Source organism: Perlucidibaca aquatica (genome assembly GCF_001676655.1).
GTDB classification, from domain to species: domain Bacteria; phylum Pseudomonadota; class Gammaproteobacteria; order Pseudomonadales; family Moraxellaceae; genus Perlucidibaca; species Perlucidibaca aquatica.
In genome coordinates, this window is sequence record NZ_LZDB01000002.1 from 683,690 (window position 1) to 739,382 (window position 55,693).

Below are 55,693 nucleotides of genomic sequence, written 5' to 3' on the forward strand. Positions count from 1 at the left end.
TAGCCACCGATCTGGCCGACACCATTTGCCTAGAAGGTGTTCTGCCTGTGGCTTGGGCTGCCATGCCCGCAGGCTTTACCGACCACGAGTTCAGTGCCATGCATGAGGGCAACCTGATGTTGCTGAATGCCATTGCGGTGATTGATCAGCCCCAGGCTCATGACGGCGATGAGAGTGGCCTGCTGCATCAGGACATGTTTCGTATTGAAGCCAAACTGGATCTCTTAACCAGCTTAGTCACCCGCCTGTTGGATAAATATGCCTTAGTGCCGCCACTGGCTTCGGTCAGGCTGACCGCGCGCCAATTTCTCTGGCATGGTCAGGTGCTGCCTGCCGAGCCGGGCACCTCCGGCATCATTGAGATTTATGTGCATCCGCTTGTGGCGGCACCTTTGCGCTTACCGGCACGGGTCGAGTCTGCGGGAGTGGCGCTACTGTCAGAATTACCACTATCGATGAAAAATGCCTTGGAGAAATTTCTCTTCCGTCAACATAGACGCCAGGTTGCCGAGCACCGCTCATCACGTTAATTACGCATACAAGCGTTAACGCCGATGGGCGCAACACAACGAAACATATACACCCCTGAATCCCACAAGTAGTTGCCAATTCCTCACTGAACTCTGCCGTCAAATAATCGACATTCGATGCATAGACGCAGAGACGGGCAGAAGCTCGCAGGGTGAATGTGATGGGATTGGGTGCAGTTGATACACGTCAGAGTCCATTACCGACAGTGCTTTCGCCACTGGGTAATTCACCGGCCATTTCACAAGTTCGTCGTCTCATTAGCCAGGTGGCCAATCACAATACGGTCGTCCTGATTCAGGGTGAATCGGGCAGCGGCAAGGAAGTCGTTGCGCGTTCCTTGCACCAAAATTCCGAGCGCGCCAAATGCGCCTTTGTGCCGGTAAATTGCGGCGCTATTCCCGCTGACTTACTCGAAAGTGAATTGTTCGGCCATGAAAAAGGCGCTTTCACCGGTGCGGTGGCTACGCGTAAAGGTCGTTTCGAAATGGCCGAAGGCGGCACGCTATTTCTGGACGAAATTGGCGACATGAGCCTGCCCATGCAGGTGAAGATTTTGCGTGTATTGCAAGAGCGTTGCTTTGAGCGGGTCGGCAGCAATCAAACCATTCGCTGCAATGTGCGCATTATTGCGGCAACGCACCGTGACCTAGATGCCATGGTCGATGCCGGCACCTTCCGCCAAGACCTGTTCTTTCGACTTAATGTGTTTCCTATTTACGTCCCCGCACTGCGTCAACGCATAGAAGACTTGCCGTTGTTATTGCAGCACTTCCGCCGCAAGCAAGAAGCCAATGGCGACCTGTCTGCGGACTTCAGCCAAGGCGCTTTGCAAGCGCTCATGCATTACGGCTGGCCGGGCAATATTCGTGAGTTGGAAAACTTGGTCGAACGCTTAGGCATTACGCACGGTGGTCAACTGGTGCGCGTCAAAGATTTGCCAACACGCTATGTGGGCCAAGTCTGTGACGATGAGGAAGAAGCAAAAGCTCTGCTGCTGGATAAACCGCTGTTGTCTGCCATTAGCACGCAAATGTCGGTGCCACGCAACGACGCACCCACGGTGTTGTCGCAAGAAGGTATGGACCTTAAGCAATACCTGCAAGACCTTGAAGTGAATTACATCAACGAAGCCTTACGTCAGGTCGATGGCGTGGTGTCGCAAGCGGCCCGATTGCTAGGGCTGCAGCGCACCACGCTCGTGGAAAAAATGAAGAAATTTGGCCTCCAGGTGATCTGGTAAGTCAGGAGTACAACCATGTCGAGCATATCGGGTGTCGATCAGGTTTTAGGTCAAATCCGCGCCATGCGTAGTTTGACTCAGCCCAATCAAACGTCAGCGAGTGGCGTGGGTGGTATCTCACCGTTAGCCCCGTCTAATCCGGTGCGAGGGGTAGAGCCCAGTAACGATTTTAGTTCTGTACTCAGAACCTCGGTGGATGCCGTGAATGCCACTCAACAAAGAGCACAGCAAGCCACCAGTGCCTGGGAGCGGGGCGACAGTGAAGCCAGCTTGACGCAAGTCATGGTGTCTCTGCAGAAAGCCGACGTGTCTTTTAAAGCCATGATGGAAGTACGCAACAAAATGGTGGATGCCTACCAAGAAGTCATGCGCATGTCGATTTGATGGCGTTGTTTATTAGCGTAATGAGGTTAGTACCATGGCAGAAGCCACGCTCTCACAGATCACCAGCCGTTTAATGCCAGCCGTTATGCCGGCCTGGTTAAAGCAAATCATTTTGCTTGCCGGTGTGGCGGGCAGCGTGGCAATCGGCTTGTCCATGGTCATGTGGTCGCAACAGCCGCCCTACAGTGTGCTCTACAGCAGCTTGCCGGCCGAGCGGGCCAGCGCCGTCATGGATACCCTGACGACCCTGAATATTCCTTATCAATTAGAAAAAAACACCGGTGCTTTAATGGTGCCCGAAGCCGAGCTGCACAACGCGCGCTTGAAATTGGCCGGCAGTGGCATTGTGCAATCGGAAGATGGCACCGGCTTGGAAATGATTCGTGCTGAAAAGGGCTTTGGTGTTAGCGAGTTTATGGAGACGCGTAAGTATCAGCATGCGTTAGAAGTTGAGCTGAGCCGCACCATTGAAAGTATTCAGCAAGTGCATAAAGCCCGGGTGCATTTGGCGCTTCCTAAACAAAGCGTCTTTATTCGTGATCGCAAGCCAGCCAGTGCGTCGGTGATGGTCGATATTCGTCCGGGCAGCACGCTGGATCAGCAAAACGTGCGTGCCATTATGAATTTGGTTGCCGCCAGTATTCCTGAGTTGAGTTCAGAGCAGGTCACCGTGGTGGATCAGCAGGGCAATTTGCTTTCGCGTGTCGAGCGCGATGATGCCCTGGAGCTGAGTAATCGCCAGTTTGCCTATCGGCAACAAGTGGAGAAAGCCTACGAGGAACGCATTGAGCGTCTGCTCTCGGCCATGGTGCCATCGGGTTTAGTCCGTGTGCAGGTGTCTGCCGATATGGACTTCTCATCGCTACAAGAAAGTCGCGAGTCGTTCACGCCCGATCGCAGCGTGGTTCGCAGTGAGCAAATTACCTTGAACGGTAGCGATAAAGCGCTGCCACCTGCGAGTGGTGTGCCCGGTGCGCTGAGTAATCAACCGCCATCTGCTGTCACGCCGCCACCGGCCAAAGCAGGAGAGGCTGCGGCTACGGCCACCACAGGTAGTCAGGCCGTGACACGAAATTATGAAGTTGAGCGTGTCCTGAACTACACCAACACGCCCGCAGGAGCGGTGCGTAAGCTCTCTGTGGCGGTAGTGGTTGATAGCTCGTCACTGCGAGATAGTCAGGGCAAAATCGTGCGTGCGGGCCCATCGCAAGCCGAGATGGATCGTATGACCAGCGTGGTACAAGGCGCGATTGGCTACACCGTGGATCGTGGCGATCAAGTCACGGTGGTCGGCTCCAACTTCTCGGCACCAGAGCCACTAGGTGAGAGCGAGTCCGCTACGCCCATCTGGCAGGAGTCGTGGTTTGCCAGTTTGGTGAAACAGTCCTTGGTAGGTCTGGCGGTACTGCTCTTAGCGTGGGGTGTGTTACGCCCGTTGCTGAAGCAGGCCTTAGCGCCCTCGTCAGCACTGCCTGCGTTAGCTCCTGGCGACTCACAGTCGGCATCGCGTCAGTTCTCGAACAGTCCCGATAGTTATTCACCCAATGCCATGCAATTCAGCCATAGCGGCATGAATGGGTTGCCCGCGCCGGCACCGCTGACCTTAAGCAACGCCGAGCTTGACCAGCGCATGAACGCGGTGCGCTTGGCAGCCTCCGAAGACCCTCGACTGGTCGCACAAGTCGTTAAAACCTGGGTGACTCCTCATGACGCCTGAAACTGCCGTGACCGCTCAAGCACCCGGTAGCCATGAGGCCGCCATGCTCCTGCTGATGTTGGGCGAGGAGCGGGCAGCGGATGTGTTGAAGCATGTGGACTCCGAAGCCGTGGAGAAAATCGGCATGGCCATGGCAGGGATTCGTGAGGTCAACAACGACCAAGCCTTGGCGGTGATTACCCAATTTGGACATGCCTTGCAGGCGCAAACGCCGCTCGGTGTGGGCGTGCCGGACTATGTGCGCCAGGTCTTGGTCAGCACCCTCGGCGAGCAGCAGGGCCGAACGCTGGCCGATCGTGTCTTGGGCGATAGCCAGCCGGTGGAGATCGACTCCTTACGGTGGCTAGATTTCGACACGGTGGTGCACATGCTGCGCGACGAACACCCCCAGATCATTGCCATCACCTTGGCGCATATGGCGAAAGATCAAGCCGCCATGATTCTGGATCGACTCGCCCCTGAATTGCAGGGAGATATTGTGCTGCGCATCGCTACGCTGGAAAAAATCCCGCAAGCGGCACTGGTCGAACTGCAAAATATTCTGCGCAACAAACTGTCACTGTCGGGTTCGTTCAAATCGAAACTGATTGATGGCGCGAAAGCCGTGGCCGACATCATGAACTGTGTTGGATCGGAGACGGAGGCGCGAGTGATTGCGGCCCTTAACGAAGCCGACAGCAGCCTGACCACCAAGATTCAAGACCTCATGTTTGTCTTCGATAACCTCATTGGCCTTGATGACAAAGGCATGCAGGTGCTGCTGCGTGAAGTCTCTAGCGACCTGTTGGCGATGGCCCTGAAGGGTGCCATTGAACCCATGCGAGAAAAGATTTTCCGCAACATGTCTAAGCGTGCGGGCGAAATGCTTAGGGAAGATATGGAAACGCGCGGCCCGGTCAAAATGAGTGATGTGGAAAGCGCGCAGAAGGAAATGGTTGCGATTGCTCGACGCATGGCAGAAGCCGGTCAAATTACCTTAGCGAGTGGCCGCGATGACTATGTCGAATAATGCAATGTCGAATAGTGCTACGTCGAATAAGGCGACCCCCATGAATAACACCGCGAAAGCCTGGGCGCGTTGGCAAATGCCGCCTATGCACACAGAGCCGCTGTGTATGCCCGAAAGCCAGGAGGCTTCAGCGTATTTAACTGACGAAGCGTCGTCGGACGCTAGAGACGAAGCCCGACGGGCTGGCTGGGAGCAAGGGCTGAGCGAAGGTCGTATGGCGGCGCGAGGCGAATTGCGTCTGCAAGCTGAGCGTCTGCAGCAGCTGATTGAACAAATGGCAGCGCCTTTGTCGCAATGTAATGACGAAGTGAAAGAAGAGTTGGTGCTGTTGGCCATGGTTATTGCTAAGCAGGTATTGCATCGCGAGCTGACGTTGCAGCCGGCCGACATTCACGAAATGGTCTCTCAAGCCATTAAAGCCTTACCTGCGGGTACGCGGCATGTGCGTATCCATTTACACCCCGAAGACGCGCACTTGCTCTCGTCCAACCTCGAAATGAACGAAGGCTCGACCTGGAAAATGATCGAAGATGCCAGCATTGCCCGCGGCGGCTGCATGGTCGATAGCGGTGCTTCGCGTATAGATGCCCGTGTCGAAACGCGCTTGCAAGACATGCTGACACGCATTCAAGGGCATAACAGCCCTAGGGCAGATGTCGCATGAGCCTGCACGCTGCGGTCAGTCGCAGCGCGCCCGATTGGGCGGCGCACTTGCATGCCTGCCGCGATCGTTTGAGTGAAGAGACCCCCGTTCAAGTTGAAGGTCGCTTGCGCCGAATCGTTGGTATGTTGCTGGAGGCGGAGGGCTGTAGTGCCGCGATTGGCTCACGCTGTTTGGTTGAAACACGGCAGGGCGGCTGGCTGGAAACAGAAGTCGTGGGCTTTAGCGGTGATCGCTTGCAGCTCATGCCCACCGGTGAACTGGGTGGCATCGAACCCAATGCCCGCGTGCTCCCGATCAATCGCGTGGTGGATGTACCGGTTGGGCCTAGCCTGCTGGGGCGTGTCATTGATGCCTCTTCGCAGCCGCTAGACGGCAAAGGCCCTCTGAACACCACACATTATCAGCCGCTACTCGCCACGCCCATTAACCCCTTGCAACGACAACCCATACGCGAGCCGCTGGATGTGGGTCTAAGCGCCCTCAATGGCTTGCTCTGTGTTGGGCGAGGGCAGCGCTTGGGTTTATTTGCGGGCAGCGGCGTGGGTAAAAGCGTGCTGTTAGGCATGATGACTCGGTTTACCCGAGCTGACATTGTGGTGGTGGCGCTGATTGGCGAGCGCGGCCGTGAGGTGAAAGAGTTTGTAGATCATATTTTGGGTGCCGAGGGCATGGCGCGCGCGGTGGTTGTGGCCACGCCAGCCGACCATTCGCCCCTCATGCGCCTTCGAGCGGCGTGGGTAGCCACAGCCATAGCCGAGTATTTTCGTGATCAGGGCAAGCAAGTGCTTCTGCTCATGGATTCGTTAACGCGCTTTGCTCAGGCCCAGCGTGAAATCTCCCTAGCAGTGGGCGAGCCGCCTGCCACTAAGGGCTATCCGCCCAGTGTTTTTGCTCGCTTGCCGGCCTTAGTGGAGCGTGCCGGTAATGGCCCGGCGGGAGGCGGATCAATCACCGCCTTCTACACCGTGCTTGCCGAGGGCGATGACCAACAAGACCCCATTGTGGATTCCGCACGCGCCATTCTCGATGGCCACATCGTGTTGTCGCGCGCCTTGGCCGAATCTGGTCACTTTCCCGCTATTGATATTGAGCAATCGGTGAGTCGGGCCATGAACGACATCACCCAACGCGATCACAAGCTGTTGATCCGCCGCTTTCGTCAAACCTGGGCGTTGTATCAACAAAATCGCGACCTCATTTCCATTGGTGCTTACCAGCGGGGCAGCGACCCGCGAGTGGATGAAGCCGTGCGCTTACTGCCACTCATGACCCGGTTTTTGCAACAAGACACCGATGACGCGGTATCCGTCGAGCGCGCTAAAGAGGCGCTGAGTGCACTTTTTGGCGATGAAGGGGGAGCAGCATGATGAAACGATCACAACGCATGCGGCCTGTGCTGGCCGTGGCACAACGTGCCGAAGATGTGATGCTGAAAGCCTATGCCCGCAGTCAGCAGCAGCTAGCGGATGCCGAGCATAAGCTGAACCAGCTCGTGGACTATCAATTGGAATACGCCCGTGGCCTGCACGTGGTGTCATCTCAGCTAGTCGATTTAGCGCAACTGCAAGCGCGTCGCCATTTCATGAACAAGCTCATGGCGGCGATTGCGTCTCAGCAAGCGGAAGTCGCTCGCTTTCAACAACTCGTCGTATCGGCACGCTTAGCCTGGCTGAAAACCCGTGGGCATAGTCAAAGCATGAGCAAGCTCACGGCTCGCTACGAGTCAGAAGAGTTTGTTCTGCGCGAGCAGCAGGCTCAGCGACAAGCAGATGAATTATCGGGTCAGCGTTTCACTTGGCGGCAACAAGCTGAGCAAGATGACTGGCAGCAAGGAGCAGCATCATGATGCCTAGCCTAAGCACACAAACAGAAACCCTAGTTAATCCGTTGGCCGCCAGCCCTTCAGGCTCAGCCGAGGCAACGCCTGCCGGCTCAGTCTTTGCTGAACTGTTCCAGGCCTTACAGCCCGGCTCGGCCCCCGCAGCAGATGCCACGGCGTTGCTGCCACAGACTGCAATGTCAGAGGCTTCACTGTCAGAGGCTTCGCTGCTCAAAGCGCCCGAACTAACCACGGCGGCCATCACGCCCGAGCTTTCCGAGGATCTGGCTCACGCCTCCGTGCTCACGGCGTTGGCCAGTGCTATTCACGGCTTGAATCAAGGTCTGCCTCGCCACGAGGCAGCCCTTACCGATGGGGTCGCGAGCGAGGAGTTGCCAGAGGAAGCATTGCCCACGCCGACGCTTGAAGCGGCAACGCCAAGCCTAGTCACATTGCCATTTGCTATGAGCCTGCTGCGTGTCGAAACACCGGCTTCCATTACCCGCTCAAGTGCAGCCCCCGCAGGAAAAGGGGCTTTGCCTCCTGTTGAGCAAGCTCTGGCGGCGACTGCAGTGCCCACTAGCTCCGTTGCCAACGCAGGCACCGCATCCACGGCAGTTAATTCGCCGCCGTTAGCATGGACCAATGGCCTGCCGGCTAGTTTTTTAAACACCCCAGTTAAGCAAGAAATGACCCCTCCTATGGGGCGTGAGGTATTGCTGGCCTTAAGTGGCGATTCGGCCTTTACGAGTGGCAGTCCTGAGTTGCCCAAGGTCGCGCTAACATCGGTCGGCCTCGCCACGGGTTTAACCTTAGCGAACCCCCAAACGACTAGCCCTTTACCCAGCCTGGTAACGCTAACGCCGAATGCCTTGCTCGACCCCAGTTGGTCCGATGCCTTTGGCCAGCGCATAGCGCTGCTGGCTCAGCAAGGCACGCAAACCGCCACGCTGCAGATGAATCCCTCCGACCTAGGGCCTATTCAAGTGCGCATTTCACTGAACGAGCAAAGCGCAAAAGTGGAATTCAATACCTTGCAACAAACCACCAGCGACTTAATCACGGCCGCTATGCCACGCCTTGCCGCTGCCATGGAGCAGCAAGGCATGCGTTTGGATGACTCGCGTGTCAGCCTGATGAGCCAACGCCCAGACAGCTTTGCATCCCAGTCGGGATTCTCGCCGCGACAAGACTCATCTGGCCAGCAGGGCGGTGGCTCGTCACCTCAGCCCAATGCCTTAGAGCACCGACAAGCGCTTGAATTGCGTCAGGAGCGCGCGGCCCAAGCACGAGAAGCCACCCACAGCAGGGCGAATACTGGCGTAGATTATTACGCCTGAGCTTGTCATTTAGCGCCGGGCGAAGGACTATCTGCTCATCTTTTTAGGTGAGTTCGCTATGAATGTTTTGATTGTCCATGCCCATCCTGAAGCACAGTCTTTTACCTCTGCCATGAAATCGGCCGCAGTGGCCGATTTCACCGCTGCCGGTCACACCGTCGTGGTGTCTGACCTATATGCCATGAATTGGAACCCGGTGGCCAGCGCCGCAGACTTCGGCTCGCGTGGCAATGCCGAATACTTAAATTACGCGCTAGAGCAACGCACCAATGCCGACGCGCAAACCTTAGCGCCCGACATTGAGGCCGAGCTGAAAAAGCTCGAAGCCGCTGACCTGGTGATTTTCAGCTTCCCGCTGTATTGGTTCTCCGTGCCGGCCATCCTAAAAGGGTGGTTCGACCGTGTGCTGGTCTCTGGCCGAGTGTATGGCGGTCGTCGTTTCTATGACCAAGGTGGCCTGAAAGGTAAGCACGCCATGCTCGCGCTGACCTGCGGCGGTCGTGACTACATGCTGGCCGAAGGCGGTATTCACGGTGATATCGACAAGATTTTAATGCCCGTATTGCAAGGCACGCTGGCCTATACCGGCATGACCGTGCTGCCCACGTTTGTGGGCTATCACGTGCCGTATTTAAGTCAGGAAGCGCGTGGTGACATTCTGCAAAGCTTCCGTGAGCACGTGGCCAATTGGCAGCAGCTCAAGCCCATGAGCATGCCCGTGCTGGCCGCGTTTGACCGAGAAATGAAGCGCCTACCCAGCGCTTTGGAGTTCTAAAATGGATGCCTTCATGCACAGCCTCGCGCTGCCATTGGAGCAGTGGATCGGTGGCCCCGTGGATTGGAAGCAGATCATTCTCATTGGTCTGTCGCCCATCTTCCTTGCGACGTTCGTCATTGAGTGGCTGTACATGCGACGAGCAGGGCGCACCGAGCAGTTCAACGGCAAAGATATTCTCACCAACCTCAACCTCGGTGGCAGCTATCAGGTCTTTGAAATTGTGGTGCATGCACTGTTCTTCATGACCGCCATGCACTGGTTCTATGACCACCGCGTAGCCAATGTTGAACTGAATGCCTGGACCATCCTGCCCTTATTTTTGCTCGTGGAGTTCTGCTACTACTGGTTCCACCGCACCAGTCACCGGGTGCGCTGGTTCTGGTGTGCCCACGTGGTGCATCACAGTGGCGAGCACATGAATTTCACCACGGCCATGCGCCAAAGCATGCTCTACCCACTCACGGGTTACTGGCTGTTCTTCACGCCACTCATGCTTATTGGCATCAAGCCCGAATACACCATGGCGCTCTACGCCATGAATTTGGGCTACCAGTTCTTCGCGCACACGGAGTCCATCCGTAAGTTGCCGGCGTGGTACGAGTACGTGTTCGTCACGCCATCGCACCATCGTGTGCACCATGGCCGCAACCCGCAATACATCGACAAAAACTATGGCGGCGTGCTCATCCTCTTTGATCGTCTGTTTGGCACCTTTGCCGAAGAAAAAGAGACTGTGGAATACGGCATTGTGCGTCAGGTTAAAAGTCACAACATCCTCACGCTAAACCTCCACGAATTCCGGGATATGGTGAAGGACATGGCCAAGCCCGGCCCCGTTTGGCAGCGCTTGAAGCACCTGTGGGCGCCGCCGGAGTGGGAGCGGTAAGGGGAGACAGAAAGTGTATTGACAGTGTACTTACGGATAAGTATTTTATGACAATGGATGTTGAGTTCACGCTGAACGGTATTGGCTTTGTAGCAAACAAAGCCAAGAAGGCGGGTAACCCAAAAAAACATCAAGGTGTGACCTTCGAGCAAGCTGCAGAGGCTTTCTTCGATCCTTTTTTAAAAGTCGTTGATGCCAGTCGCAACGAGGAAACTCGTGATGCCGTCATCGGTTTGGACCGAACCTCAAGGCTGCTATTCGTTGTTCACTTAGTTCAAGAAGATGACCGAATCCGTGTGTTGTCTGCACGAAAAGCGACTCGAGAAGAATGGAGGCTATATGAAAATTGCTGAACTAAAGCATCGCCTGCACCGTGATCGGCCAATGGTATCGGTCACCCTTCGCATGCCCGACGATGTGCTCGTTGACTTGAAGCGAATAGCGCCACTGCTAGGATTTTCAGGTTATCAGCCTTTAATGCGGACTTACATCGGCCAAGGTCTGCGTACCGACCTCGAACGACTGGACAATACACCCATCGCGAAATTTGTTGAGGCCTTGCGCCAAAACGGAGTGCCTGATGAAACAATTCAACGGGCCATCAATGAAATTGCGGCTTAGGAATAGAGCATAAAGGGCAGAGCTGCTGCACCGTGCGAATCTCGTAGCCACCCATGAGGCCGGTTACGCCACTCATATTAGCCAGCAACGCCGCAAACGCCTGATTTTGTGTTGAGGCCGACACCTCGCGATCAGTCGCCAACGGTAATCCCCCCATTTTTAACTGGCGCCAGAAGTTGAACCTAGGCCAACATGGCCAACTTCTGTTTCGGGGGGATTACCACAGGATTTGCCCTCGGTTACTGTGTTCGCGGTTTAACAACTCAAAGTAGGTCTCTGCCATGAATGACTCACTCCAACTGCTTGGCCCTGTCATTGCTTTAGTCGCTTGGTCTCAGGTGATGTGGTTATGGATGTATGCCACGCGTATTCCGGCCATGATCGCGGCCAAGATGAAGCCGGACCCGAATGCGCCTCGTGGCGAGCAAATGGCTCAGCTGCCGGCATCCGTGCGCTGGAAGGCGGACAACTACAATCACCTCATGGAACAGCCCACGGTGTTTTACGCCATCGTGATCACGCTGGTGTTATTAGGCCCGTCGGGCGATACCGCGTGGGTGCTGGCGTGGAGCTATGTGGCGTTGCGGGTGGCGCATAGTCTGACGCAAGCGCTGGTGAACAAAATTGAGCTGCGCTTTTTGCTCTTTGTGTTGTCGAATATTCCCTTGATCGGGCTGACCTATGAGGCCGTAATCACCTTTCTGCGCTAGAATCCGGCCTCCCATATTTTTGCCACGATCATTTTTGACACGATAGAAGAGGCCGCCATGTCCCAGCCCGTCGATCACGCTGCCCAGCGTTTGGTTCAGGAGCATCTGGCTCATTTGCATGAGGTCGTCGATACCCATACGCCGGCAGAGAAGCTGGCGCTGCGGGAGCGCATTAAAGCGTTGTTGAAGGCGCAAGATGCGGTTTTAGTCGCGCATTACTACACCGACCCCGAGTTGCAGTCGCTCGCTGAAGAAACGGGCGGCTGTGTGTCGGACTCGCTGGAAATGGCGCGCTTTGGCAATGCCCATCCGGCGAAAACCCTGGTGGTGGCGGGCGTGAAGTTTATGGGGGAAACCGCCAAAATTCTGAATCCGGAAAAGCGCGTGCTCATGCCGACCTTAGAGGCGACCTGCTCGCTGGATTTAGGTTGCCCCGTCGATACCTTTACCGCGTTTTGCGATGCGCACTCTGACCACACCGTGGTGGTTTATGCCAATACCTCTGCGGCGGTGAAGGCGAGGGCGGATTGGGTGGTGACGTCGAGCATTGCAGTGGACGTGGTGGATCATCTATCCAGTCTGGGTGAGAAAATTATTTGGGCTCCCGATAAGTATTTGGGCGCTTACGTGCAAAAGGTCACGGGCGCCGACATGTTGCTTTGGGATGGCTCCTGTATCGTGCACGAAGAGTTTAAGTCCAAGGGCATTCTCGACCTGAAAAAGCAATTTCCAGATGCTGCTGTGTTGGTTCACCCGGAGTCTCCCGCTTCGGTGGTGGACGTAGCAGACGCAGTGGGCTCGACGTCGCAGCTCATTGCGGCAGCGAAAAACCTTCCGAACCAACAGTTTATTGTGGCTACCGATCGCGGCATTTTCTACAAAATGCAGCAAGCGGCTCCCGGCAAAACCTTTATGGAAGCGCCCACCGCGGGTAATGGTGCAACCTGCCGTTCCTGCGCACATTGCCCGTGGATGGCCATGAACGCGCTCGACAATTTGGCGCAGGTACTAGAGAGCGGCGGTCAGGAAGTGTTTGTTGATGAAGCCTTGCGCGTAAAGGCGATGCAGCCACTTCAGCGCATGCTCGATTTTGCTAAGACCTTAAAGCGCTAAGCCCAGTGGCTTAGCGTTTGAATTCCGCGTCTAAAATTTGCATGTCATTCAAACGCTGATTGAGCTGGGCGGTCAGCGAGTAGTTGTTTGCGGCCAGTCGTAAGGCGTTTTTCAATTGATCTTCGGCGAGCTTTTGCCGATTCGTTAAGAAGAAGATCTCAGCTCGCGCACGAAATACGGCTAGGGCATCTTTTTGTTTGGCGGCGCAGTCAGCCAGCAGACGCCATACCAGCGTGTCGTTGCTGTAGTCGCGTGCGGCTTTATCCAGTAATGGCCTGACCAACTCGGGTTTATTCAGAATCAGGGCTGCTCGCGTCATTGCCTCCAGAACGCTGCGTTGACCGGGATAAATACTCCACGCGGTTTGGCTCAAACTCAGCACACGGGGGTAATCCCGCTGAGCAAAGGCAATATCCATTTCAGTGAGTCGATACAGCAGGCGATTGGGCTCGGCGGTGAGCAAGGGCTGAAGGGTTGCCTGAGCCTCCGCTAGCCGCATTTGCCGCAGATAGGCCAGGCTCAGGCCGTAGCGCGTGGCTTCAGGCGCGTTGCCATCACTCAGCGCGCTTTCAAAGGCGCGGATATTTTCACCGAGCTGATCGCTGTAGGCCATTTGCAGGCGCATTTGCAGTAGTCGAAAGTTCGCGTCGGGTTGTCGCGGTTGGCGACGAATCTCGCTGACACGACGCTCTAAGTCAGACAGTCGGCTGCTGCTTAAGGGGTGAGTCAGCAAAAATTCCGGCACATAGCCGAGTTGCCGTGTATTGCGATCGAGCTTGGCAAAAAAAGAAGACATCGCACGCGGGTCATAACCACTGTCGGCCAAGGTTTGCAGGCCAATGCGGTCGGCCTCCTGCTCATAGTTACGGCTGTAGCGAAGTTGGTTTTGTGCGGCTAAGGACTGAGCCGTTGCGCCCACGGCTAAGCCGATATTGCCGGCCTGAGAGCCGCCGGCAGAGGCCGCAGCGATGCTGGCTAACAGCCCGCCTAGCGCGAGCCATTGGTTGTACTTATTCGCCTCTTGCGAGCGGGCAAAATGACGCTGGCTGAGATGGCCCAGCTCATGCGCCAGCACGCCCGATAGTTCATCTTCGGATTCCGAGGTGAGCATCAGTCCGGTATTGACCCCAATAACCCCACCCGGCACGGCAAACGCATTGACCTGGCGATCATCTACAACGATCAAGGAAAACGTAGGATCGACCAAGGGGCTATGCGCCGCGAGCTTGTACAGCTGGCTTTCTAAATACTCGCGGAGCGCGGTGTCGGTGTAGAGCGGAGTGCTGGCACGCAATTGCCGTAAGAAGGCTTGGCCTAAGCGCTTTTCGGTAGCGGCATCGGCAATGAGATCGGCAGGCTGGCCGAGTTCGGGTAAGGTGGCTACATAGGCGTCTGAAGGCGTTTTGGCGGGGCCACTGGCCTGTGCTGGCAGCATGAGGCTGAGGCTGATGGCAGCGACCAGCCAACGCGCGCCCAAGGCCCGATGCGCTGTCGCATGATAAAATCCATCCACCATTATATTCAGAGTGTGTTTGCCTTGACTGAGCCCTTGGATTTTCGTCACTTACGCTGCCCCATGCCCTTACTACGCCTGAAGCAAGCTCTGCATGCGCTGCCAACGCATACCGAGGTGATTGTGTTGACTGCGGATGCCGGGGCGCTCCGAGATATCCCTGCTTTTTTGCGTCAAGCAGGGCATGAGCTGAAGTCGCAAACCACCGACTCCGCCGGCATCACACAGTTCTGTCTGGTGAAACGCGTTTAGCCTAAGCCTTGCACGGCTTGCAAGACCTCGGCGGCATGGCCATCGGCTTTCACCTTGCGCCACGCCTGCCGCAACTGACCTTGACCATCCACTAAAAACGTACTGCGCTCAATGCCCTGCACTTGTTTGCCGTACATATTTTTGGTTTTGATGACATCGAAGATACGGCAAAGCGCTTCATCGCTATCGCTGAGGAGCTGAAACGGAAAGCACTCATTCGCGCGAAACTTTTCATGCAGTTTCAGGGTGTCGCGGGACACGCCGAAAATCTCGCAGTTCAGCGCTTGGAATTGTGCGTAGAGTTCCCGAAATTGCTGACCCTCTAGCGTGCAGCCAGGTGTGGCATCTTTCGGATAGAAGTACAGCACATAGGTTTTACCCGCCAAAGATTCCGAGCTGACCTCAGCCAATTCGCCCGTGCTGGCAACGGAAAAAGCAGGAATGGTCTGACCGATTTCAAGTGTCATATGCAGTGGCTCAGGCCTTAAAGGGCTCAATGATGGCGTCTAAATTACGGTCATCACAGAAAATCATGAAGCTCTCGCGCAAGCTGGCGATGTGCACGCTGGCTGGGATATTCACGGTCATGGACAGCGCAAACATTTGCGAGCCCGTGTGAGGGGCGGCGTAGGTATTGGTTTCCATGGCTTCAATATTGATGCCTTGGCTGGCAAAGAAATTGGCAATTTCATGCACGATGCCGGGGTTGTCCAACGCAATAACGTGCACGTTGTAGGGAATGGCTTGCTTCTGCGGCGCGCGCGACTCTGTTCGCTTGGAGATGACCTCTAAGTTGAGTCGACGCCCCAGCGCTGGCAGCTGCACTTCTAATTTTGCAATGGCGTCCCAGGTGCCTGAAACCATCATGATGATGGCGAACTCCTGGCCCATCACAATCATGCGCGAGTCGGCGATATTGCAACGGCAATCGCTGGCAACACGAGCCAATTCATCAATGATGCCGGTTTTGTCGGCGCCGAGTGCAGAGATAACAAGAAAGTGTTCGGAATCGGGTTTCATAACAGCCACTCGTTAACGGTTGCCCAGAGTCTAGTCGTCACCTTGCTTGCTCGCCAGAGGGCAAGACGACGAACAGTGGAATTAAAACGGATTCGCTTGATAGCGCGTTGGGTCAGTCACACCGGCATCATCAAAACCTTTGCGACGCAGGCGACACGAGTCGCAGCGGCCACAGGCATGGCCTTCAATATCCGCCTGATAGCACGAAACGGTTAAGGCATAGTCCACCCCTAGAGCCATGCCTAAGCGAATAATTTCGGCCTTGGTGAGGTGCATGAGCGGCGTTTCTAAGGTCAGCGGTTGGCCTTCCACGGCGGCTTTCGTGGCTAAGTTAGCCATGTGTTCAAACGCAGCGATAAATTCGGGGCGGCAGTCGGGGTAGCCGGAGTAATCCACCGCGTTCACACCAATAAAAATATGTCGGGCTTGCGTGACTTCGGCCAGACCCAAAGCAAACGAGAGGAACACCGTATTGCGCGCGGGCACATAGGTCACCGGAATGCCGGTGGTTTCACTTTCCGGCACGGCGATGCGGTTGTCGGTGAGGGCTGAGCCGCCCATTTGACCGATCTCTAAGCGCATGGTGCGATGATCATTAACGCCCATGGCCTTGGCTAAACGCACCGAGGCAGCGAGTTCAGCATTATGGCGTTGACCGTAATCAAAGCTGAGCGCCGTGATGCTATAGCCCTGAGATTTGGCTAAGGCAAGGCAAGTGGCGGAGTCGAGCCCGCCCGATAACAAAACAATCGCATGCGGCATAGTTCAGTGTCCGGGCGCGTTATTCCAAAGGTATTTATGTAGCTGAACTTGCAGCCTGACCGGTAAGCGATCCGCCAATATCCACTCTGCTAACTGACGCGGTGCCAGGGTGTCATGACCCGGTGAAAACAGCACATCGCTCACGCGGGAGTACAAATCATATTGATCGCATTGCAGCCGCGCCCAGTCATAGTCTTGCTTATCACAGATGACAAATTTGACTTGGTCGTTCGCCGTGAGGTGAGCCACGTTCTCATAACGATTGCGCTGTACTTCACCTGAGCCGGGCGCTTTTAGGTCCATGACCTTAACCACGCGTGGGTCCACCGCATCGACCGCTAAAGCGCCACTGGTTTCTAGCGATACTTCGTAACCGGCATCACACAGTGCCGTGAGCAGGGGCAGGCATTCGGGTTGGGCCAAGGGTTCGCCACCTGTAACGGTGACATAGCCAGCACGATACTGGGCCACTTCAGCCAAAATAGCCGAGAGTGTCCACTGGGTGCCGCCTTGAAAAGCGTAGGCGGTGTCACACCAAACGCAGCGCAGCGGGCAGCCCGTGAGCCGCACAAAAACGGTAGGGCGGCCAACGGTTCGCGCCTCACCCTGCAACGAATGAAAGATTTCGGTAAGCCGCAGGGTAGGTTCGGATTGGCTCATCATTTCGCCGGGTTTTGATCAAGAAAGGATTGCGCGAGGCGTGCTTCCGGGCTGCCCGGAAACTGCTTCAGCAATTTAGTCATCCAGTTTTTGGCGGCGGCTTTATCGCCTTGCAAGTCTGCGATGGTGCCGAGTTTGTAGTAGGCCGAGGCCACTTTAGGGCTGGCACTGAAGTCGCGCAGCACGCGCTGGAAATTAGCTTCTGCTTTTGCATAGTCTGCCGGTTCAGCCGCTAGGTAAAACTCGCCTAACCAGTAAAACGCATTCGGGGCGAAGACACTGTCTGGGAAGTTTTCCAGAAAGCGCGTCATGGACACAATGGCAGGTGCGGCACCATCACGGCGGAAGGTTTGGTACGCAGCCAAATAGGCCGATTTTTGGCGCTCAATCTCTTCGGTGGTGAGCTCAGCTTTAGGCTTACTGGCAATCACAACTGGGGCGGCGCTGGGCTCCGTTGGCTGAACCTGAGGCGCGGGCTCACTAGGTGCAACGGGCGCTGGTGCGGGCTCTGCCACCGGTTTGCTGAGCTGTTCTAAGCGTTGGTCCAAGTCGGTGTAACGCGTGCGTAAGTCACTTTGCAAACGCTCAATGAGTTGCTGTTGCTCTTCCGTTGTACCTTGAAGTCTCGCCACCGTAGCTCGTAGCTCTTCGATTTGCTGAAACATATCCCACGCAGGGTTAACGGCAACTGGTGCGACTTTAGCAGGCGCTGGTGCTGGTGCTTTGACCAAAGCAGGAGCGGGCGCGGGTTCGGTCGCCTGCACGGGTCTAGGTTCTGGCTCTGGCTTTGGCTCTGGCTTAACAACGGGCGCAGGCTCTGCATTGGTGCTTAAGGGGCGCTGCTCAATTTCAATAGCGTAAGCTGAGCTCAGAAGCAGGGTGCTGGATAAAACGAGGCTGGATGCTAGTTTATTCAGCATAAAGGGTGCGGAACGCATATCGTCTCCGAGTCAAAAGCAAGTACTGCAAATGATAAACGGGCCGAAGCCCGTTATCGTGAAACAAAATGACTTTTTTCAGTTATTGCGCAGTGTAGTCGAGTTCTACGCGGCGGTTTTTGGCCCAGGACTCTTCATCGCTGCCATCCGCTGCGGGCTTTTCTTTGCCGTAGCTCACCACACTCAGTTGATCCGCCGAAACACCTAAGCCCACCAGGTAGCGAGCCACCGCATTGGCACGACGCTCACCCAGCGCCAAGTTGTACTCGCGGGTACCGCGCTCATCGGTGTGACCACCAAGCTGCAACTTCGCTGCTGAATTGCCTTTCAGGTACTGGGCATGAGCATTCAAGCCACCGTAGGACAGGGCAGTGATGTCGCTCAGGTTAGTGCCGAAGTAGAAGACACGAATTTTCAGCAAATCGTTTAACGCACCAGCAGTGTTAGCGGTAGTTGCGCTTGAAATGGCTTGAGGTTCAATCACAGAGCCTTCAATCGGGCTGGCCAAGTTGGCAGAACCGGTTTCTGGCGCTTCTGGTGCTGCCTCTGCAATCAGGCCGGGGTTGGGCTCAGCTTCTGGCGTTGCCGGGATGGCTTCAACCGCAGGAGCAGGCGGGAGGTTTTCAAACTGGCTGTCATCATTAGGGTTGATCGCCCGCGGGCCACGAAACGTAGAACAAGCAGCCATGCTAATGGCGAGCGTCGCGATGGTTACGATTTGAGCAGTTTTTTTCATGTTCACGTTAAGCTCCTTAGGGCTCTTTATTCTTACTTGAATCAAAGGTTAATAATGGGGTGGACGGTATCTGACTTAAGCGTCAGCGTAAATAGGGAGACCATACCGGTTCACGAACTTCTCCATCAACAGCGGGTAGGCGGAGCTTGAAGCGGCCATCCAGCGACATGATGCCCAATACGCCTTTATTACCCTTACGAGTGGCATAGACAACCATTTTACTGTTGGGGGAGAAGCTTGGGGACTCATCCAGCGGCGTGTCGGTCAGCGTGCTGAAGATGCCATTGCTGAGGTCTTGCAGTGCAATGGTGTAATTATTGCCGCCCGCCTGATGCACCATGGCTAAGTGGCGATCATTGGGGCTGATATCGGCGCGGGCATTAAATTTTCCTATAAACGTCAAACGCTTGGTATCGCCGGTGGCAATGTTCAAACGATAAATCTGTGGGCCACCACTGCGATCAGACGTGAACACGAGCGACTTACCATCGCTGGTCCAGCGCGGCTCAGTATCAATCGCCGGGTTATTCGTGAGTCGCGTTAATGCATTCGTAGTGAGGTCCATGACATAAAGTTCAGGGTTGCCGTCTCGAGAGAGTGTCATGGCCATGCGTTTGCCGTCAGGTGACCAAGAGGGCGCGCCGTTTAAACCACTAAAATCGGTCAACTTGGTGCGTTGGCGAGTGCTGAGGTTCTGCACAAAAATAGCAGGCTTACGACTTTCGAAAGAGACGTAGGCAATTTGTCGGGCGCTCGGTGACCATGTCGGTGAAAGAATAGGCTCCACTGAGTCGAGCAGGGTCACTTGCCGCGCCCCATCAATGTCGGAAAGCTCCAAGCGATACCGCTTTCGGCCATCTCGGTTGTACTGATTTACATACAAAATTTTGGTGGCAAAAATGCCGGGCTCGCCCGTGGCCTGCTTATAAATTTTGTCGGCAATGTAATGGGCAGCATCGCGAGCGCGACCCGAATCTACGGTAAAAGTTTCGCCTAAAACGCGTTCTAAGCCACCGCGTTTAAGTAGTTCGTAACGATAACTTAAGCGCCCATCGGGTAAGCGACTAACGCTACCGACCACAATATAGTCAGCAGGAACGCTCTGCCAAACACTGGGTAAAATTTCTGCACTGCTCGAGGGGAGGGAAGGCAGCTTGCTGCGCTCCACCACATTAAATGAGCCGCTACGATCGAGGTCCGCGGCAATAATGGCGCCGGTATTGTCGGCACTCTGAACGCCGCCAAAGGGCACGACCGCAATCGGTGTGGCTTCGTTTAAACGCTGGGTAATTTCAATTGTTAAGGCAGCATTAGCTAGGCTAGCTGCACTGATGCCGCATGCGAGTAGACAAAATTTGAGTAAGCCGAATGGGCGGGTGAGCATAATCATTCCTCCGGCTTGAACTTGAGCAGTAACACTTTAAATTGCTCGCGAAATAAAACAGCATCTGACGGAACGGGTAAAGGGTTAGCGCGGTTGACCGCATCTTTAGCACTTTCATCAAATGCATCGTTACCGCTGGACTTTACCACGACCACTGAGGCGACTTCGCCACCTGGCAGCAAGGTAATGCGCAGTTCGGTCATTAATTTGCCAGAAACAGCCGCAGGTCTGCGCCAATTACTTTTAACTTTTCGATTAATGGCCAGTTGGAATTGTCCAATCTGAGCACTGAGCAATCTGGCTCGTTCTTTTGCTGCATCGGCAGCAATGGCGTCGGCTTCCGCTTTCAGGGCATCAGCTAATGCTTGCTGACGTGCCTCTGCCTCGCGTTGCTTTCGCGCGGTCGCTTGCGCTTCGGCGAGACGTTTAGTTTCTTGCTCTACCGCTTCTAGCTCCTCATCGACAGGTTCAATGATGGGCTTAGGCTTCGCTGGCACGGTTGGCTTGGGTTCGACCTTGGGCTCTGTCTTAGGTGTGGGCTTAGCTGTGGGCTTAGGCGTAGGTAAAGGGACTTTTTTAGGCTCGGGTTTGGGCTCAGGCTTAGGCAAGGGTTTCGGCGCGGGCGACTCAACAGGGGTCGTTGCGACAGGCTCGATGGGTGTGCTGGTCATGGGCGCTTCGGTAGCCATCGCTGCGGGTGCCGACATCAAAATAGCCTGCATGACTTTGGGCGGCTCAGGCAACGATGCCGGTTTTGCATAGACCCAAAACAGCGCCAGCACGACGCCGTGCAGCAAAAGCGATAACAGAATGTTGGGCAGTGACAGCTTCATTTAGACAATCATTGGGCGCTGGGCAATTCAGTCAACAGACCGACTTGCTTCACCCCGCCTTGTTGCAACGAAGACATCAGCTCAATCACGCGGCCATAGCCGACTTCGCGATCGCCATTGACCAGCACTGGCACATCGCCACGCACTTCACGAAGCGCTCGAATTTCGGCGGGCAGGCTTTCAGGGCTGACCGGATGACGCGACTCCGGATCAGACTGTAGCCAAAAGCTGCCATCCGCTTTCACGGTCACAATGAGTGGCTGTTGATCTTTCAGGCTAAGCGCATCGGCTTCGGCTTGTGGCAGATCGACCTCTATGCCCTGCGTCAGCATGGGCGCAGTAATCATGAAAATCACTAACAGCACCAACATGACATCGATATACGGCACGACGTTCATTTCAGCCATGGGGGCTTTGCGTTCCCGCCGGAATTGGCTCTTGAGGCTCATGATCAACGTCCGGCGTGGGCTTCGCGATGCAAGATGGTACTGAGCTCTTCAGCAAAAATTTCGTAGCGCGATAACAGGGTGTTGCTGCGGGCAGCAAAGCGGTTGTAAGCGAGTACGGCGGGAATGGCAGCAAATAGGCCGATGGCAGTAGCAATAAGTGCTTCGGCAATGCCAGGAGCAACGACCGCCAAGGTGGCTTGTTGCACTTTAGCCAGGCCAATAAAGGAGGTCATGATGCCCCAGACGGTACCGAACAGACCCACATAGGGGCTGGTAGATCCTACGCTGGCGAGAAAGGGCAGTTGAGCTTCTAACTTACTTTGCTCCACGCTAAGGGAGATACGCAGCGCACGAGATACTCCCTGCATCAAGGCATCGGCATCGGCGCGCTTATCGCGTAAGCGCTGAAATTCTTGGAAGCCGGCGCGGAACAGATTTTCACAACCGGAGTCTGGATTGGGCTGATGGTTGACTTGCTCATGCAGCTGCTGCATGTCCACACCCGACCAGAAACGCTCTTCAAAGGCTTTGCTCAAGCCATCAGCACGGTGAAAGAAGCCAGAACGCTGAACAATGATGGCCCAGGAAATGACCGACGCCAGGACCAGTAACAGCATGACGGCCTGCACGACAGGGCTGGCATTAAAAATCAATGAGGTAACGGTCATTTCAGGTGCGGCGGTCATGTCACGTTTTCCAGAGCAGTGGTCAGCAGTGCCGACAAGGTAGTGGGGAGTGCGCGTGGTTTCAAGCTAATGCGATCGACGCAGGCAACTTCGATCACTCCGCAGGCTATTTCCACGCCGTCCCGCAGAATGCGTTGACGAAAATGCAGCGAGGCTTTGCCAATTTTGGTGACTTCTGCACACGCCATTAAACTGTCATCCAAGCGGGCGGGTTGGCGATAGTCCACTTCGGCGCGCCGAACCACAAAAAATACAGGTTCGTCGCTGACTAAGTAGTGATCAAATCCTAAGTGCCGTAACCATTCGGTACGCGCTCTTTCCATAAACTTCAGAAAGTTAACGTAATAAACAATTCCGCCGGCGTCTGTATCTTCTATGTAAACCCGTAAGGGGTGTTGATATTCGGGCAGCATCAGAGCGCGTTCCCGCTTTCCGGTGGCTTGAGGCCGAGTAGCAGCCAGCCCTGTGCACTGGCCATGCGACCTCTCGCCGTGCGCAAGATCAAGCCTTGCTGAATCAAGTAGGGTTCAATGACATCTTCCAGCGTGCCAGCATCTTCAGACAGTGCAGCCGCTAGGGATTCGACACCCACGGGGCCACCGGAAAATTTATCGATGAGCATGTGCAGAAAGCGACGGTCGAGGCCATCGAGACCTTGTGGATCCACATCGAGCATGGCCAGTGCGGCCGCTGCGACTGTCTGACTGATAATGCCATCGGCTTTGAACTCGGCGTAATCGCGGACGCGACGCAGTAAGCGATTGGCAATGCGTGGCGTGCCGCGTGCGCGGCGGGCAATTTCGGCGGCGCCAGCAGGATCTATCTGCAAGTTCAGCAAGTGCGCCGAGCGCGACACAATGTGAGTCAGGTCAGCGACATTGTAGAACTCCAGTCGCTGCACAATGCCAAAGCGATCGCGCAACGGGGAGGTCAACAAACCCGCTCGCGTGGTCGCACCGACCAACGTAAACGGCGGCAGGTCGAGCTTGATCGAACGTGCGGCCGGGCCTTCACCGATCATGATGTCGAGTTGATAGTCTTCCATGGCCGGATAGAGGATCTCCTCCACGACCGGCGATAAGCGATGAATTTCATCGATAAACAGCACATCGCCGGCTTCGAGGTTGGTCAGCAAGGCGGCGAGATCGCCGGCGCGTTCCAGCACGGGGCCGGAGGTCGAGCGCAGCTGCCCGCCCATTTCACGAGCAATGATGTTGGCTAGGGTGGTTTTACCGAGGCCGGGTGGGCCAAAGATCAGGGTGTGATCCAGCGCTTCGCCACGCGCATTCGCGGCACCAATAAAAATCTCCATCTGCTCGCGCACAATGGGCTGGCCGACATAATCCGCCAGGCGGGTAGGGCGGATAGCGCGATCTATCAGTTCTTCTTGCGGCTTGCCCTGGCTGGTGATGAGGCGGTCTGACTCGATGCTCATTTCAGCAATCCTTTCAGCGCGGCACGAACCAGTTCCGCCGTTTCACTGTGCTGGCCCAAAACCGCTTTAACGGCTTTTTGTGCTTCCAACGGCTTATAACCCAGAGCCACCAAGGCGCTTTCAGCTTCTTCCTGCGGGCTGGCAGGCTCAACAAACAGCGGCGTTGCGGGTGCATTCAGCGTCACTTTCTGCACCAATTCGAGCTTGCCGATTTTATCGCGCAGCTCAATGACTAAGCGCTCGGCGGTCTTCTTGCCCACTCCTGGAATCTTGGTCAGCATGAGCACATCCTCGCGGGCAATGCAGCCCCGGAAGGTGTCGATTTCCATGCCCGAAAGCAGCGCCAGCGCGAGCTTGGGGCCAACGCCACTGATTTTGATGAGCAGGCGAAACACTTGCAGGCTGTCGCGATCATGAAAGCCGAAGAGCTGATGGGCATCTTCGCGCACACTCAGGTGCGTCCACAGCGTGACTGTTTCGCCGAGTGCAGGTAATTGATAGAACGTGCTCAGCGGCACATCCACTTCATAACCCACACCATGCACATCGAGCACGACATGGGGGCTGATTTTTTCGATTAAGACACCGTTTAAACGCGCAATCATGCCAACTCTCTTTGCGGGGCTTCAGGCTTGATGCCAGCGTAACTACTAGGGCTTAGCGGCCACGACCGCGGCGCAAACCCGATAAATCCATTCTAGCCAGATTTGCACTGGCGTGGGCGTGACAAATTGCCGCAGCGAGGCCGTCGGCGGCATCGGCCTGGGGTGCTTTGTCGAGTTTTAGCAGGTGCATGACCATGTGCTGCACCTGCGCTTTTTCTGCTGCGCCGGTACCCACTACGGCCAATTTTATTTGGCGGGCGCTGTACTCGGCGACGGGGATATTCTGGCTGACCAGTGCGGCCAATGCGGCGCCGCGAGCTTGGCCAAGTTTGAGCGCGGAGTCGGCATTATTAGACAGGAATACTTGCTCAACGCTGGCTTGCGTCGGCTGCCATTGCGCGATTAGCTCGATCAGGCTGTTGAAGATAGTTTTCACACGATCGGGCAGGGCTTGCTCGGTGTTCATACGGATGCAGCCACTGTCCACATAGCGCCAGCCTCGACCTTCGGCGGCAATGATGCCGTAGCCGGTAATCCGCGAGCCGGGATCGATGCCGATGATGATGCTCATGTCAGCGTTTCCGTCAGTGACATGAGCATCGAATCGGACTCAGGCATTCAGTGCAGCCATCACGGCATCACTGAAACTGGCGTTGGAATAGACGTTTTGCACGTCGTCCAAGTCTTCCAGCATGTCGATCATCTTCATGAGTTTTTCGGCCTGCTCGAGGTCAGTGATCTCGGCTTCGGTCGAGGCCTTCATGGTGACTTCAGCATTTTCCGGCTTCAGCCCCGCGCTGGCGAGGGCATCCATGACGGCACCGAAGGCTTCCGGTGAGGTCACCACGGTGATGCCGTCTTCGTCGCTTTCCACATCATCGGCACCGGCTTCGAGCGCAACTTCAATGATGCGGTCTTCATCCGTACCTGCCGGAAAGCTGATCTCGCCGCGCTTGGCGAAAAGGTAGGCCACGGAACCGTTGGTGCCGAGATTGCCGCCATTCTTGTTAAAGGCATGACGGACTTCGGCCACCGTCCGGTTCACGCTGTCGGTCATGGTTTCAACCAACACAGCCACGCCACCGATGCCATAGCCTTCGTAGGTCAGTTCGTCGAGCTTCTTGTCATCGTCACCACCCGCACCGCGTTGAATGGCGCGGTTGACGACATCGCGGCTCATGTTCGCACCCAGCGCCTTGGACACGATGGCGCGCAGACGCGGGTTGTCAGCTTCCGATGGGCCGCCGAGGCGAGCCGCTACGGTAATTTCACGAATGAACTTCGTGAACACCTTGCCACGCGAGGCATCGGTACGTGCCTTTTTGTGCTTGATGTTCGCCCATTTGCTGTGACCGGCCATGACTCAGGCTTCCTTTTTAACTTCTTCGCGCTTAACTTCTTCGCGCAGACGAATACCCAGTTCGCGCAACTGCTTGTTCTCGACCGGAGCCGGGGCGTGCGTCATTAGGCACTCAGCGGTTTTGGTCTTAGGGAAGGCGATGACATCGCGAATCGAGGTCGCACCGGTCATCAGCATGACCAGGCGATCGAGGCCGAAGGCGAGGCCGCCGTGGGGCGGAGCGCCGAATTTGAGGGCATCGAGCAGGAACTCGAACTTCTCGTTGGCTTCTTCATCGCTAATGCCCAGCGCTTCGAACACGGCCTTCTGCATCTCCATGTTGTAGATACGCAGCGAGCCGCCACCGAGTTCGGTACCGTTAAGCACCATGTCGTAAGCGACAGACAGAGCCGAGCCCGGATCGGTCTTGAGCACGGACACATCGCACTTGGGCAGCGTGAACGGGTGATGCACCGAGGTCCACTGGCCATCAGCCACTTCTTCAAACATCGGGAAATCAACAACCCAGAGCGGGGCCCACTCGCAGGTTTGCATTTTCAGGTCATGACCGACCTTCACGCGCAGCGCACCCATGGCGTCGTTGACGATCTTGGCCTTGTCGGCACCGAAGAAGATCAGGTCGCCGTTTTGTGCGCCCGTACGCGCAATAATTTCAACCAGAGCTTCATTCGGCAGGAACTTCACGATAGGCGACTGCAGGCCGCTGCCCTCACCGTTGTGAATGTTCGATACGTCGTTGACCTTGATGTAGGCCAGGCCCTTAGCGCCATAAATGCCAACAAACTTGGTGTAGTCGTCGATCTGACTGCGCGGCATGGTGTTACCACCGGGCACTTTCAGCGCCACAACGCGACCTTTGGGGTCTTTGGCCGGGCCGGCGAAGACCTTGAACTCGATGCTCTGTAGCAAGTCGGCAATGTCTACCAATTCCATGGGAATACGCAGATCGGGTTTGTCCGAGGCGTAGCGGCGCATGGCCTCGTTGTAGGTCATGCGCGGGAAGGCATCGAACTTGACGTCTAGCAGCTGATCAAAAAGCTGCACGATCATCTTTTCGGTTAGGCTCATGATCTCTTCATCGGACATGAACGAAGTCTCGATGTCGATCTGAGTGAACTCCGGCTGACGGTCAGCGCGCAGGTCTTCGTCACGGAAGCACTTGGCGATCTGGTAATAGCGGTCGAAGCCCGACACCATCAGCAATTGCTTGAAGAGCTGCGGCGACTGCGGCAGAGCGAAGAAGCTGCCCGGCTGGGTGCGCGATGGCACCAGATAGTCGCGTGCGCCTTCCGGCGTGGCACGGGTCAGAATGGGTGTTTCTACGTCGAGGAAGCCATTGTCATCGAGGTAGTTTCGAATCAGCGAGGTGACCTTGGAGCGGAAGCGCATGCGCTCCAGCATTTCCGGGCGACGCATATCAAGGAAACGATACTTCAGGCGGACTTCTTCGCCGACGTTGGTGAAATCGTCGTTGAGCGGGAATGGCGGCGTTTCCGACTGCGCCAGAATCTCAATCTCTTTGCCCAGCACTTCGATTTGGCCGGACGGCATGTTGGCATTTTCGGTGCCGGCATAACGCTGACGGACACGGCCGGTAATTTTAAGCACGAACTCTGAACGCGATTTGTCGGCGAGGGCAAACGCATCAGGGGTATCCGGGTCGATCACTACCTGCACCAAGCCATCGCGATCGCGCATGTCGAGGAAAATAACGCCACCATGGTCGCGACGGCGGTGTACCCAGCCGCAGAGCGTTACGGTCTGGTCGATATGGGATTGGTTGAGGCTGCCACAGTAGTGACTACGCATGATGCAGGCTTCCGCTGTAAAAATGTTGGGCCAAAGGGAGTCTGGCCAATCGAGCCGGCGAGTATAGCCTTCCTGACAAATATCTGAGAACCGTCTGTGTTAACCGTTTGCCTCTTTACAGCGGAAAAATCTTCGCGCTATGTTCCGCCAACGGTGATTTAGTGCCAAAAGTTCTGGTTTTTTTCAGTGCATCACGAGGACATAGGAATGGAAGAAGGTTTCCTAGATGAAGCGGCAGAACCTGAAAATGAGCCTCTCAGCAAAGCTCAAGTGGTAAAAAATACGCTGGAAAAGCGTCGCTTACTGGATGATGTTCTCATTGAGCACCGCTTGCGCCGTGAACTCAAAGATTATGACTTTGACTTAGATGATTAACATTGCTGGCTTGCGCCGTGTGCGTCTGTGGGCATAATGGCGACGCCCTGCGATGTATCGCACGAATTCATTGATTAAAAGGAAACCGATATGGCTATTGAACTGCCGGCTCTGCCGTACGAAAGCACTGCTTTGGAACCATTCATCACCGCTCACACACTGAGCTTTCACCACGGTAAGCATCACAATGCGTATGTGGTTAACCTAAACAACCTGATTAAGGGTACCGATCTGGAAGGTCAGAGCCTCGAAGCGATTGTTAAAGCTTCTGCTGGCGATGCCGCTAAGGCCGGTATCTTTAACAACAGTGCTCAGGTTTGGAACCACACGTTCTACTGGAACAGCATGAAGCAAAACGGTGGCGGTCTGCCAACCGGTGCTATCGCTGCCAAGATCGACGCTGATTTCGGCTCCTATGACAAGTTTGTTGAGCTTTTCAAAGCTGCAGCAACTACACAGTTCGGTTCCGGCTGGGCATGGTTGGTTGTGGGTGCTGACGGCAAGCTGGCCGTGACCAAAACGGGCAATGCCGATTCGCCCATCGTGCACGGTCAAAAGCCGCTGATCACCATCGATGTGTGGGAGCACGCCTACTACCTGGACTTCCAGAACCGTCGCCCAGACTACATCTCGACCTTCCTCGACAAGCTGGTTAACTGGGACTTCGCTAACGCCAACCTGGCCGGCTAAGCTCAAGCGTGTTGAACTGGTTGTGAGTGAACAAAGCAGGGCACCTTCGGGTGCCTTGTTTGTTTTTGCAGTAGAACATGGGAGCGCAGATTCAATATGCCTGAGGTCATGCGGCGAAACCTTGCTGAACTCTGTTGGCTTCGTACGGCACTGATGGCGTTGTTTGGCCTGACCCTGCTTTATGGCCAACTCACGGGTCTCGCACTGGAATCGGCATTCCCCTCGTTACTGTTGATCTTCGGCCTATTGCTGCTCATTAATGGCCTAACCACTCTTCGTTTGCGCCAGCCGGAGCCGGTCGGTGATGACGAGTTGTTTCTGCAACTACTGTTTGATCTTCTCCTTCTGACCTGCTTGTTCCGAGTCAGTGGCGGGAGTAGCAACCCGTTTGTGACTTACTACTTAGTGCCTTTGGCCATTGCGGCATCCACCCTTGCCTTACGACAAATTCTGCTTCTAGTCGGTCTGATTTTGACGGCGTATTTCAGTTTGTTTGTCTGGCCGCCTGCCGCACAAACTGTGCAATGGCCTTGGCAAACGTATCAAGGCCATCTCATGGGCATGATGGTGAATTTCGCGATTAGCTCCTGGCTACTGGTGTTTTTCTTGCACCGCATGCATCGGCGGCTGCGCGCGCAGGAGCGCTATCTGGTTGAGCAGCAGCGTCGCCAGCTTCAGCGCGATCAAGCCGTGGCCATGGGCACCTTGGCGGCAACCGCTGTACATGAACTGGCGACACCTTTAGCCACGGTCTGTCTGATGGTGGATGAGCTAGAAGAGGACATGCCCGCTCAAATGCAGCCCCTTCAGCTTCAGTTGCAGCGCTGTCGCGATACTTTGGCGCGCCTCCGGGAACAGGCCGCACAACCCTCGCAATTACCCAGTCAGGCGCTGGCTGAACACCTGCAGAACTGTCTGCAACCCATTCAAGTGGCTTTCCCGGCGCTGAACGTAGAATCAACAATGGCTGCTGACGCAAGTCAGTCTGTTGTTATGCCGTGGCTACTACAACAAGCCCTGAGTAATGTTTTGCGTAATGCAGCCGAGGCTGCCCATTCTCGCGTGCGCCTGGTGGTGAAAAAAAATCCGGGTGAGTGGCTTTGCCAAGTCTGCGATGACGGTCCTGGTTTTCCGCCCGGTCTGGTGTCTGCGCTAGGCCAGCCCGTGCTCAGCAGCAAACCTGAAGGCCTGGGTATTGGTTTGTTTTTAGCGCAGTCCACGTTGTTGGAGCTGGGCGGATCACTGAGCGTGGCATCCAGCGAGTGGGGCGGTGCCAGCGTAATGTTGCGCTGGCCTGCCGCCATCGTGACCACCCAGGTTATTGCGCCATGAAGATATTACTCATTGATGATGATGCTATTTTTCGGCAGACCTTAGCGCGGACCTTGACCCGACGCGGCTGTGTCTGCGTCGAAGCCGCTGATAGCGCCCAAGCCTTGTTAGAACTGCAGGCGCACCTGCCAGATGCCTGTGTGTTGGACTTGCGCATGGGCAATGAGTCGGGCTTACAGCTCCTGCCGCAATTGCTTGCCATCAAACCGGAGCTAAATGTTTTGATGCTGACGGGCTATAGCTCAATTGCTACGACGGTCGAAGCCATCAAGCGCGGTGCAGTTAATTACCTCGCAAAGCCCGCCAGTGCAGACGACATTTTGCGTGCCTTAAAGAACGCCAGCTCATCACCCGACCTTGAGCCCCGTTCGGCAGGTCAGGATGCGCTATCCGTGGACAGACTGGCCTGGGAACATATTCAGCGCGTTTTATTGGAGGAGGATGGCAATATTTCCTCGACCGCTCGCAGGTTGAATATGCACCGGCGCACGTTGCAGCGCCGGTTGAGTAAGCGCCCGGTGTCGCAGTAGTTAGCTGGCCTAGCCAGCCTGTTGCCGTGCCTTAATTGCCGCTATCACCCCGGGCATAACACTTAGGCCGATAATGACAAAGATAACGACCATGAAATTATCTTTGACGATGGGTAGGTTGCCAAAGCCATAGCCCAGCGCGATAAAGCTGCCGATCCACACGAACCCACCGAACACATCAATTAAGAAAAAGCGGCGGTAGGGCATTTTCCCGACGCCAGCCACAAATGGCGCAATGGTGCGGATAATCGGCATAAAACGAGCGAATACAATGGTTTTGCCGCCGTGACGATCGAAGTAACCCTGAGTTTTAGCGAGGTGCTCTCGCTTAATCCAGCGGGAATCCCATTCATAAACACGTTGGCCGATGGTACGCCCAACCCAATAGTTACAGTTATCGCCCAATACGGCTGCGAACCAGAGCAGGAAAAATAGCGCCCAAGGGTCCATCACGCCGGTGGCGGCTAAGGCGCCTGCGGCGAACAAAAGACTGTCTCCGGGAAGGAAAGGCATGACGACAATGCCCGTTTCCACAAAGATAATTAAAAACAGAAGGCCGTAAATTAACGCGCCATGAGCGTTGGCAAACTCTTGTAGGTGAACATCTACATGAATAATAAAATCAATTAGTTCCATGCTTTTTTAAGACTCGACTCAAAGGTTTGTTTTGTGCTTTCGCCAATCAGGCTGTCTTGTTTTTGGCCCTGTGCATTCCAGAACAGAAACGCCGGTGGGCCAATGATTTTTTCGCGCTGCAGCCAAGCCAGCTGAGCGCCGGTGGTATCGGTGATGTCGAACTTAATGCGTACGCCGGGCTCGAGCAGTGTGATGATCTCGGGCAAGATCAAAACCTTCTTTTCCATCTCGATGCAGCTGACACACCAGTCGGCAAATACGTCCACGATGACGGGTTTTTGTGCTTTTGCGGCCTGCGCAATGGCAGCATCCACGGCGGCGGGGTCGGTGAGCTTAATAAAGCCGGTGACCGTATTGGGTGGCGCTTGAGTGTTAGCAACATTTTGTGAAAACACCGTCCACGGTGTCCATGCCGAATCACCACCGCGTGCGGCGGCAAAAACCAGGAACATGGCCCACACAATACATACCAGCCCCACGGTTTTACTCAGTCGGCTGAGACGGGCCACTAGGCTGCTGCCGATCAAGGTAAAAAAGCCTGCCCAAAGTAGTAGCTGAACCAGAGACGGTAGCAGTCGATTGACCAGCATGATGGCAACGGCAACCAGCAGGAGCGCGAAGAAGCGCTTACTGGCCTCTAGCCAAGGGCCAGAGCGTGGTATCCAGCGCCCGCCACCCAGGCCGAGCAGTAACAATGGCACGCCTAGGCCCATGCCCAGTGCAAACAGGGCGCTGCCGCCTAACACCATGTCTTGACTCGTACTCACAAACAGCAGAACGCCGGCCAACGGTGCAGAGACGCAGGGTGAGACGACTAAGCTGCTAATAGCACCCATGATAAAGACGGAGCCGTATGCGCCGCCTTGTTGCTGAGCCTGCCAACGCTTCAAGGGGGCGTCTATAAAGTGGGGCAATGTGAGTGCTTTATCGCGCCAAAGCAGCCAGGCAAGAGCAACGAATAAGCCCGCAAAGGGGATTAATACGGCTGGCTTTTGCATCCATGTGGCGAGGTTGGCGGCAGCGCCAAAACGCGCGATGAGTAGGCCGGCTAGGCTGTACATCAGCGCCATACCCAAGACATAGCTCAGTGCTAACGCAAAGCCGCGATAGGCCGAAGCCGATTGGCCACGTTGGCCGGCAATAATGGCGGACAGAATCGGCAGCATGGGTAGGACACACGGCGTTAGGGCCAGACCTAAACCGAGGGCAAAAAAAGCGGCTAAAACGGCCCAAAAGTTAGCCTGGGCCAACCAAGTCGCAATGCTATTGGCATTGTCGCCATTAAGTTGGGGCTCAGGGGCAAGGCTAGTCGTGGCCGTTACAGGGATTTGCCAGATCTGGGGTGGATAACAAAGGCCGGCATCAGCACAGCCTTGGTAGCGCACGTTGAGGACAGAGCCAGCATCTTCAAAACGCTGCGCTTGAACAGTGCTGAGTTCTGGCAGTCGAAGGGGCCAGTCCACACGGTCGCGGTAAATTTTAACGCGGCCAAAGGTGGGATCATCGTGCCAGCTGGCCTGACTGTCGCTACCTGAAAACGTCGGTAATTCGGGCAGGTCTTCTAAGCCGGCAGGCCATGTCAGTCGAAATTGTTTTTCATACAAGTAATGTTCTGGCGTGATGTCGAAGTGCAAGGTCAGGCCATCAGCCTCTGTGGAGAGGCTGGTTTGGAACGCCTCTTCGACCGGAAGAAACTCGCGTTGTTCGCGTTCAAAAAGTCCCGCAGCGGATGCACTGAAGGCGCTCATTAAGCCGAAGCAGAAGATCAGCAGGGCATGCGCAACGGATAGTTTTTGGGCAGAACATCGCTGTTTCATAGAAACCAGTGCCTAGCGGAGAACACGTCAATTATGCTCGATACGCCTGTCTTAAACACAGGCAATAAAGAGCTTTTGTGTCAGACGTTCCTTAACGTTGCCGGGTTTATCCAGCTGCATCCGCTCAAGCCAGCCGGCGGGTGCTTGCTTGCCGCGAGCAGACCACAGCGCTTTAGCGATGGCTAATTTGTCATCTTTAATGGCCTTCATGCGCTGCAGCACCTTAGCGATTTTTAGCTCTTCGGGGGTCAAGTCGCAGCTGAATGGGAAGTCAGGTAGCAGACCTTTATCCTTGAATGGCTTGAGTTTCGCCGCTAACACCTCGGGTAAGTTCTGTCGCTGATGAGCCGGGATTTCATAGGCGGGATCAAGTTTGCCATTGGCTTTGGCTTGCGCCATTAAGCTGTCCTGGAAGCGAGAGTCGGTAATGGCCAGCAGAGCCTGGACGACTTCGTTATCGGTACGGCCGCGTAAATCTGCAACGCCGTATTCAGTGATCACCAAATCGCGCAACTGACGCGGGATAGTGGTGTAGCCATAATTCCACACGATGTTCGAGCTCGCGGCACCGGCGGCTTCACGACTGGCCCGCAACATCAGAATGGACTGTGCATCAGGCAGCGCATGCGACATGGCGACAAAGTTGTACTGTCCGCCCACACCACTGACCACGCGGCCGCTTTCTAAAGCATCGGACACGGCGGAGCCAAGCAGCGTCATCATCATGCACGTATTGATAAAGCTGGCGTCTTTGCGCTGGGCGCGCCCGAGTTCATCTTGACCATAGAGCTGGTTGATAAAGCCAATGGCGGTCATATTGATTTTGGCGCGGTCAGCGTCGCTGAGGTCGCGCAAGGCCTGATAAAAATCGCGAGGGCCAAGGAAGAAGCCGCCCGTCATGGTGTGGCCGCCCTGTAGCTGTTCGCCTAAGCCTTCTTTTTGCAAAGTAGCGCGAGTGATCGGGTCGTCCAAACGGGCAGGCATAGCAATGCCATTAATCATCAGCGTGTTACCCGCGATACTAACGGTCGCGTTAACAATACCGAAGCGGCGCAGCAGCGCCACATCCGCTTCATTTAAGACCGTACGAATAGCGCCAATCTCCACCAAGGCATCGAGGGTGTCGAGGCTGACTTGCTCGTTGATACGGCCACGATTAATGAGCTGTTGAAGGCCGGCATGAGCATAGACCGCTCGGCGGATGATGCCGGCGCGCATCAGCTCCATAAAGCCGTTAACGAACATTTCACTGCAGCCGTAGAGGCCTTTGGTAAAGGGAGCGAGCTGGGCGGGTGCTTGCTGACTGCCCAGGCTTTGCATCATCGCTTGATAGTCATCATTTTGACGCTCGCGCAGGATTAGGCCTTGAGTAATGGCATCGCCTAAGGACCCAATGCCGATTTGTAAGGTGCCGCCATCCCGCACTAAAGAGGACGCATGCAGACCAATAGCGTATTCCGCCAAACTCACGTTCATATTGGGTGCGGAGAAGAGCGTGTGTGTGCCTTCTGGGCAGTCCACGATGGCATCCACGAGGTCGAGATTCGCAATGGCATCATTTTCCATGAAGGGCAGTTCTTGATTCACCACTAACACGCGAAAGACTTGGGTGCCGTTGGCGGCAAACAGCGGGAGCAAATCCAAGGTGACATCCGGATTACACGACAGCGAATATTCCTTGATGCCATTTCGTTCCCGCATCGCCACGGCTTGCGCCACCACATTGACGCCCTGTAAGAGCATGTCGCGGGCGGCATGGGTGTAATGCGTTGCCATGTATTGGCGCTGGGCGTAGTCATTGCGCAGGTAGTCGCCAGATTTTAGGAAGAACTCCGACACTTCAATATTGGCGGGTAGCTTTTGCTGGCGTAGGTCGGTGACATAGTCGAGATCGGGGTAGTTGCCAAAAACACGATCAATAAATGGTCTTAAAAAGGCTTCTTCCAGTGCGCTGCTGGTTTGCGGCGTTTGCAGCGACAGCGCAGTCAAAATTCGTAGGCGTCGGCTGGGGTCAGCCTTAATGCGCTGATAAAGGGTGTTTAGCAGGGCATTCGGTTTGCCAATGCCCAAGGGCGTGCCGATCACCACGCGCTCGCCGGCAAAGGTCATTAAGTCATCAACACAGCTATCCAAGTTGCTATATAGGCGAGGCATATCACGTCCTTATTAGAGTTTTTAATGGGCAGCGCTAGGCAGGATAGCGTGGTCTAGTGTCGACTAGGCCATTAGTCAATCGGCGGCGCGACTGAATCATAAGAAAAATGAACGCATTGGGCTACAATGCGGCGATGAAACCGGACTGAGTGCAGTTATACGGTTCACTTATGTGTGGAGACGGTCTGTGCTGGAACTGCAAAACTTGGAAGCCTGGCGAGATGACCGCTGCCTGTATCAGGCCCTGTCGTTGACGCTGCGTCCGGGGCAGGTGGCGCAGATTTTGGGGCCTAATGGCGTCGGGAAAACAACACTACTCAAGCAAATTGCCGGCTTAAGCCAATTTATGAGCGGAAATATCCGCTGGCAACATCAATCGGTGAGTGCTGACTTGCAGCAATTTCAGCAGGATGTCTTATTTTTAGGGCATCTCGCCGGCATAAAATCGGTACTTACCGTGGCGGAAAATCTCAACATCCTAGCGGCATGCCGAGGTCAAACACTGACGGTAAGTCGCCTGGACCTGGCATTAAGCCGAGTGGGCTTGCGCGGCTATGACGATACGCCGGTAGCACAGCTCTCGGCAGGGCAAAAGCGCCGCGTGGCGCTTGCCCGCTTGTTCACCGAAGCGCCGTTGTTATGGTTACTCGACGAGCCGTTTACCGCCATTGATCAAGCCGGAGTTTGTGAATTGGAGGGCTGGCTGGCAGACCATGCAGAGCAGGGCGGTATGGTGTTGTTGACTACCCATCATCGCCTCAATCTTCGCTGCCCAGTGACCCCTATTGAGTTGATCCCGGCATGATGTTGCAGGCTGCTTTTCAGGTCTTTAAACGCGACCTTCGTTTGGGTTGGCGCCAGAGTGGTGAGTGGCTCAATCCACTTATTTTCTTTCTGATGGTGATTACGCTAGTGCCGTTGGCTATTAGCCCCGACCCAGCCCGTTTGCGCGAGTTAGCTGGCGGTATCATTTGGATTGCGGCATTGCTGGCAGTGCTTCTCGCGATGGATGGTTTGTTTCGTAGCGACTTTGATGACGGTACCTTGGAGCAATTGCTTCTCACCCCCGCGCCCTTGCCCTTGCTGGTCTTAGCTAAAGTGTTGGCGCACTGGCTGCAGACAGGCGTGGCGCTGGCTTTGCTGGCTCCGCTGGCGGGCGTGTTGTTGAATTTGCCGAGTTCAGTGCTTGTGGTGTTGGTGATGTCACTGCTCTTGGGCACGCTTACGCTGAGTCTGATCAGTGCCATTGGTGCGGCTTTAACGGTGGGTTTGCGTCGGGGCGGGGTATTGGTGCCACTGATAACCCTGCCCATGCACATCCCCGTACTCATTTTTGCTACGGCAAGCGTTCAGGCGTCGTTGTCGGGCTTGCCGGTAACGGGTTATTTAGCTTTACTCGGCGCGTTTCTCATACTGGCGTTGTGCTTGGCACCGCTGGCAGCTGCTGCGGCCTTGCGTTTAGCCGTGAGTGGGACTTAAGCATGTGCAGGAGACTGAGTTGATCGATTGGCTGCGTCGTCTCTGGGCGGCATTTGAAAGTACCGTAAGCCCTCGGCATTTTTATCAGCTTAGCGGTCGCTGGTTGCCCTGGTTTGCCTGGCCTGCTGCGCTGTTAATTAGCGTGGGCTTAGTCTGGGGGCTTGGAATTGCGCCTGCGGATTATCAGCAGGGCAATAGTTACCGCATCATATTCATTCATGTGCCTGCCGCGAGCCTGGCCATGGGTGGATATTTGCTGCTTGCCATATGCGGCGCCATCACATTGATTTGGCGCGTTAAAACCGCAGAAATGGTGGCAAAAGCGGCCGCGCCGGTTGGCGCCTTGTTTTGCTTGATGGCGCTAATCACGGGCTCGCTTTGGGGTAAGCCGACCTGGGGAACGTATTGGGTTTGGGATGCGCGACTCACCTCCATGTTGATTTTATTGTTCTTGTATTTGGGCGTCATGGCCTTGCAAAACGCCTTTGAGGAAGTCTCCCAAGGCAGTAAAGCGGCTGCCTTATTGGCGGTGGTGGGGGTGGTGAACCTACCCATCATTAAGTATTCCGTGGAGTGGTGGAACACCTTGCATCAGGGCTCGACGTTTCGCATTACTGAACGACCCACTATGCCGCCGGAAATGTACTTACCTTTACTGGTGATGTTTCTGGGTCTGTATGCCCTGTTTGCATCGTTAATATTGCTGCGTAGCCGTCAGGAAATTTTGCAGCGCGAGCGCAGAAGCCAATGGGTTCGTCAGCTTATTGAGGAGCCAAACCAATGAACTTTTATTTTTCCTCGTGGGCCGATTTTTTTGCGATGGGCGGGCACGGTCTTTATGTCTGGCTTGCCTATGGCGTGTTCTTCGGTGCGCTGGGTGTGTTGACCTGGCGCAGTGTTCAGGCGCCAAAGCGCTGGCGTCGGGAACAACAATTGTTGCTTAAACGTCAGCGTCAACATCAATAGGAGCTGTTATGCATCCCCAGCGTCGTCGTCGTCTGATTTGGATACTGTTGCTGCTGGCCGGTATTGGTTTGGCTGTCGGGTTAGCTAGCTATGCGCTGCGTCAGAACATCAATCTTTTTTATACGCCCTCACAGCTCATGGCTAAAGAGGCACCGGAAGGCGCACGCATTCAAGTAGGCGGACTGGTGGTGCAGGGTTCGGTTCAGCGTTCGCCGAATTCACTGGCTGTGCGCTTTGCTCTGAGCGACTTAAAGCAAACCGTATGGGTTGATTTCGAGGGCATCCTGCCTGACCTGTTTCGCGAAGGGCAGGGCATCGTGGCCAATGGCCGCTGGCAGGGTGGGGTAGTTAAGGCCGATGAGGTCTTGGCAAAGCACGATGAAAACTACATGCCACCCCAGGTCAAATCCGCTATCGAAGAGGCGGGGCATCCCGTTAAGCCCTGAGTGTTGGCTGCATGAAGTCTCCTTTGCCGGTTCGCCACGGCGTGGGTGCCAGCCGGCATGGGCTGCCCCCCGGTCAGTGGCCCAATCTATTTGCCTATTTGCTCCAGCGATTTCCCGGTGTTGCAGAGGCAGAGTGGCGGCATCGTTTTCTTAACGGCTTAGTTTGTGACGAGACTGGTCAGGCGTTAACGCTGAATAGTCCGTATCAGGCGGGGCGTGTGGTGTTTTATTACCGCGATTTGCCACCAGAGCCTGTTATTCCCTTTGCCGCGAATATCTTGTTTGAAGACGATCATCTGTTGGTAGCCGACAAGCCGCATTTTCTGCCTGTCACGCCCGCTGGGCGTTTTCTCTCTGAAACCTTGTTAACGCGGTTGCGTCGTGAAACCGGTATTGATGATTTGGTGCCGCTGCACCGTATCGATCGGGAGACTGCAGGTTTGGTGCTTTTCTCCAAACGTCCAGTGAGTCGCGAGCAGTATTCGGCACTATTTCGAGAGCGCCGAATCAATAAAGTCTATGAAGTGATCGCACCGCTTAATCCGCGCCTTAGCTTTCCATTGCGTTATTGCTCGCATCTGCAAGCAGGCACACCGTTTTTCCGAATGGAGACGGGTGACGGCGTGGCCAACAGTGAAACTTTCATTGAGCTGTTAATGGCTCAGTCCGGGTGGGGGCATTTTCTCGTGCGGCCTGTCACCGGCCGAAAGCATCAGATTCGCGTGCATTTTGCGGCGCTCGACATGCCGATTTTATTTGATGCGATCTATCCCATCGTATGGCCCGAAATCGAAGCAGATCAGATAACCTATGATCGTCCTCTGCAGTTGCTGGCTTCACAGTTGTCTTTTGATGACCCGTTGACTGGAGCGCCGCGCAGCTTCAAGAGTGAGCGTCAGCTGCTTTCATTAAGTGATCCCTTATTGGCCAATTTAAAATGACCGCCCATGAATAAGCGCGTATTACGCCTGTTAGTCGCGTTGTTTTTATTACCCGGTTCGGCGTATGCGGAATGGCAGGTCACGGTCACGCCTGAACATCTTCAGGATGCGCTTGAGCTCAGTGTTTCCGAGCTCAACCTGACGGATGCCAGTAAAGCGGATGTTTTCGTGGCCGATGCCACGAGCAAAGTGAAGCAAACCTTGGAGGCCTTCGGCTATTACGACCCCGAAGTTTCGATTCAGACCCATCAAAATACACACAGGTTGGTGGTTAACGCGGGGCCACCCGTTCGTTTGCGCGTGATCAATATCCAGGTGGTGGGAGCGGCTGAGCGCGATGAGCGTTTTAAACCCCCGGCATTCCCACAAGCCACCGGAGATGTGCTTCAACACAGCCAATACGAGTCTTTTAAGCAGCAACTTGAAGAGCGCGCGTTGGAGCGAGGCTATTTTGATAGTCGCTGGTTGGTCAGTAGCATCGAGGTCAATTTACAAGAGCGAGTCGCCGATGTGTATCTGGGTTTTGATAGCGGTGAGCGTTATCAATTTGGCCCCATCAGTTACCGCGAAGTCGATGGCAAACCCCTGCGCGCACTGAATGCGCTGCAATTGGCGACGCTAACACCTTTTAAAACGGGGGATGCCATTAGCAGTCGCCAGCTTTTTCAGCTGCAAAAAAACCTGATCGAAACCCGCTATTTTCGCGAAGCCCAAGTGTCTTTTCGGCGTGACCAAACCCTGAACCGACAAGTGCCCGTTGAGGTAGTCGTTGATAGCCGCTTACCCAGTTTGTATTCCTTCGGCTTAGGCTTCGCGACCGATGTTGGTCCTAAATTACAGGGGGAGTGGCAGCGACCCTTGCTGAACCGTCAGGGACACGGGGTGCAAGTCACAACGGAGTTGGCTGCGGCCCGCCAAAGCGGCGAGATTCGCTACCGTATGCCGTGGAAGCATCCGTTGGAGGATCGGTTGGAGTTTGCCTTAGGTCTGCAAGAGGATCGAATTGAAGATACCGATTCCGTGCAAACCGTGGTCAGTGTGCAGCGTGTGTTGGATCCACGGCGGGGGTGGCAACGAAGTTTTGGTCTGCGCCTAGTCGATGAGCGTTTTCAGCGCGACAGTGGTGAAAAAGGGGCTGAGCGTATCCTGGCACCGTATGCCTCGTTTAATCGAGTACAAAGTCAGGGAGGTATTGATCCCCTTCGTGGTACCCGCCTGTTCTTTCAGACTGAATTTGCCAGTCAAGCCTTGGTGTCGACCTCAGATTTTGTGTCTTTACGCAGTGGTTTTCGCTGGCTGAATACCTATCAAGATCGTCACATGTTGTTGATACGTGGCGATGCTGGCGCGATTCTCAGCACCGATTTTGAGCGTGTGTCTCCCAGCCTGCGATTTTATGCCGGAGGCGATAATAGTGTGCGAGGCTTTGATTTCCGTAGCCTGTCGCCACGCAACAGCCTCAATGAAACCATAGGCGGGCAGTACCTGTTGGCTGCCTCAGTGGAGTACAACTGGCGCTGGCGTCCTACTTGGCGTCCCGCAGTCTTTGTGGATGTAGGTAATGCCTTTAGTCAGGCCAGTGATGCCAATCTCGGGACTGGTGTGGGTGTGGGCATTCGATGGATATCCCCTGTGGGTCCGATCCGAGCTGATCTGGCTTCAGCGGTCTCCGAGCCAGGAGCTCCATTGCGCCTTCATTTAACCATTGGCTCGCCCCTATGAGCGATACAGCCATACCCATGCCAAGCCTAAAGGCCCGTGTGCTGGGGGTTGCCCGTTTCTTGCTGCGCTGGACCCTGCGCGCTCTGTGGATGCTGAGCATCCAAGTCTTTCTTGCCCTCATGTTATTGCTGGTATGGGTCGGCGCCAGTGAGTCGGCTCCGCGTTGGCTTTGGCAAGAGTTTGGCCAAGCGGTGCCGGCACTGCGCATCAGCGGCATTGAAGGGCGGTTTTTGACGGGCTTGTCCCTGCATTCCGTGCAATGGCAAAACGACAAGCTGGGCATTGAGGCCAACAACATTACGCTCAGTTGGCTACCCACAAATCTGTTGCACGGCAGTGTTGATATTGCTCAGGCCCATATTGAGTCCTTGAGAGTAGAGCAGTTACGTCAACCCGATGAAACCACGGAGCCCTTAGCGCCCATTCACGTCGATTTGCCATTTGCGTGGTATTTGCACGATGTGCAGATGAAGAAACTCACGTGGCAAGGTTGGCAGGCTGAGCCTGTGGAGTTTAATACGCTGGCACTCAGTGCCTCTGGCTCCGGTACACAGGTGAATATCGATTCCCTCTCGCTGGCCGCTTTCGATGTACAACTTCAGGCATCGGGAAAACTTTCCCTGCAGGATTATGTGCCCATGGAGTTGGCTTTATCCGCTAAAAACCCTGTAATTCCGTGGCAAAAACAAGCGCTTACTGTTCAAGGCGCTCTCGATGCATTGCAGATAAAAACCCAAGGGCCGGCAAAATGGCCGTTGACGCTGTCTGCCCAATTGAATCTTGTGCGGGTCCAACCAAGCTTCAAGGCGAATCTATCGTGGCCGTCCTGGTCACCTGAAGGGCTGACGGATTGGCTAATTCAGCCTGGCAAGCTCATGGTTTCCGGAGACCTGAAGCAGGCAAAGGGCACGCTCGATTTAAACCTGCGCTTAAAGGAGAGTGCCGCGTTACCTTGGCCCAAAGCGTGGCCACGGCGTGCACAGCTGGCAGGCCCATTTTCGTGGCAGCTAGATCAAGGCGCAACGAATGCTCAGGTGAACTGGCTGGGTCAATTTGGTGGTATGCCCTGGCAGCTCAAGGGGAGTTATCAGCAGGGCAATTCGGGCGCTGCCGAACTGGACATGCGTTTAGCCGATAGTCGCTTACGCGTCAGTGGGTTGCCGGCTACGGGTTCGCGTTTTGAGCTGAATGTGCCGGCATTACAGCGTTTTCAAAGTGAGTTTTCCGGTGCGGTTAAGTTGCAAGGCCAGTGGCGCGGCTTGATCGATGGCAAGGGTCAGATGACGGCCCAGCTCGACCAAATTGGGCAGGGTGAGCAACAACTCTGGCGTCAATTAGTGGTGGACTTGCGTGGCAGTGTGAAGGATCAAACCACCGATATTCGCTTGAGCCGGGACGACGTAACCGCTCAGGCATTGCTGCGTGGCCGCTTGATCACCAATGACCCGTTAAGCTGGCAGGGCCAGTTGCTTCGAGCGGAGATTGATACGCCGGCGGCAGGACGCTGGTTTTTACTGGCACCCTCGGCAATGCGACTGTCGGCGACCACGCAGCAACTCGGCCAGCAATGCTGGCAGCAACAGCCCTATACGATTTGCGCTGACGCAAACTTAAGTCCTGAGCGCTGGCTGGCCAAATTGACGCTGGATGGCGGTCGCCTTGGCAGTGCGGCCATTAACTTGCGTCGTAACCCCAAAGTCGCAGAGCCACCGCTGGATATCGATGTTGTGATTAAGGCGCTGCACTTGAGCGCTTTGCCGGTGGCATTACCACAGGGCCTATCTGTCGCGGGGCAGGTCTCGGGTGCGCTACGCGCGTCGGGCAACCTGAAACAACCGAAAGCGAATGGCCAATTAATGTGGCAGGACGGCGAAGTTAAGTTGCCGGAATTTGCGATTGACTGGCGGCCTATCACACTGAAAGCTAACTTTACGGGCGACCGCGTAAATTGGGTCGGGGATTTGCGCGACCAAGAACAGGGAAGGGCCACCCTCACAGGCACGGCCTCGCTCAGCAAAGAGTGGCAAGCCACCCTGCAAATTCAAGGGGAGCAATTAAGTGCAGGCTTAAGACCGATGGCGCGCTTTCGCTTTAGTCCCGATTTAACCCTCGACGCCAGTGCCAAAGCGGTCAAAATCCGAGGCCAAGTCCAAGTGCCGTTTGCGCGGGTAAAGCTGGAGGATTTCAAAGCGGCTGCGGCCAAGCCTAGCGCCGATGCCGTCATCGTGATGAACCGTCAGGGGCAAGATCCGCGACTGAAAACCACGCCGTTGGAGGCGATGGCGATTGATGCCTACGTCACTATCCTGATGGGTGACGATGTGCGCGTTTCCGGTCGTGGTTTAGATACCTCTTTACAAGGTCGGTTAGCGGTTACGCAAAGCCCGGGGAGCTTTGTGGCGGCGAATGGCGAGTTGAGATTTGGCTCGGATGCCTACTTTGAAGCCTATGGTCAACGCCTGACTATTCGTACCGGACGCTTCTTGTTTGCCGGTCCGATTGGGCGCCCTGATATTAATCTCGAAGCGGTGCGTGTCGTCGATGATGTTACTGTGGGGCTACGAATTACGGGTCGTACTCCGAATACCAGCGCGTCGCTTTTTTCTGACCAGAGCATGTCCCAGGAAGAAATGCTTTCTTACCTCGTGCTGGGCCGATCATTAAGTAATACCGGTGCACCGACCCCCGCCGAACAACAGGCACTTGCGTTGGGCGCAGCCCTCAAGCTCACCGGTCGCACCGGAATTTTTGAGAAGCTGGGCTCGCAACTCGGCGTGGAAGGCTTTGCGTTAAGCACGGAAGGCGACAGTAGCGACACCAAAGTCGCTATCTCCGGCAATTTAAGCAAGAAGCTTTTTATTAGCTTTGGCATTGGCTTATTCGACCAGTCCCAGTCCGTGAAATTGCGCTATCGCCTATCGCCTAAGCTCTCACTGGAGGCATTGACCTCGCTGGAATCGGCCGTAACGCTGTTCTACACCTTCAGACGCTAGTATTTACGCTGAATTTTCGCGTTGCTTTTTGCGCTGAGAGGGGGCTTTCGCTACACTCCAGCGCTTAATTTCGTGCCCCTACGCGGGCCTTCATCCAGACAGAGGACATACCATGCCGGTCATTACCTTGCCCGACGGCTCGCAGCGCAGTTTCGATCATCCGGTCAGCGTGACCGAGGTCGCAACGAGCATCGGCCCCGGTCTGGCTAAGGTCACTCTGGCGGGCAAGATTTCTTACGCCGGTGCTGAGCCTCGTTTGATCGATGCCTGTGACCTCATTGATGCGGATGCGTCTTTGCAGATCATTACGCCCAAGGACGAAGCCGGCCTGGAAATCATTCGTCACTCGTGCGCGCATTTGGTTGGTCATGCTGTAAAGCAGCTGTACCCCACAGCCAAAATGGTGATTGGCCCGGTCATTGCCGAAGGTTTCTACTACGACATCGCTTTTGAGCGCCCCTTCACGCCAGACGATATGGCCGCCATTGAAGCGCGCATGAACGAACTCATCGCCAAGGACTACGACGTCATCAAGAAAATGACGCCACGTGCTGAGGTGGTGGATGTGTTTACGGCGCGGGGCGAAGACTACAAGCTGCGTCTGGTCGATGACATGCCGGACGAGCAGGCCATGGGCCTGTACTATCACGAAGAATATGTGGATATGTGTCGTGGCCCGCACGTGCCCAATACCCGCTTCCTTAAGGTCTTTAAGCTGACCAAGCTCTCTGGTGCCTACTGGCGCGGTGATGCCAAGAATGAGCAGTTGCAGCGCGTCTACGGTACGGCTTGGGCCGACAAGAAGCAGCTTGCTGCCTATATTCAACGCATTGAAGAAGCTGAAAAGCGCGATCACCGTAAAATCGGCAAGGCCCTCGACCTGTTCCATCTCCAAGAAGAAGCGCCGGGCATGGTGTTCTGGCATCCGAATGGCTGGACGATTTATCAGCAAGTCGAGCAGTACATGCGTCGTGTGCAGCGCGAGCACGGTTATGTTGAAGTGAAAACCCCGCAAGTGGTGGACCGCGTGCTCTGGGAGCGCTCGGGCCACTGGGGCAACTACGCTGAAAACATGTTCACAACCAGCTCGGAAAACCGTGATTACGCGGTGAAGCCGATGAACTGCCCCTGTCATATCCAGGTGTTCAATCAGGGCCTGAAGTCGTATCGAGATCTGCCGTTGCGTATGGCCGAGTTCGGCGCCTGCCATCGCAATGAGCCATCGGGCGCATTGCACGGCATCATGCGTGTGCGCGGCTTCGTGCAGGATGACGCGCATATTTTCTGCACTGAAGAACAGGTGCGTCAGGAAGCCGCTGACTTTATTAAGCTCACACTGAAAGTCTATGCTGACTTCGGCTTCACCGATGTTTCGCTGAAGCTGTCCACACGCCCGGCCAAGCGTATTGGCAGCGAAGAGCAATGGGACCGCGCCGAAAGTGCTTTGGCTGCAGCATTAGATGAGTCGGGCTTGGACTGGCAGTACCAGCCGGGCGAGGGTGCTTTCTACGGTCCTAAAATCGAATTTACCTTGCACGACTGCATTGGCCGAGCGTGGCAATGTGGCACCTTGCAGTACGATCCGAACTTGCCAGAGCGCCTAGATGCCAGCTTTATCGCCGAAGATAGTAGCCGTCAGCGCCCCATCATGTTGCATCGCGCCATCCTCGGTTCTTTTGAGCGATTTATTGGCATGTTGCTGGAAAACTACGCGGGAATTTTGCCACCGTGGTTGTCGCCGGTCCAAGTTTGCGTGATGAATATCACCGACAAACAGGCCGATGAGGTGCAAAACATTGAAAAAGCATTGAAATCTCAAGACATTCGCGCCATTAGCGACTTGAGAAACGAGAAGGTTGGCTATAAAATCCGCGAGCGCACGCTCCAACGCGTCCCCTATTTATTGGTGGTCGGTGAGCGTGAAGCAGAACAAGGTACTGTGGCGGTACGCACACGCAAAGGCGACGATCTCGGGGTCATGACCGTAGACGCATTTGTCGAGCTATTAGCTGCAGACATCGCCCGTAAGGGTCGGACTGTGGAGAACGAACATTAAGCCGGAAAAGCAGCAGGGTCGCGATAAGCGCGCACTCATTAACGCGGACATCAAGCACCGTGAAGTTCGACTGATTGACCAGAATGGCGAGCAGGTAGGTATCGTTGCCATTCGTGAAGCACTGGCTGCCGCTGAGGCCGTCCAGTTGGATCTGGTTGAAATCGTCGCCGATGCCGAGCCGCCTGTTTGCCGGATCATGGACTACAACAAGTTCGTGTTCGAGAAAAAGCAGCAAGCTAAGGAAGCCCGCAAGAAGCAGCACCAGGTGCAGATTAAGGAGATCAAACTCCGTCCTGGTACTGAAGAAGCCGACTACCAAGTGAAGCTACGCAATATCGTACGTTTTCTTGAAGACGGCGATAAGTGCAAGATTACACTGCGTTTTCGCGGACGCGAGATGGCGCATCAGGAGCTGGGTCTTAAGCAGCTTCAACGTATCGAGGTCGATCTGGCCGAGATCGGGGTTGTGGAACAACACCCGAAACTGGAAGGGCGCATGATGGGCATGCTCATCGGCCCCAAGAAAAAGCGGTAAGTCGGCAAGACGCTGATTTGCAACTTACCCCCAAGTCTCCCGAACGCTATCTGCGGATCGTTCGGCAAAGGCTGCAAGGGTCACTAACGAGGTAAGATATGTCTGCAAAGATTAAAACCCGTCGGGGCGCTGCAAAGCGTTTCTCGAAGACGGCGAATGGCTTCAAGCGTAAGCAAGCTAACAAGCGCCACATCCTCACCAAGAAGTCGGCGAAGCGCATTCGTCAGCTGCGTCCTATGTCCATGGTTTCGGCCTCGGATACCGGTCGTGTGCTGGCTATGTTGCCGAACCTGTAAGCTGACGGAGGATAGAAAATGGCTCGTGTAAAGCGTGGCGTAGTTGCCCACCGTCGTCATAAAAAAGTTCTGGATCGCGCTAAGGGTTACTACGGTGCCCGTTCACGCGTTTATCGCGTAGCGTTCCAGGCGGTCATCAAGGCTGGTCAATATGCCTACCGTGACCGTCGCCAGAAAAAGCGTCAGTTCCGTGCCCTCTGGATTGCTCGTATCAACGCCGCTGCGCGTCTGAACGGTCTGTCCTATAGCCGTCTCATCAACGGCCTGAAGAAGGCATCGATTGAAATCGACCGTCGTGTACTGGCTGATATCGCCGTGCATGATGCTGCCGGTTTCAGTGCAATTGCCGAGAAGGCGAAAGCCAGCCTCGCAGCCTGATGCGGTCAGTGTTGATCAGCGCGCTGTGATGGCGTGTTGACAGCACGCACGAAGGGGAAGGGCATTGCGTTCTTCCCCTTTTTGTTTTTCTAAAGCATGCCTACTTGAGGCTGCAGTTGAGGAAACAGTCGGTCATGACGGATTTGCACACTCTGGTAGCTCAGTTACAGACTGATGTCGCACGGGCACAAGATGCCGCCGCCGTTGAGGCGCTGCGCGTTCAGTATCTGGGCAAAAAAAGTCAACTCAGCGACTTATCAAAGCGCATGGGTCAGCTTGGCGAAGAAGAGCGTCGAGCCTTTGGGGCTGAGTTAAATGCCGCACGTGAAGCCATCACCAGCAGTCTGAATGATCGCAAGAATGTTCTGGCGGAGGCGGCCCTGTCAGCGCGTCTGCTAGCAGAACAGGTGGATGTAACGCTGCCCGGACGCGGCCAGTTGCCCGGCGGTCTGCACCCAGTGACACGTGTCATGGAGCGCATCGAAGACTTCTTCACCCGTGTGGGTTTTACCGTAGCCGATGGTCCAGAAGTGGAAGACGATTTCCATAACTTCGAAGCCTTGAACATTCCCTCGCACCATCCCGCACGGGCAATGCACGACACGTTTTATTTCGACGCCACCCGACTGCTGCGTACGCATACTTCGCCGGTCCAGGTACGTGTCATGGAAAGCCAGCAACCACCTATTCGTATCGTCTGCCCTGGTCGCGTTTACCGCTGCGATTCCGACCTCACGCATTCGCCCATGTTCCATCAGGTCGAAGGCTTGTTGATTGATGAAAATGTGAGCTTTGCCGACCTCAAGGGCGTAATCGAGGATTTCCTGCGCGTGTTCTTTGAAAAAGAGCTTCAGGTGCGTTTCCGTCCGTCCTACTTTCCCTTCACCGAACCTTCTGCCGAAGTCGATATTCAGTGCGTGATGTGCAACGGCGCCGGGTGTCGTGTCTGTAAGCAGACCGGCTGGCTGGAAGTCTTGGGTTGCGGCATGGTGCATCCGCAGGTGCTAAAGAACTGTGGTATTGATCCAGACAAATTCCAAGGCTTTGCCTTCGGCATGGGCGTGGAGCGCTTTGCCATGTTGCGTTACGGCGTGAATGATTTGCGTCTATTCTTTGACAACGATGTCAGGTTCTTACGTCAATTTGCCTGATGTTTGTTTGTTAAACTATTGATATTAATGTTTTTGTCTGACCAATCAGACGAGTGAGCCAGCCATGCAATTCAGCGAACAGCGCCTACGCGCCCTCGTTAATCCAGCCGTCGATACCGCCGCGCTGGCGCACCAGCTCACCATGGCAGGTTTAGAAGTTGACGCCATCGTGCCGGTTGCTCCTGCGTTTAATGGGGTGGTGATTGGCGAAATTCTCAGTGCCGAGCAACACCCAAACGCCGATAAGCTGCGCGTCACGCTGGTCAATATTGGTGCTGAGCAACCTCTGCAGATCGTCTGTGGTGCTAGCAATGCGCGTCCTGGCATTCGCATCCCTGTTGCGACCGTGGGCGCAGTATTACCCGGTGAGTTTCGCATTAAAGATGCGAAACTGCGCGGGGTCGACTCTTTCGGCATGCTCTGCGCTGAGCAGGAGCTAGGCTTGGCGGAGTCTTCCGATGGACTTTGGGAGCTCCCGGCAGATGCACCTATTGGTCAAGACATTCGCCACTATTTGCAGCTCGATGACCATTTAATTGAGCTCGGCTTAACACCCAATCGTGGCGACTGTTTGAGTATGCGCGGTCTGGCTCGTGAAACGGCAGCCGTTTTTGGTCTTGACTACACTCCATCGCCGATTGCGGCCGTGCCAGCGAGTCATGACCGTTCTTTGCCGGTCTCGATTAATGCGCCGGTAGCTTGCCCGCGCTATGTATCCCGCGTGATTGATGGTATCGACAATACTCAGGCCAGCCCTTTGTGGCTGGTGGAAGCGCTGCGTCGCTCAGGCGTGCGTAGCTTAGGCCCGGTCGTGGATGTCACCAATTTCGTCATGCTGGAGCTGGGTCAACCCATGCACGCGTTTGACCGTGCTCAGCTCGCCGGTGGTTTAACCGTGCGTCAGGCACAAGCCGGTGAAGCGCTGACGCTGCTCGATGGTCAAACCATAAGCCTGCGCGAGCAAACAGTGGTGATTGCCGATGAGCAACAAGCCTTAGCGTTGGCTGGCATCATGGGCGGCCAATCCAGTGCCGTGAGCACCGCGACGACGTCTATTGTGCTCGAAGCGGCCTTCTTCCAGCCCTTGGCGTTGGCTGGCGAGGCGAGACGCTACGGCCTGCACACCGATTCATCGCATCGCTTTGAGCGGGGCGTGGATTTTGAGTTGCCACGACTGGCCATTGAGCGCGCAACTGCCTTATTACTCGAGCTCGTAGGTGGTGCCGCAGGGCCAGTCACTGACGTGAATGATGTGGCACAGCTGCCCAAGCGTGAGGCGATTGTCTTGCGCGCCCAGCGAATTGCTCAGGTGCTGGGCTTTGCTCTCGTGGATGCGGATGTGGTTGCCTATCTCGGTCGTCTTGGCTGCCGCGTGACTGCTGCAGAGCAGGGCTGGCTGGTGGTGCCGCCTAGCCACCGCTTCGATTTGACGATCGAGGTCGATCTCATCGAAGAGCTCGCCCGTCTTTATGGCTACAACCGCTTGCCAGTGACAGCACCGATGGCGCCTGTTCGCTTGTTGCCTCAGCCCGAGAACCAAACCTCTCTGCGTCGCCTGAAGCGCGCGTTGGTAGACATGGGCTATCAAGAGGCCATCACCTTCAGCTTCATCGAGGCAGGTTTACAACAGCAATTCGATCCCGGCATCCATCCGTGGGCATTGGCCAATCCGTTATCGGCAGAGCTTGCCGTCATGCGCACCAGCCTGTGGCCAGGCCTCGCCATGGCCGTATTGCACAACCAAAGCCGTCAGCAAAGCCGCGTTCGTTTATTCGAGGCCGGTTTGCGCTTTACACCAACGGCTGATGGTCTTGAGCAGGTGCCAATGCTGGCAGGTATCGTGAGTGGAGATGCCTTTTCAGCGTCGTGGAATAACCCGAAGAATTCGCTCGATTTCTTTGATGTAAAAGGAAATATTGAGGCCTTACTGCAATTGTGCGGCATACAGGGCGAGTTCTCCGCCTGTGCGCATCCCGTGCTGCATCCGGGCCAATCGGCAGCAATTAGTGTAGATGGCAAACGCATTGGCTCTATGGGCGCCTTGCATCCAAGCGTTATTGAAGCACTGGGTTTAACGGGGCCGGTCTATGTGTTTGAGCTGCAGCAGTCAGCGCTCGTGCTGGGCAGTCTCCCGAAATTTAAGCCACTGTCGCGCTTTCCAGCCGTGAGCCGAGACCTCGCCTTAGTTGTTCCTGATACGGTGTCTGCCGCTGACGTTTTAGCGGTGGTGCGTCAGCAAGCGGGCGAGGTGTTGCGTGATTTGAGCGTGTTCGATGTGTACCGCGGTCAGGGTGTTGCTGAAAATCATTACAGTTTGGCCTTGTCATTGACTTGGCAAGACACGGAACGCACACTACAGGACGCTGAAATCCAAGCTTTGGTAGATACTATTTTGCATTCTGCATCAGCGACTTGCGGCGCAATATTGCGTAGCTAATGAGCTTATGTAGTTGATAGAGAATTTAACATGAGCGCATTGACCAAGGCCGAAATGGCTGAACGCTTGCACGATGCTTTGGGCTTAAACAAACGCGAAGCCAAAGAGTTGGTCGAGCAGTTTTTCGAAGAAATTCGGCAGGCGCTGGTCGATGGCCATCCCGTTAAGCTGTCTGGCTTTGGCAATTTTGAGTTGCGCGATAAACGCCAGCGCCCGGGTCGTAACCCTAAAACGGGTGAGGAAATCCCTATCACTGCGCGTCGCGTAGTGACATTCCGTCCAGGCCAGAAACTCAAGCAACGGGTAGAGGGTCATGTCGGACATCCATCTGCCTGATAGCTCACTGCCAGAAATTCCAGGCAAACGTTACTTCACCATTGGTGAGGTCAGCGACCTGTGCGCGGTCAAATCGCATGTCTTGCGCTACTGGGAGCAGGAATTTACCCAGCTTAAGCCGGTAAAGCGTCGCGGCAACCGTCGTTACTATCAGCGTCAAGACGTCCTGCTTATTCGGCAAATTCGTGATTTGCTCTATCTGCAGGGCTACACCATACAGGGTGCACGCCAGCAGTTGTTAGACCCTAAGGCGGTGGTTTCTGCCGTGCTCAAGCGCGAGTCAGTGACAGCGCAAGCGGGTGATGACGTTGGCAATGACCCTGAAGCGCGCTCGACGGATAGTGCTACATCGGCAGCGCCGAGCTTAGGCAGTCAAACGCCCGAAACGGTTTGGCACTTGGCCGTTGAAGAAATGATTGATGACTTGCAAGATATTGCTCAGATGTTGAGCCATCCGCACTGATTCAGTCTAGACAAGCCCAAGCATTTCAGTATCATGCACTCTTCGTGAATATGTCGGGGCATAGCGCAGCTTGGTAGCGCACTTGCCTGGGGGGCAAGGGGTCGCAGGTTCAAATCCTGCTGTCCCGACCACGATTCCACTTAAAAGCCTGTACTGCGTACGGGCTTTTTTGTTTTCAGCCCTAGCGAAACATCAATTCCTATCCTAGAACTCCTGAGCAAGCTCAAGTAGTGGGTTTAGCATCCCTTCGTTTAGGAGTTTCATCATGAAGAAATGGATTTTGATTAGTGCACTTGCGTTGGCTAACCCTTTGTTCACGTTGCCCGCCTTGGCGTCTCCGACGGCCGTGAGTAAGGCTAGTGCGACCACGCCATCGTCTCGTTCCGCAAGCAACCAAGTGAATATCAATACGGCAGACGCCAAGACGCTATCTGATGTATTAGTCGGCATTGGGCCTGCGAAAGCTCAGGCGATTGTTGAGTGGCGTAAAAAGAATGGCCCGTTCAAGTCATCAGCCGCTTTGGCAGATGTTTCTGGGGTTGGACCAGCGCTCATTGAGCGAAATAAGGACCGAATTAGGCTGAAGTAGCCGCAAGAAATGCTGAGCAGGCGCAAGCAGACTGCACTTGAGATGGGCTATCTGCTTGCATCGCTTTTTCGTTTTTTTATGAATTTAGTCACAGCATGTGTTTAGCGAGTAGGCGAATGCGCATCGAACTTCAAAGACTTAGCTGAAATCCAACATTTGCATATTTGTTTCAGGGTTGACAAATATAAGAGTTTGTTTTTATTGAATTATTTTAATTTGGTTAAAATTTAATCAATATGTGTTGGAGCCCGCATCTGTGCTTGTACAAAGCAGATACAATTGAGCTATCAACAGACTTATCCACAGCTTTTGTGGACAACTTCTGACGCCTTACAAAGCCTGTATTTATGCTGGATTCGCTAACCGCTCAGGCAATATGCTGTGTTTTTGTATGCGGTTTTAATCCCGTTGACCCTCAAAAGTTAAACGGTAGTTTTTTGGCGATGAATGGTAAATTGATGGTCATCAGGCATGCGACAGTCAGTATTCACCGTGACTGGGCCATTGTTTCTTCCGTTTGGAGAACTTGTTTGTGTTAAACGCGTTATGGCTTCTATTTTTTGCGCTCAGTGTTGCCATGACGGCCTACCAAGCTATTTTTCTAGGCGATATCGATAGCTTTGGACGTTTGGTTCAAGCTTGGTTTGCCGCCGCCAAAACCAGTGTTGAAATCAGTGTCGGCTTAGTTGGCATCATGACTTTGTGGTTGGGGCTTTTTAAGGTTGCGGAGCATGCGGGTTTAGTTAGTGTGCTAGGCCGCTGGCTTCAACCCTTGCTCAGCCGGTTAATGCCCGAGGTGCCGGCTGGTCATCCGGCATTTGGCGCCGTCACGATGAATTTGTCTGCTAACTTTCTTGGACTAGACAACGCCGCAACGCCTTTAGGCTTGCAAGCTATGCGGGAGTTGCAAAAGCTCAACCCGGAGCCTGAACGTGCGACCAAGGCTCAGTCCTTGTTTTTGGTCTTGAATGCGTCTTCTGTCACGCTAATTCCTGTATCTATTTTTCTGTACCGTGCCCAGCAAGGCGCCCCGGATCCGGCTAGTGTTTTTCTGCCGATCTTAATGGCAACTTCGGCCTCAACGATCGCTGGCCTATTAGCTATTTGCTATATGCATAAAATTTCCCTTTGGGATCGCGTTGTACTCGCTTATGCCGGCGGATTTGCTGTGATCATGGCCGCCATCATTTCCTTGTTGACGAGTCTGCCGCCAACGCAAATGGGACCCATGTCGGGCGCGCTGGGGAATACCTTGCTGGTTGCGGTCATAGCGATTTTTCTCTTCGCTGGTTATGCCCGCAAACAACCGGTTTATGAACAGTTTATTGACGGTGCACGGGAAGGCTTTCAAACAGCGATTGGTCTCATTCCCTATTTGTTGGCTATGTTGGTCGCGATTGGCGGTCTTCGCGAGAGTGGTGTCCTTACCCTCCTGTTAGATGGCATGGTGTTTCTGCTGGAACTTTTTTCGCTACCAACGGAGTTTGTCCCCGCGTTAACCACGGCGTTTATGAAGCCACTGTCGGGCAGTGGTGCCCGCGCCATGATGTTAGAGACCATGCAAACCTATGGTGTAGACAGTTTTCCTGCACTGGTGGCTGCCATTGTGCAGGGCTCATCTGAAACCACGTTTTATGTCATTGCGGTTTACTACGGCGTGGTCGGCATTAAGCGCGATAGAGGGGCGTTGGCGGGTGGTTTAATTGCCGATCTGGCAGGCTGCTTAACGGCGATCTTTGCAGCCTATTGGTTTTTCCCTCCGACGCTCTAAACCCTCGTCGATGTTGGGTCTTGATGCGCTAGAATGTTCAAAGTGCTTATTTATTGAGGTTGTTTTATGCGGCGCGTGGTGTTCAATCAAAAAGGTGGCGTAGGGAAGTCCAGTATTACCGTTAATCTCGCCGCCATCAGTGCTGCACAAGGTCGACGCACACTGGTGTTAGATCTAGACCCTCAGTGCAATGCGAGTCAGTATTTATTGGGTGATGCCGCGATTTTTGAACGAGACAAGCCGGAGCTAACGCCCAATATTGGGCAATTTTTTGCGCAGTCACTGACGTTTAAATCGAAGGAAAAGCCACTTTCAGAGTTTGTGCATCCCACACCGTTTAGTCACTTGTTTGTGATTCCTTCCAATCCTGAGCTTCGTGAAATTGAACACCTGCTGGAGTCTAAGCATAAGATCTATAAGCTATCTGCTGCGTTGCAGCAGCTGACTCATAGCTATGATGAAATCTTTATTGATACGCCACCGGCATTCAATTTTTATACCTTGTCGGCATTGATTGCGGCGGAGCGTTGCCTGATTCCTTTCGACTGTGATGCCTTTTCAAGACGCGCACTCTATACGTTAATGGAAAACGTCCATGAGACTTGCAGTGATCACAATAAGGACCTGAGCATCGAAGGTATCATCATCAATCAATTCCAACCCAGAGCTTCCCTGCCTGTAAAGCTCGTGAATGAGCTTCGTGCTGAAGGGCTGCCGGTGCTGGATCCTGCGCTGTCATCTTCCGTGGTTATGAAAGAGTCGCATCAACTGTGTATGCCTTTGATCCACCATGCGCCTAAGCACAAATTGACCCAGGAGTTTGTCGCCCTGTTTGCCACCTTGTCGGGTGCGGCGGCGTAACCGTAGTGCTCCTAGCCCAGGGCTTTAAACTGGGCTAGGGTGAACTCGCGCGCTTCCGCGTGGTTTACGATCGGACGCGGGTAGCGTGCAAAGAGGGGGCTCATGCCTTTGCTATGTGGCTCGTGCAGTAGCTTCCCAGTTAGCCCCTTAAGCTCTGGCACAAATCGCAAAATGAACTCACCATCGGGGTCAAACTTTGGCCCTTGCAAGGTCGGGTTGAAGATACGGAAGTAGGGCGCCGCATCATTTCCAGTGGAAGCCGCCCATTGCCATCCGCCATTATTTGCCGCTAAGTCGCCATCAATCAGATGTTGCATAAAGTGACGCTCACCCCAGCGCCAATCAATAAACAAATCCTTGCTTAGAAACATCGCCACAATCATGCGCAGACGATTGTGCATCCAACCGGTAGCTTTTAACTGGCGCATGGCAGCATCCACAATGGGATACCCCGTTCTGCCTTCACACCACGCTTGAAACAGTGCGTCATCGTGACGCCAAGGCAGTGCATCGGTTTCTCGTTTGAAGGCCTGGTGTCTGCACACATGAGGAAAGCCAATCAAAATGTGCTTATAAAAATCGCGCCAGCATAACTCGCTGATCCAGACATCACAGCCCGCCCGTGCTGCAGCGCCTTGCTGCGCCGCTTGCTGAGCGAGCACGAGGCACTGGCGTGCAGACAAAATCCCCGCAGCTAAATATGGCGATAAGGTACTGGTGCCATTGATAGCCGGGTAATTACGTTTTTGATCGTAGAGGGCTACATCATCGGCAATGAAGGCTTGCAGGCGCTGCCAGGCATGAGCTTCGCCCACTGGCCATAGGGTTTCTGCGGTTTCTGCACTGATAATGTTGGGCAAGCCACCCCATTGATCCGGGATGATGTCCGACACACTAAGACGTTGAACGCGAGCTTTCGGTACGGGGAGTAATCGTACGGGTTGCTCGTGAAGCTGGACTAACCAGTTGCGTTTAAACGGCGTAAAAACGGTGTAATAGCGCCTATCTTGGGTCTGCACGCTGCCCGGCGGCAAAATGCATAAGTCTTCATGCCAATGGCAGTCTATACCTAGGTCGCTAAGGGCATCCTTCACTGCGCTATCGCGGCGTTGCTCATGAATCTCATACTGGCGATTGGCGTGTAAAACGCTAATGCCGCTGGATTGAACAAGAGCAGCAATACGCTTGGGTAAATCGGCGTAGCGGGGTGCTTGAATAATGACGAGCGGAATATTTAAGGCGTCTAAGTCGCGCTGTAACTCCGCGAGATGACGGCGCTCAAAATCCACGCGAACACCGGCAACATCGTGCTCAATCCATTGTTCTGGGGTAATGCAATAGAGCGCGGTGACAGCAGTGTCTTTGGATTCACAGGCAGCGAAAAGCGCACGGTTATCGGCACAGCGCAGATCTTGTCGGAACCACATTAAGGCATGCGTCATGATGATTTCAGTGCTCTCGACGCCATGCATTAATGGCCTGTCG

Annotated in this window: 61 protein-coding genes, 1 tRNA gene and 1 pseudogene (2 of these 63 cut by a window edge); 40 read left to right on the forward strand and 23 right to left on the reverse strand. The window is 54.8% G+C overall.

Features of this window, described 5'->3' with window-relative positions:
- From A8710_RS06910 to A8710_RS06970, 13 genes are all read left to right on the forward strand, one after another.
- Positions 1-530: the 3' portion of a PilZ domain-containing protein gene (locus A8710_RS06910; protein ID WP_068859051.1), read on the forward strand. 34 nt of this gene lie to the left of the window's left edge; the window shows 530 of its 564 coding nt (coding positions 35-564); the start codon falls outside the window, past its left edge; it ends in the stop codon at positions 528-530.
- Positions 531-691: 161 nt separating this feature from the next.
- Positions 692-1,771 carry a sigma-54 interaction domain-containing protein gene (locus A8710_RS06915; protein WP_068859053.1) on the forward strand — a complete coding sequence of 360 codons (1,080 nt, stop codon included), beginning with the start codon at positions 692-694 and terminating at the stop codon, positions 1,769-1,771.
- 15 nt (positions 1,772-1,786) lie between these two features.
- Positions 1,787-2,155 carry a flagellar hook-basal body complex protein FliE gene (gene fliE / locus A8710_RS06920; protein ID WP_068859056.1) on the forward strand — a complete coding sequence of 123 codons (369 nt, stop codon included), beginning with the start codon at positions 1,787-1,789 and terminating at the stop codon, positions 2,153-2,155.
- A gap of 34 nt (positions 2,156-2,189) precedes the next feature.
- On the forward strand, positions 2,190-3,872 hold the full coding sequence (gene fliF / locus A8710_RS06925) for a flagellar basal-body MS-ring/collar protein FliF (RefSeq protein ID WP_068859058.1): 1,683 nt from the start codon (positions 2,190-2,192) through the stop codon (positions 3,870-3,872).
- Positions 3,862-4,881 carry a flagellar motor switch protein FliG gene (gene fliG / locus A8710_RS06930; RefSeq protein WP_068859060.1) on the forward strand — a complete coding sequence of 340 codons (1,020 nt, stop codon included), beginning with the start codon at positions 3,862-3,864 and terminating at the stop codon, positions 4,879-4,881. Before fliF ends, fliG begins: the two co-directional genes overlap by 11 nt.
- Positions 4,882-4,921: 40 nt before the next feature.
- A complete protein-coding gene (locus tag A8710_RS06935; RefSeq protein ID WP_068859063.1) occupies positions 4,922-5,545 on the forward strand; it encodes a FliH/SctL family protein in 624 nt (207 codons plus the stop codon).
- Positions 5,542-6,912: a flagellar protein export ATPase FliI gene (gene fliI / locus A8710_RS06940; RefSeq protein ID WP_068859065.1), complete on the forward strand. Its 1,371-nt coding sequence runs from the start codon at positions 5,542-5,544 to the stop codon at positions 6,910-6,912. The genes A8710_RS06935 and fliI overlap by 4 nt, the downstream gene beginning before the upstream one ends.
- Entirely contained in the window at positions 6,909-7,391 is a 483-nt protein-coding gene (fliJ, locus tag A8710_RS06945) for a flagellar export protein FliJ (RefSeq protein ID WP_082968710.1), read from the forward strand. Before fliI ends, fliJ begins: the two co-directional genes overlap by 4 nt.
- Positions 7,388-8,704, forward strand: coding sequence for a flagellar hook-length control protein FliK (locus A8710_RS06950; RefSeq protein WP_068859071.1), 1,317 nt, complete (start codon positions 7,388-7,390; stop codon positions 8,702-8,704). Before fliJ ends, A8710_RS06950 begins: the two co-directional genes overlap by 4 nt.
- Before the next feature lie 58 nt (positions 8,705-8,762).
- Positions 8,763-9,479 (forward strand): NAD(P)H-dependent oxidoreductase, encoded by a 717-nt coding sequence (locus tag A8710_RS06955; RefSeq protein ID WP_068859073.1) that lies wholly within the window; start codon positions 8,763-8,765, stop codon positions 9,477-9,479.
- 1 nt (position 9,480) lies between these two features.
- Entirely contained in the window at positions 9,481-10,368 is an 888-nt protein-coding gene (locus tag A8710_RS06960) for a sterol desaturase family protein (RefSeq protein WP_068859076.1), read from the forward strand.
- Between the two features lie 47 nt (positions 10,369-10,415).
- Positions 10,416-10,721: a BrnT family toxin gene (locus A8710_RS06965; protein ID WP_198341635.1), complete on the forward strand. Its 306-nt coding sequence runs from the start codon at positions 10,416-10,418 to the stop codon at positions 10,719-10,721.
- Entirely contained in the window at positions 10,708-10,989 is a 282-nt protein-coding gene (locus A8710_RS06970) for a hypothetical protein (protein ID WP_068859079.1), read from the forward strand. Before A8710_RS06965 ends, A8710_RS06970 begins: the two co-directional genes overlap by 14 nt.
- On the opposite strand, the gene A8710_RS12230 is transcribed toward A8710_RS06970, so the two are convergent.
- Positions 10,970-11,146 carry a hypothetical protein gene (locus A8710_RS12230; RefSeq protein WP_157686334.1) on the reverse strand — a complete coding sequence of 59 codons (177 nt, stop codon included), beginning with the start codon at positions 11,144-11,146 and terminating at the stop codon, positions 10,970-10,972. The genes A8710_RS06970 and A8710_RS12230 overlap by 20 nt on opposite strands.
- A 124-nt stretch (positions 11,147-11,270) precedes the next feature.
- On the opposite strand from A8710_RS12230, the gene A8710_RS06975 reads away from it, so the two are divergent.
- Together A8710_RS06975 and nadA are read left to right on the forward strand one after the other, a co-directional pair.
- Positions 11,271-11,699, forward strand: a complete 429-nt coding sequence (locus A8710_RS06975) for an MAPEG family protein (protein WP_068859081.1) — start codon at positions 11,271-11,273, stop codon at positions 11,697-11,699.
- 57 nt (positions 11,700-11,756) lie between these two features.
- Positions 11,757-12,812: a quinolinate synthase NadA gene (gene nadA, locus A8710_RS06980; RefSeq protein ID WP_068859084.1), complete on the forward strand. Its 1,056-nt coding sequence runs from the start codon at positions 11,757-11,759 to the stop codon at positions 12,810-12,812.
- Positions 12,813-12,822: 10 nt separating this feature from the next.
- On the opposite strand, the gene A8710_RS06985 is transcribed toward nadA, so the two are convergent.
- Entirely contained in the window at positions 12,823-14,325 is a 1,503-nt protein-coding gene (locus A8710_RS06985; protein WP_157686336.1) for a M48 family metalloprotease, read from the reverse strand.
- Between the two features lie 24 nt (positions 14,326-14,349).
- Between A8710_RS06985 and A8710_RS06990 the strand changes: the two genes are divergently transcribed.
- On the forward strand, positions 14,350-14,577 hold the full coding sequence (locus A8710_RS06990) for a sulfurtransferase TusA family protein (protein WP_198341636.1): 228 nt from the start codon (positions 14,350-14,352) through the stop codon (positions 14,575-14,577).
- Here the strand turns inward: A8710_RS06990 and A8710_RS06995 are convergent.
- The 16 genes from A8710_RS06995 to aspS all read right to left on the reverse strand — a co-directional run bounded on the left by A8710_RS06995 (position 14,574) and on the right by aspS (position 27,257).
- A complete protein-coding gene (locus tag A8710_RS06995) occupies positions 14,574-15,044 on the reverse strand; it encodes a peroxiredoxin (protein WP_068859090.1) in 471 nt (156 codons plus the stop codon). The two genes, A8710_RS06990 and A8710_RS06995, sit on opposite strands and share 4 nt — an antisense overlap.
- A 10-nt stretch (positions 15,045-15,054) precedes the next feature.
- On the reverse strand, positions 15,055-15,597 hold the full coding sequence (locus A8710_RS07000) for a glycine cleavage system protein R (protein ID WP_068859093.1): 543 nt from the start codon (positions 15,595-15,597) through the stop codon (positions 15,055-15,057).
- Positions 15,598-15,678: 81 nt separating this feature from the next.
- A complete protein-coding gene (gene queC / locus A8710_RS07005) occupies positions 15,679-16,359 on the reverse strand; it encodes a 7-cyano-7-deazaguanine synthase QueC (protein ID WP_068859095.1) in 681 nt (226 codons plus the stop codon).
- A gap of 3 nt (positions 16,360-16,362) precedes the next feature.
- Positions 16,363-17,019 carry a 7-carboxy-7-deazaguanine synthase QueE gene (queE, locus tag A8710_RS07010; protein WP_068859098.1) on the reverse strand — a complete coding sequence of 219 codons (657 nt, stop codon included), beginning with the start codon at positions 17,017-17,019 and terminating at the stop codon, positions 16,363-16,365.
- Positions 17,019-17,957, reverse strand: coding sequence for a YbgF trimerization domain-containing protein (locus A8710_RS07015; protein WP_068859101.1), 939 nt, complete (start codon positions 17,955-17,957; stop codon positions 17,019-17,021). The genes queE and A8710_RS07015 overlap by 1 nt, the downstream gene beginning before the upstream one ends.
- Before the next feature lie 82 nt (positions 17,958-18,039).
- Positions 18,040-18,693 (reverse strand): peptidoglycan-associated lipoprotein Pal, encoded by a 654-nt coding sequence (pal, locus tag A8710_RS12570; RefSeq protein ID WP_068859103.1) that lies wholly within the window; start codon positions 18,691-18,693, stop codon positions 18,040-18,042.
- 82 nt (positions 18,694-18,775) lie between these two features.
- Positions 18,776-20,077 (reverse strand): Tol-Pal system beta propeller repeat protein TolB, encoded by a 1,302-nt coding sequence (gene tolB / locus A8710_RS07025; RefSeq protein ID WP_068859106.1) that lies wholly within the window; start codon positions 20,075-20,077, stop codon positions 18,776-18,778.
- A 2-nt stretch (positions 20,078-20,079) separates the two neighbouring features.
- A complete protein-coding gene (locus A8710_RS12235) occupies positions 20,080-20,910 on the reverse strand; it encodes a TonB family protein (RefSeq protein ID WP_068859109.1) in 831 nt (276 codons plus the stop codon).
- An 8-nt stretch (positions 20,911-20,918) separates the two neighbouring features.
- The gene (gene tolR / locus A8710_RS07035) at positions 20,919-21,359 is read right to left on the reverse strand and encodes a protein TolR (RefSeq protein ID WP_068859112.1); all 441 of its coding nucleotides are present in this window, start codon (positions 21,357-21,359) and stop codon (positions 20,919-20,921) included.
- 2 nt (positions 21,360-21,361) lie between these two features.
- Positions 21,362-22,045, reverse strand: coding sequence for a protein TolQ (gene tolQ / locus A8710_RS07040; RefSeq protein WP_068859115.1), 684 nt, complete (start codon positions 22,043-22,045; stop codon positions 21,362-21,364).
- The gene (gene ybgC / locus A8710_RS07045) at positions 22,042-22,458 is read right to left on the reverse strand and encodes a tol-pal system-associated acyl-CoA thioesterase (protein WP_068859117.1); all 417 of its coding nucleotides are present in this window, start codon (positions 22,456-22,458) and stop codon (positions 22,042-22,044) included. Before ybgC ends, tolQ begins: the two co-directional genes overlap by 4 nt.
- Positions 22,458-23,480: a Holliday junction branch migration DNA helicase RuvB gene (ruvB, locus tag A8710_RS07050; RefSeq protein WP_068859120.1), complete on the reverse strand. Its 1,023-nt coding sequence runs from the start codon at positions 23,478-23,480 to the stop codon at positions 22,458-22,460. Before ruvB ends, ybgC begins: the two co-directional genes overlap by 1 nt.
- On the reverse strand, positions 23,477-24,085 hold the full coding sequence (gene ruvA, locus A8710_RS07055; RefSeq protein WP_068859125.1) for a Holliday junction branch migration protein RuvA: 609 nt from the start codon (positions 24,083-24,085) through the stop codon (positions 23,477-23,479). The genes ruvB and ruvA overlap by 4 nt, the downstream gene beginning before the upstream one ends.
- Positions 24,086-24,137: 52 nt before the next feature.
- The gene (ruvC, locus tag A8710_RS07060; RefSeq protein ID WP_068859127.1) at positions 24,138-24,656 is read right to left on the reverse strand and encodes a crossover junction endodeoxyribonuclease RuvC; all 519 of its coding nucleotides are present in this window, start codon (positions 24,654-24,656) and stop codon (positions 24,138-24,140) included.
- Positions 24,657-24,695: 39 nt separating this feature from the next.
- On the reverse strand, positions 24,696-25,445 hold the full coding sequence (locus A8710_RS07065; protein ID WP_068859130.1) for a YebC/PmpR family DNA-binding transcriptional regulator: 750 nt from the start codon (positions 25,443-25,445) through the stop codon (positions 24,696-24,698).
- Positions 25,446-25,448: 3 nt separating this feature from the next.
- Positions 25,449-27,257, reverse strand: coding sequence for an aspartate--tRNA ligase (gene aspS, locus A8710_RS07070; RefSeq protein ID WP_068859133.1), 1,809 nt, complete (start codon positions 27,255-27,257; stop codon positions 25,449-25,451).
- A 204-nt stretch (positions 27,258-27,461) separates the two neighbouring features.
- On the opposite strand from aspS, the gene A8710_RS12240 reads away from it, so the two are divergent.
- From A8710_RS12240 to A8710_RS07085, 4 genes are all read left to right on the forward strand, one after another.
- Complete coding sequence (locus A8710_RS12240; protein ID WP_157686338.1) at positions 27,462-27,629, forward strand: PA3496 family putative envelope integrity protein; 168 nt, start codon at positions 27,462-27,464, stop codon at positions 27,627-27,629.
- 90 nt (positions 27,630-27,719) lie between these two features.
- On the forward strand, positions 27,720-28,319 hold the full coding sequence (locus A8710_RS07075) for a superoxide dismutase (RefSeq protein WP_068859136.1): 600 nt from the start codon (positions 27,720-27,722) through the stop codon (positions 28,317-28,319).
- Between the two features lie 108 nt (positions 28,320-28,427).
- Positions 28,428-29,651: an ATP-binding protein gene (locus tag A8710_RS07080; protein WP_198341637.1), complete on the forward strand. Its 1,224-nt coding sequence runs from the start codon at positions 28,428-28,430 to the stop codon at positions 29,649-29,651.
- Positions 29,648-30,181 carry a response regulator transcription factor gene (locus A8710_RS07085; protein WP_068859142.1) on the forward strand — a complete coding sequence of 178 codons (534 nt, stop codon included), beginning with the start codon at positions 29,648-29,650 and terminating at the stop codon, positions 30,179-30,181. Before A8710_RS07080 ends, A8710_RS07085 begins: the two co-directional genes overlap by 4 nt.
- A 9-nt stretch (positions 30,182-30,190) precedes the next feature.
- Here A8710_RS07085 and A8710_RS07090 read toward each other — a convergent pair whose 3' ends face one another.
- The 3 genes from A8710_RS07090 to A8710_RS07100 are packed head-to-tail and all read right to left on the reverse strand — an operon-like array spanning position 30,191 to position 34,788.
- Positions 30,191-30,817, reverse strand: coding sequence for a VTT domain-containing protein (locus A8710_RS07090; protein WP_068859144.1), 627 nt, complete (start codon positions 30,815-30,817; stop codon positions 30,191-30,193).
- Positions 30,808-32,634: a protein-disulfide reductase DsbD gene (gene dsbD / locus A8710_RS07095; protein ID WP_068859146.1), complete on the reverse strand. Its 1,827-nt coding sequence runs from the start codon at positions 32,632-32,634 to the stop codon at positions 30,808-30,810. The genes A8710_RS07090 and dsbD overlap by 10 nt, the downstream gene beginning before the upstream one ends.
- Positions 32,635-32,685: 51 nt before the next feature.
- Positions 32,686-34,788: an acetyl-CoA hydrolase/transferase C-terminal domain-containing protein gene (locus A8710_RS07100; protein ID WP_068859149.1), complete on the reverse strand. Its 2,103-nt coding sequence runs from the start codon at positions 34,786-34,788 to the stop codon at positions 32,686-32,688.
- A 187-nt stretch (positions 34,789-34,975) separates the two neighbouring features.
- Between A8710_RS07100 and ccmA the strand changes: the two genes are divergently transcribed.
- From ccmA to A8710_RS07200, 20 genes and pseudogenes are all read left to right on the forward strand, one after another.
- Positions 34,976-35,593, forward strand: coding sequence for a cytochrome c biogenesis heme-transporting ATPase CcmA (gene ccmA, locus A8710_RS07105; protein ID WP_068859152.1), 618 nt, complete (start codon positions 34,976-34,978; stop codon positions 35,591-35,593).
- Positions 35,593-36,267: a heme exporter protein CcmB gene (gene ccmB, locus A8710_RS07110; RefSeq protein WP_198341683.1), complete on the forward strand. Its 675-nt coding sequence runs from the start codon at positions 35,593-35,595 to the stop codon at positions 36,265-36,267. The genes ccmA and ccmB overlap by 1 nt, the downstream gene beginning before the upstream one ends.
- Positions 36,268-36,286: 19 nt before the next feature.
- On the forward strand, positions 36,287-37,051 hold the full coding sequence (locus A8710_RS07115; RefSeq protein ID WP_319822946.1) for a heme ABC transporter permease: 765 nt from the start codon (positions 36,287-36,289) through the stop codon (positions 37,049-37,051).
- The gene (gene ccmD, locus A8710_RS07120; protein ID WP_068859158.1) at positions 37,048-37,233 is read left to right on the forward strand and encodes a heme exporter protein CcmD; all 186 of its coding nucleotides are present in this window, start codon (positions 37,048-37,050) and stop codon (positions 37,231-37,233) included. The genes A8710_RS07115 and ccmD overlap by 4 nt, the downstream gene beginning before the upstream one ends.
- A gap of 8 nt (positions 37,234-37,241) precedes the next feature.
- A complete protein-coding gene (ccmE, locus tag A8710_RS07125) occupies positions 37,242-37,679 on the forward strand; it encodes a cytochrome c maturation protein CcmE (protein WP_068859161.1) in 438 nt (145 codons plus the stop codon).
- An 11-nt stretch (positions 37,680-37,690) separates the two neighbouring features.
- Positions 37,691-38,620, forward strand: coding sequence for a pseudouridine synthase (locus A8710_RS07130; RefSeq protein ID WP_068859164.1), 930 nt, complete (start codon positions 37,691-37,693; stop codon positions 38,618-38,620).
- Between the two features lie 6 nt (positions 38,621-38,626).
- Entirely contained in the window at positions 38,627-40,342 is a 1,716-nt protein-coding gene (locus A8710_RS07135) for an autotransporter assembly complex protein TamA (protein ID WP_068859167.1), read from the forward strand.
- Between the two features lie 17 nt (positions 40,343-40,359).
- Entirely contained in the window at positions 40,360-43,335 is a 2,976-nt protein-coding gene (locus A8710_RS07140; protein ID WP_068859170.1) for a translocation/assembly module TamB domain-containing protein, read from the forward strand.
- 112 nt (positions 43,336-43,447) lie between these two features.
- Positions 43,448-45,391 carry a threonine--tRNA ligase gene (gene thrS / locus A8710_RS07145; protein WP_068859172.1) on the forward strand — a complete coding sequence of 648 codons (1,944 nt, stop codon included), beginning with the start codon at positions 43,448-43,450 and terminating at the stop codon, positions 45,389-45,391.
- The gene (gene infC, locus A8710_RS07150) at positions 45,387-45,926 is read left to right on the forward strand and encodes a translation initiation factor IF-3 (protein ID WP_082968715.1); all 540 of its coding nucleotides are present in this window, start codon (positions 45,387-45,389) and stop codon (positions 45,924-45,926) included. Before thrS ends, infC begins: the two co-directional genes overlap by 5 nt.
- Before the next feature lie 98 nt (positions 45,927-46,024).
- On the forward strand, positions 46,025-46,222 hold the full coding sequence (rpmI, locus tag A8710_RS07155) for a 50S ribosomal protein L35 (protein WP_068859178.1): 198 nt from the start codon (positions 46,025-46,027) through the stop codon (positions 46,220-46,222).
- Positions 46,223-46,240: 18 nt separating this feature from the next.
- Positions 46,241-46,600 carry a 50S ribosomal protein L20 gene (gene rplT, locus A8710_RS07160; RefSeq protein ID WP_068859181.1) on the forward strand — a complete coding sequence of 120 codons (360 nt, stop codon included), beginning with the start codon at positions 46,241-46,243 and terminating at the stop codon, positions 46,598-46,600.
- Positions 46,601-46,734: 134 nt separating this feature from the next.
- Positions 46,735-47,751, forward strand: coding sequence for a phenylalanine--tRNA ligase subunit alpha (gene pheS, locus A8710_RS07165; protein WP_068859184.1), 1,017 nt, complete (start codon positions 46,735-46,737; stop codon positions 47,749-47,751).
- Positions 47,752-47,815: 64 nt separating this feature from the next.
- Positions 47,816-50,188: a phenylalanine--tRNA ligase subunit beta gene (gene pheT, locus A8710_RS07170; protein WP_068859187.1), complete on the forward strand. Its 2,373-nt coding sequence runs from the start codon at positions 47,816-47,818 to the stop codon at positions 50,186-50,188.
- A gap of 30 nt (positions 50,189-50,218) precedes the next feature.
- Complete coding sequence (ihfA, locus tag A8710_RS07175; RefSeq protein ID WP_068859189.1) at positions 50,219-50,524, forward strand: integration host factor subunit alpha; 306 nt, start codon at positions 50,219-50,221, stop codon at positions 50,522-50,524.
- Positions 50,502-50,777, forward strand: a pseudogene (locus tag A8710_RS12330) (MerR family transcriptional regulator); the annotation flags it as partial. The gene ihfA and the pseudogene A8710_RS12330, both read left to right, overlap by 23 nt.
- Before the next feature lie 264 nt (positions 50,778-51,041).
- Positions 51,042-51,118 (forward strand) — tRNA-Pro (locus A8710_RS07185).
- A 134-nt stretch (positions 51,119-51,252) separates the two neighbouring features.
- Positions 51,253-51,576, forward strand: a complete 324-nt coding sequence (locus A8710_RS12085; protein WP_082968717.1) for a ComEA family DNA-binding protein — start codon at positions 51,253-51,255, stop codon at positions 51,574-51,576.
- Positions 51,577-52,108: 532 nt separating this feature from the next.
- Positions 52,109-53,347, forward strand: coding sequence for a nucleoside recognition domain-containing protein (locus A8710_RS07195; RefSeq protein ID WP_068859195.1), 1,239 nt, complete (start codon positions 52,109-52,111; stop codon positions 53,345-53,347).
- A 66-nt stretch (positions 53,348-53,413) separates the two neighbouring features.
- Complete coding sequence (locus A8710_RS07200) at positions 53,414-54,208, forward strand: ParA family protein (RefSeq protein ID WP_068859197.1); 795 nt, start codon at positions 53,414-53,416, stop codon at positions 54,206-54,208.
- Between the two features lie 11 nt (positions 54,209-54,219).
- Here the strand turns inward: A8710_RS07200 and phrB are convergent, their stop codons facing one another.
- Complete coding sequence (phrB, locus tag A8710_RS07205) at positions 54,220-55,650, reverse strand: deoxyribodipyrimidine photo-lyase (RefSeq protein WP_094078696.1); 1,431 nt, start codon at positions 55,648-55,650, stop codon at positions 54,220-54,222.
- A 7-nt stretch (positions 55,651-55,657) separates the two neighbouring features.
- Positions 55,658-55,693 carry the final stretch of a MerR family transcriptional regulator gene (locus A8710_RS07210; protein ID WP_082968718.1) on the reverse strand. 909 nt of this gene lie beyond the right edge of the window, so 36 of the gene's 945 nt are visible here — the last part of the coding sequence; its start codon lies beyond the right edge, outside the window; its stop codon occupies positions 55,658-55,660.

Bases quoted from the DNA above. Each gene is read 5' to 3' on its own strand.
- A8710_RS06915 (WP_068859053.1), top strand. From the start codon at position 692: ATGGGATTGGGTGCAGTTGATACACGTCAGAGTCCATTACCGACAGTG.
- fliE (WP_068859056.1), top strand. From the start codon at position 1,787: ATGTCGAGCATATCGGGTGTCGATCAGGTTTTAGGTCAAATCCGCGCC.
- fliF (WP_068859058.1), top strand. From the start codon at position 2,190: ATGGCAGAAGCCACGCTCTCACAGATCACCAGCCGTTTAATGCCAGCC.
- fliG (WP_068859060.1), top strand. From the start codon at position 3,862: ATGACGCCTGAAACTGCCGTGACCGCTCAAGCACCCGGTAGCCATGAG.
- A8710_RS06935 (WP_068859063.1), top strand. From the start codon at position 4,922: ATGAATAACACCGCGAAAGCCTGGGCGCGTTGGCAAATGCCGCCTATG.
- fliI (WP_068859065.1), top strand. From the start codon at position 5,542: ATGAGCCTGCACGCTGCGGTCAGTCGCAGCGCGCCCGATTGGGCGGCG.
- fliJ (WP_082968710.1), top strand. From the start codon at position 6,909: ATGATGAAACGATCACAACGCATGCGGCCTGTGCTGGCCGTGGCACAA.
- A8710_RS06950 (WP_068859071.1), top strand. From the start codon at position 7,388: ATGATGCCTAGCCTAAGCACACAAACAGAAACCCTAGTTAATCCGTTG.
- A8710_RS06955 (WP_068859073.1), top strand. From the start codon at position 8,763: ATGAATGTTTTGATTGTCCATGCCCATCCTGAAGCACAGTCTTTTACC.
- A8710_RS06960 (WP_068859076.1), top strand. From the start codon at position 9,481: ATGGATGCCTTCATGCACAGCCTCGCGCTGCCATTGGAGCAGTGGATC.
- A8710_RS06965 (WP_198341635.1), top strand. From the start codon at position 10,416: ATGACAATGGATGTTGAGTTCACGCTGAACGGTATTGGCTTTGTAGCA.
- A8710_RS06970 (WP_068859079.1), top strand. From the start codon at position 10,708: ATGAAAATTGCTGAACTAAAGCATCGCCTGCACCGTGATCGGCCAATG.
- A8710_RS12230 (WP_157686334.1), bottom strand. From the start codon at position 11,146: ATGGGGGGATTACCGTTGGCGACTGATCGCGAGGTGTCGGCCTCAACA.
- A8710_RS06975 (WP_068859081.1), top strand. From the start codon at position 11,271: ATGAATGACTCACTCCAACTGCTTGGCCCTGTCATTGCTTTAGTCGCT.
- nadA (WP_068859084.1), top strand. From the start codon at position 11,757: ATGTCCCAGCCCGTCGATCACGCTGCCCAGCGTTTGGTTCAGGAGCAT.
- A8710_RS06995 (WP_068859090.1), bottom strand. From the start codon at position 15,044: ATGACACTTGAAATCGGTCAGACCATTCCTGCTTTTTCCGTTGCCAGC.
- A8710_RS07000 (WP_068859093.1), bottom strand. From the start codon at position 15,597: ATGAAACCCGATTCCGAACACTTTCTTGTTATCTCTGCACTCGGCGCC.
- queC (WP_068859095.1), bottom strand. From the start codon at position 16,359: ATGCCGCATGCGATTGTTTTGTTATCGGGCGGGCTCGACTCCGCCACT.
- queE (WP_068859098.1), bottom strand. From the start codon at position 17,019: ATGAGCCAATCCGAACCTACCCTGCGGCTTACCGAAATCTTTCATTCG.
- A8710_RS07015 (WP_068859101.1), bottom strand. From the start codon at position 17,957: ATGCGTTCCGCACCCTTTATGCTGAATAAACTAGCATCCAGCCTCGTT.
- pal (WP_068859103.1), bottom strand. From the start codon at position 18,693: ATGAAAAAAACTGCTCAAATCGTAACCATCGCGACGCTCGCCATTAGC.
- tolB (WP_068859106.1), bottom strand. From the start codon at position 20,077: ATGCTCACCCGCCCATTCGGCTTACTCAAATTTTGTCTACTCGCATGC.
- A8710_RS12235 (WP_068859109.1), bottom strand. From the start codon at position 20,910: ATGAAGCTGTCACTGCCCAACATTCTGTTATCGCTTTTGCTGCACGGC.
- tolR (WP_068859112.1), bottom strand. From the start codon at position 21,359: ATGAGCCTCAAGAGCCAATTCCGGCGGGAACGCAAAGCCCCCATGGCT.
- tolQ (WP_068859115.1), bottom strand. From the start codon at position 22,045: ATGACCGCCGCACCTGAAATGACCGTTACCTCATTGATTTTTAATGCC.
- ybgC (WP_068859117.1), bottom strand. From the start codon at position 22,458: ATGCTGCCCGAATATCAACACCCCTTACGGGTTTACATAGAAGATACA.
- ruvB (WP_068859120.1), bottom strand. From the start codon at position 23,480: ATGAGCATCGAGTCAGACCGCCTCATCACCAGCCAGGGCAAGCCGCAA.
- ruvA (WP_068859125.1), bottom strand. From the start codon at position 24,085: ATGATTGCGCGTTTAAACGGTGTCTTAATCGAAAAAATCAGCCCCCAT.
- ruvC (WP_068859127.1), bottom strand. From the start codon at position 24,656: ATGAGCATCATCATCGGCATCGATCCCGGCTCGCGGATTACCGGCTAC.
- A8710_RS07065 (WP_068859130.1), bottom strand. From the start codon at position 25,445: ATGGCCGGTCACAGCAAATGGGCGAACATCAAGCACAAAAAGGCACGT.
- A8710_RS12240 (WP_157686338.1), top strand. From the start codon at position 27,462: ATGGAAGAAGGTTTCCTAGATGAAGCGGCAGAACCTGAAAATGAGCCT.
- A8710_RS07075 (WP_068859136.1), top strand. From the start codon at position 27,720: ATGGCTATTGAACTGCCGGCTCTGCCGTACGAAAGCACTGCTTTGGAA.
- A8710_RS07080 (WP_198341637.1), top strand. From the start codon at position 28,428: ATGCGGCGAAACCTTGCTGAACTCTGTTGGCTTCGTACGGCACTGATG.
- A8710_RS07085 (WP_068859142.1), top strand. From the start codon at position 29,648: ATGAAGATATTACTCATTGATGATGATGCTATTTTTCGGCAGACCTTA.
- A8710_RS07090 (WP_068859144.1), bottom strand. From the start codon at position 30,817: ATGGAACTAATTGATTTTATTATTCATGTAGATGTTCACCTACAAGAG.
- dsbD (WP_068859146.1), bottom strand. From the start codon at position 32,634: ATGAAACAGCGATGTTCTGCCCAAAAACTATCCGTTGCGCATGCCCTG.
- A8710_RS07100 (WP_068859149.1), bottom strand. From the start codon at position 34,788: ATGCCTCGCCTATATAGCAACTTGGATAGCTGTGTTGATGACTTAATG.
- ccmB (WP_198341683.1), top strand. From the start codon at position 35,593: ATGTTGCAGGCTGCTTTTCAGGTCTTTAAACGCGACCTTCGTTTGGGT.
- ccmD (WP_068859158.1), top strand. From the start codon at position 37,048: ATGAACTTTTATTTTTCCTCGTGGGCCGATTTTTTTGCGATGGGCGGG.
- ccmE (WP_068859161.1), top strand. From the start codon at position 37,242: ATGCATCCCCAGCGTCGTCGTCGTCTGATTTGGATACTGTTGCTGCTG.
- A8710_RS07130 (WP_068859164.1), top strand. From the start codon at position 37,691: ATGAAGTCTCCTTTGCCGGTTCGCCACGGCGTGGGTGCCAGCCGGCAT.
- A8710_RS07135 (WP_068859167.1), top strand. From the start codon at position 38,627: ATGAATAAGCGCGTATTACGCCTGTTAGTCGCGTTGTTTTTATTACCC.
- A8710_RS07140 (WP_068859170.1), top strand. From the start codon at position 40,360: ATGCCAAGCCTAAAGGCCCGTGTGCTGGGGGTTGCCCGTTTCTTGCTG.
- thrS (WP_068859172.1), top strand. From the start codon at position 43,448: ATGCCGGTCATTACCTTGCCCGACGGCTCGCAGCGCAGTTTCGATCAT.
- rpmI (WP_068859178.1), top strand. From the start codon at position 46,025: ATGTCTGCAAAGATTAAAACCCGTCGGGGCGCTGCAAAGCGTTTCTCG.
- rplT (WP_068859181.1), top strand. From the start codon at position 46,241: ATGGCTCGTGTAAAGCGTGGCGTAGTTGCCCACCGTCGTCATAAAAAA.
- pheS (WP_068859184.1), top strand. From the start codon at position 46,735: ATGACGGATTTGCACACTCTGGTAGCTCAGTTACAGACTGATGTCGCA.
- pheT (WP_068859187.1), top strand. From the start codon at position 47,816: ATGCAATTCAGCGAACAGCGCCTACGCGCCCTCGTTAATCCAGCCGTC.
- ihfA (WP_068859189.1), top strand. From the start codon at position 50,219: ATGAGCGCATTGACCAAGGCCGAAATGGCTGAACGCTTGCACGATGCT.
- A8710_RS12085 (WP_082968717.1), top strand. From the start codon at position 51,253: ATGAAGAAATGGATTTTGATTAGTGCACTTGCGTTGGCTAACCCTTTG.
- A8710_RS07200 (WP_068859197.1), top strand. From the start codon at position 53,414: ATGCGGCGCGTGGTGTTCAATCAAAAAGGTGGCGTAGGGAAGTCCAGT.
- phrB (WP_094078696.1), bottom strand. From the start codon at position 55,650: ATGACGCATGCCTTAATGTGGTTCCGACAAGATCTGCGCTGTGCCGAT.